Raw genomic sequence first — 57,671 nt, 5'->3', positions numbered from 1 at the left:
CCTGGGACTGGAGCCTGTTCGTGTCCGGTTTCGTGCCCATGCTGATTTTCGGTGCCGCCATTGGCAACGTGTTGCAGGGCGTGCCGTTCCATTTCGATTGGCGCCTGACGTCCTACTACACCGGCAGTTTCCTGGAACTGCTGAACCCGTTCGCCATCCTGTGCGGCCTGGTGTCCGTGTCCATGTCCATCTACATGGGGGGTGCCATGCTGATGAGCGGCAGCGCGGGTGAAGTCGCTGTGCGCGCGCGCCGTGCGGCCCTGTGGGGGGGCGTGGTCGCCTTGGTGTTGTTCACCATCGGCGGCTTCTGGGTTTCCGGCATGGACGGCTTCCGTATTGTGCAGAGCCCGGATTTCGCCGCAGCGCAAACGCCGCTGCACCAAACGGTGGAACGCGTGCCCGGCGGCCTGCTGGCGAATTTCAGCCAGTACCCCGTGCTGTGGATTTTGCCGGCGCTGACCTATATCGGCGTGGTGTTGGGGCTGCTGGCATTGCGTGCCCGTCGTGAGCTGCTGGGCTGGTGGCTGGGCGCGCTGGCCTGGGTGGGCGTGCTGGGCACGGCAGGTGCAGCGATGTTCCCGTTCATGATGCCTTCATCGACCCATCCCTCGCATAGCCTGACCGTCTGGAACTCCGGTGCCAGTGCTGTCACGCAGGGCTGGATGCTGGGCTTTACCATCATCTTCATGCCGCTCATCATTTGCTACACCAGCTGGGCCTTCTGGGTGATGCGTGGCAAGGTGGATGCCAAGCAGGTCGAAAACTCTCACCACGCTTTGTAAGGAGGCGGACATGTCGGTACTTGCACGTTTCATCGTGGCCGGAGTTCTCGCAGTGATCGTCATCCTGCTGGCGATTGTGCTGGGTGACTACGGGCCATGGTATTTCTCCTGGCTGCTGGGCACAGGGTTCATGATCCTGGTAGCAGCGCTGGGTGGCGTCCTGTTTGAAGCGCAGGAAGACGCCGCCGAGCGTGGCGACGCGGGCGCAGCCGGCCAGGCCAAGGCTGCGAAGGACACCTCAGGCTACTGAGGCTGACTTTCCCAGGCTGGCTGGGCCAGTAGGAAAAGAGGCGTTCCGGTTTTGGCCGGAACGCCTCTTTTTTTCATGCTGGGCTAGAGCTCAGGCTGCGGTTTTTCTGCTGATAGGCAATAGCCAGCGCGTCAGCCAGGCGAGTACGATGCCCGCCGCGGCACCGATGGTATCGGCGAGCAGATCCGCCCATTCTCCAGAGCGCCCGAAACTCGGCTGTATCAGTTCGATCAGCCCGCCATAGGCGATGGCGGCAGCGAAAGTGCGCAAGGCCCAGCGCGGCCGGGCGACCACGAAGGGAAAGACCAGCGCGGCAAAGGCCAGTGCGTGGTGGAGCTTGTCTCCGCCGGAAACGCGAGGCAGGGAGCCCGGCGCGGCCAGCGTCAGATAAGTGATAGCAATCAGAAGGGCCAGGGTGGCAGCCAGCGCCAGTCGGTCAAGCATTGATTGAGTCATGAAAACAGAACGGGAATAGACAACGGTGACAGTCCGGCCTGCGCAGCGGCTCGCTTGTTCAGCGATTGGGGTCGAACCGGCCAAGTGGCCGAACAGTCCGGTGGCGCATCAGGATCGGGCGTGCCTGCGAGGTACAGAGTAAAGCGGGGTGGTGCAGCGATAGCCCGAAATACCGGGGAGGTCGGGCCAAGCCTTGCAAGCTCAGCGCTGGGATCGTATCACGTGGCCAGGATAGGCAAGCTGACATCGAGTCCGGACGAGGCCAATGGCCAGGGCGGCAGGGGACGAACGGTGAACCTGTGCTGCAAGCCTGGCCGTGTCCTGCCCTGGAGGATGGGCGGCGGCAGTGCGGGCCAGCGGGGCGATACGCTAGAATGCGGTTTTGCGGCTTGGGCTCTCGCCCTCTGTCGTGTCTCTTCCTGTTCTGCGCCGCGCTGGATATGTCCGGTGGCGGGCAAGGAGTCTTTCATGTTGCGCGCCTGCTGGCTGGCAGCGTATGTCTGCGCCATCTTGTTGGCCAATATCTTTCTGGACAGCTTTATCGGGTTGCCAGGATTTGGTCTCTTCAGTATCGGTTCCATTTTCTTCGCGGCGGTTTTCACCTTGCGTGATCGCCTGCACGCCTATGGTCTGCCGACGGTCTATCTGGCCATCGGGCTGGCCCTGCTGGTGACGGCAGCCTACGGCCAGTTCATCGCTCACGTACCACCACGTTTTTTACTGGCCTCGTTCGCCGCCATACTGGCAGGCGAGTTGGCCGATACGGCCATGTTTCAGCGACTGCGCCACAGGCGTTGGCATGCGCGCGTGCTTGCCAGCAATGCCGTCAGCGTCCCGCTGGACAGTACCGCCTTCACGGTGCTGGCTTTTGCGGGAGCCATGAGCGTCTATGACATGACGCAGATCATTTATGCGGATGTCATCGGCAAGTTTCTGATTGCCGCCGTGCTGGCCTGGCTGCCGTTCATGCAATGGGAGCGACGCCGGCAGCAAGGCGGAACGGGCGCCTGCCCGTTGACAGTGCCAGATTGTTCGGTGCCTGTCTGTTCCGTGCCTGTCGCTAATGGGCCGTTGGAAATGACACAATCTGGAGAAAAATCATGCTGAGTGCCTATGCCGCGCGCCAGATGCGCCAAGCGCTGGCACGATCCTCGGGCCAGCGGTCAGCGTCGCGGGTCGGCGCAACAGCAGGGGAGGCTGAGGCGACCACGGTGGCCGTGGTGGCCGGGATGGCAGCCGATGTGGCGAGCGACCATACGGCTGTTCCCGAGCGTCCTGATGATTATCGTTCGCCGGACACGGGGGCCGTGCTGAAAACCATTGCCAATCCGCATCCGGGGATGCGGACCTGGCAGCAGCATGAGCTGATCCTGCCCGAATTGTGCCCGGCCTCGCATAATCCGGGGGAGGGGTCCTGGTTGCATATCCGCTATCGCAGCCGGGCGCGCTTGCTCGAAGTGTTTTCACTGGGGGCTTATCTCCAGGCATTCATCGGGCATCGTCTGGTGCGTGATGTCGAGCAGTTGACGCAGGTGCTTGCCCGGGATTGCGCACGGGTACTAGGGCATGGCGTCGAACTGGAAGGATATTTTGTGCTGCCCAAACTGGGCCAGGCGGTTCGTACGCGGGTGCGGACAGCGGGTTGAACGGACGCCCGGCAGGCGGGGTTGCAGCCGGCGGGGCAATCAGCCTCTGGCCCGGACAAGGGCATGGGGGGGCATGAGCCCTGGGTCGCGTTCCAGGTGACGATAAATGGTACTGCGATGGATGCCCAGCCGCCGCGCCGCCTGTGACACGTTGCCACTGCAGGCCGCCAGGGTTTGTTCGATCATGGCAAGCGTGGCGTCGCGCAGGCCGGCGGGCTTCGTGCGGGGCGCGGGGGGAGCATCTGCTGCCACGGCGGATGCGGCGGCGCCGGTATCAGATGGCGATGCCGGCTGAAGGGGAGGTGATCCGGCCGTGTTGGATGTCTGGCTACCGGGCAGCGCAACATTTTGCAGATACGCGGCGACATCTGCGGCAGTGATCACGCTGCCGGGGGCGCTCATGACGCTCAAGGTACGCATGAAGGCCTGGAGTTCGCGGTAATTGCCGGGCCAGGGGTGGCGGGTGAGTTGATCCAGCGCGCTGTCATCCAGGGTCAAGGGCAGGGCATCGCCTGCGGTGGCGCGCAGCATGCTGCACACATAACTGCGGAAATCCGCGCGTTCGCGCAGTGGCGGCAAATTGACGCGCAGGTCATGCAGGCGATAGAACAAGTCATTACGGAACTGCTCGGCCTGCACCAGTGCGCCGATGTCCCGGTGGGTGGCGCTGATCAGGCCGAATTCGACCGGTATCAGGCGATCCGAACCCAGGGGTTGCACCGCCCGTTCCTGCAAGGCGCGCAGCAGGCGGGTCTGCAGACTGAGAGGCATGTCGCCGATTTCATCCAGGAACAGAACGCCACCGTCTGCCTCGCGCAGCCGGCCACGCGAGCCATTGCGGCGCGCGCCGGTAAAGGCGCCGGCTTCATAGCCGAACAGTTCGGCTTCGATCAGGGATTCAGGCAGGGCGCCGCAATTGACGGCAACAAAGGGGCCATTGCGCCAGCGGCTGGCTGCGTGCAGCCGGCGGGCATAAATTTCCTTGCCGGCTCCGGTTTCCCCTTGCAGAAACACCCCCAAGCCGCCATCAAAGGCACGGCGCACGGCATCAAATCGCGTGCTCAGTTGGGGATCCAGGGCCAGCTTGGGTGCCAGGGCGGGGTGGGGGCGGACGCCTGCGGGCCGCTCTTCCCTGGGCGGTGTTTCCGCTGATGCCTGGCCCTCAGGGCGTACCGGGCGTGCGGGAGAGGCGGCCGGCGTTGGGGGGGAAGCGTGTGCTGCGGCAGGGGGAGACACCGGCGCGCTTGCAGCCGATGCTGCCAGGGAAACGGCGCTGGATGCCGGGAAGGTCGCGCCGACCGGGATGAGTGTGCGATTGCGGAACAGGCTGGCATAAAAGCTTTCGCCGTCCGGGGCCCGCAGCAAGGTGGCCTCCTGGCCCAGTTGTTGCCATTCGCCCAGCCAGCGTTGCGCCGGCTGATCAAGCAAGTCGCTCCAGGAGGTGCGCAGCAGGCTCAGCGCAAGGTCATTGGCGCCAACAATGTGGCCGTCCTCCAGCAGCAGCAAGGCCCGCTCAGTCGATTCCAGCAAGGAAGGCTGGCGTTGAAAGACGAGCAATTCCCGCCCGGAGAGGCTTTGCTGCATCATCCGGTTGGTAATCAGCCGTGAACACAGCGCGGCCAGGCCCAGCGCGTAGTCATGCAACTGCGACGCTTCGCCGGAAATATCGAGTACACCCATGCGGTCGCCACGCGGCGACCAGACCGGCGCACCGTGACAACTCAGAATACGGTTGCAGTGCAGATAATGTTCCGCACCATGCACGCGTACCGGCGTGTTTTCCAGCAAGGCAGTGCCGATGGCATTGGTGCCGCGGTGCTGTTCGGCCCAGCTGACGCCGGGCTGCAGCGCCACGCTTTCCGCCTGTTGCAGGAAACTGGTGTTTCCAGCGGTTTGCAGGATCACCCCAGTGGCATCCGCCAGCAGCACGATGCCGGCGTGGCGCCCCACCATATTGGAGAGCGTGTCGATTTCCGGCTGGGCCGCCTGCAGCAGGCTGGCATGCTGTGCCAGCCTGACATTGAGTTCGCCGCGTACCAGCATGACGGGATCGGGTTGCATGTCGGATTCCCGAGCCATGCAGCGTTGCCAGGAACGCAGCACCGAGGCCGAAGAGGGTTCGGCTTGCAGTGCAGCGGCGAAATGGAATGTCATCTCTATGGCCTCCCTTAGAACGTCGTTACGATCTATGCGTGGTACGCGCAAGGCGACAAAGATTGCAAAATCAAAGTGTCGCTTTATGCGACAGGTGTTGTCTTTGAATGTGTCGCAGTGTCGCGGTTTGCAGCGTTGCAGCCAGGACTGGCTGAGGTACGGCATAAGCAAATTATGCCCTAAACCTGCGCCTGCACCAGCGCGGAAAACGAGAAGCATTTTTTCCTGCTTCTTGGCATGCTAATTGCTTATGTACCGGCAAGGGCGGCGCCGCATGGTGCGGTTCCGAACCGTTAAAGGAGAAGAGGCATGAATCTGTCAGATTTGAAGAAGCTGGGACTGGATGTCGAATTTCCGTTCAAGAAGAAGTATGAGAACTTCATCGGTGGCAAGTGGGTTGCACCGGTGGCAGGCAACTACTTCGAGGACATTTCGCCCATCACCGGCCAGGCATTTACCAGTGTGCCGCGTTCCGACGCGCAGGATATCGAATTGGCCCTGGATGCCGCCCATGCCGCGCGTGCCGCCTGGGGCAGGACGTCCGCTGCCGAGCGCTCCAACATCCTGCTGCGCATCGCCGATCGCATCGAACAGAACCTCGAACGCCTGGCGGTTGCCGAAACCATAGATAACGGCAAGCCGCTGCGCGAAACCATGGCTGCCGACCTGCCACTGGCCGTGGATCACTTCCGTTACTTCGCGGGTTGCCTGCGGGCCGAGGAAGGCGCAATTTCCGAGATTGACAGCACCACGGTTGCCTACCACTTCAAGGAGCCCATTGGCGTGGTCGGTCAGATCATTCCGTGGAATTTCCCCTTGCTGATGGCCGCCTGGAAGCTGGCGCCGGCACTGGCGGCAGGATGCCCGGTCGTGCTGAAGCCGGCAGAGCAGACGCCGGCTTCCATCCTGGTACTGATGGAGCTGATTGGCGACCTGCTGCCGGCAGGCGTGCTCAATATTGTCAACGGCTTTGGCAAGGAGGCCGGTGAGGCCTTGGCGACCAGCAAGCGCATTGCCAAGGTGGCATTCACGGGCTCCACGCCGGTGGGGCGCCATATCCTGCATGCCGCAGCAGAAAACCTGATTCCGGCAACGGTCGAACTGGGCGGGAAATCGCCCAATATCTTCTTTGCCGACGTTCTCGATAAGGATGATGCTTTCCTGGACAAGGCCTTGGAAGGTCTGTCTATGTTCGCTTTGAACCAGGGTGAAATCTGCACATGCCCCTCGCGCATCCTGATTCAGGAATCCATCTACGAGCGTTTTATTGAAAAGGCGGTTGCCCGGGTCAAGTCCATCAAGACCGGTAACCCGCTGGATCGCCAGACCATGGTGGGAGCGCAGGTATCCAAGGCGCAGATGGACAAGATCCTGTCCTATATCGACATCGGCCGCAACGAAGGCGCAGAGTGCCTGATCGGCGGCACGCGTAACCCGCTCAAGGAAGGCCTGGAGGATGGCTACTACATCAGCCCGACTTTGCTGCTGGGCAAGAATGACATGCGTATTTTCCAGGAGGAAATTTTCGGGCCCGTCGCGGCTGTCACGACGTTCAAGGATGAGGAAGAAGCCATCGCCATCGCCAACGATACGTCCTTCGGCCTGGGTGCCGGTGTCTGGACGCGTGACGGTTCGCAAGCCTACCGGGTCGGGCGTGGCGTGCAGGCAGGCCGGGTCTGGACCAACTGCTATCACCTCTATCCTGCGCATGCGGCGTTCGGTGGCTACAAGGAATCCGGTATCGGCCGTGAAACCCACAAGGTCGCCTTGTCCAACTACCAGCAAACCAAGTGCCTGCTGGTGAGCTACAGCCCCAACGCATTGGGCTTTTATTGAGCACGAAACGAGCAGACGGTAGGCCGGGACGTTTCGGCCTGCTGCCTGCGCGTTGTCTGTGGCGCCCAGCGCCACAGACCCCTTTGGTGGCGAAGCATGATCGGGATCAAGACGCCCGGTCACGCTTTTGTCCATGATGGTGTTTGATTTGTTTCAAGGAGCGTATCCATGCAACGCACGATGAAAGCGGCAGTTCTACGTACTTTCGGCCAGCCCCTGCGGATCGAAGAAGTTGAAGTTCCGCGTCCGGGGCCGGGTGACATCCTTGTCAAGATCGAAGCATGCGGCGTTTGCCATACCGATCTGCACGCCGTGGAAGGAGATTGGCCGGTCAAGCCCAATCCGCCCTTCATTCCAGGCCATGAGGGCGTGGGGCATGTCGTGGCGGTTGGCCAGGGCGTCACTCATGTCAAGGAAGGGGATCGCGTCGGTATTCCCTGGCTGTATTCGGCTTGCGGTTATTGCGAGCACTGCCTGGGCGGCTGGGAAACGCTGTGTGAAAAGCAGCAGAATGCCGGTTACTCGGTCAATGGCGGCTTTGCGGAATACGCGCTGGCCAATGCTTCCTATGTCGGTTTGCTGCCCAAGAGCGTGGACTTCATCGAGATTGCGCCTATCCTGTGCGCCGGCGTGACGGTGTACAAGGGATTGAAGATGACGGAGACCCAGGCTGGGCAATGGGTCGCCATTTCGGGAATCGGCGGCCTTGGGCACGTGGCTGTGCAGTACGCGCGAGCCATGGGGCTGAATGTTGCCGCCGTGGATGTTGATGATGAAAAGCTGGAACTGGCGCGCAAGCTGGGCGCCGAAGTCACCGTTAATGCACGCAATACCGACCCTGCGGCTTACCTGAAACGTGAAGTCGGGGGCGTGCATGGCGCGCTGGTGACCGCCGTGTCGCCTATCGCGTTCCAGCAGGCCATGGGAATGACGCGCCGTGGCGGCACGATTGCGCTCAATGGTTTGCCGCCGGGCGAGTTCTCGCTGTCCATTTTCGATATGGTGCTCAATGGCACGACCGTACGCGGTTCCATTGTCGGGACGCGCCTGGACTTGCAGGAGGCCCTGGATTTTGCCGGAGATGGCAAGGTCAAGGCGACGGTGACGTCCGACAAGCTGGAAAACGTCAACGAAGTGTTCGATCGCATGCGCCAAGGCAAGATCAACGGCCGCGTCGTATTGGATCTGGCTGCGTGATGCCAGAAGGGATGCGCCCTTGGGCGCATCCATGAAAAACACCCCGGAAGCGCGGATATCTGTCGCGTTTTCGGGGTGTGTTTTTTTTATGGCCGCCACTGCGTGAGCCTGGCCCGTCGGGCCAGGCAAGGTTCAGGTATTCCTGCGGTCAGGCTTCGACATCGGCAGAGGCCTCCGCCGCTTGTGCCATGAAGCCGCCACTTTGGCGTTCCCACAGGCGGGCGTAAAGGCCGCCTTGCGCCAGCAGTTCGGCATGCGTGCCGCTTTCGACGATATGGCCCTGGTTCAGTACGACCAGACGATCCATGCGGGCAATCGTGGAGAGACGGTGGGCGATGGCGATCACCGTCTTGCCGCGCATCAGGATATCCAGGCTGTCCTGGATGGCTGCTTCTACTTCCGAATCGAGCGCCGATGTCGCTTCATCGAGCACCAGGATGGGGGCGTTTTTCAGCAGGACTCGGGCAATGGCAATGCGTTGGCGCTGCCCGCCGGACAGTTTGACGCCGCGTTCGCCGACGTAAGCATCCAGCCCCTGGCGGCCATCGCCATCGCTCAGCTTGGGCACGAAGTCTGCGGCGCTGGCCTGGGCCAGGGCTTCAAACAATTCTGCATCGCTGGCGCCGGGACGCCCGTAGAGCAGGTTTTCCCGGATGGAGCGGTGCAGCAGGGACGGTTCCTGGGTCACGATACCGATCTGTTCGCGCAAGCTATCCTGCTGCACTTGGGCGATGTCCTGCTGGTCAACCAGAATGCGTCCGCCCTGGACGTCATACAGCCTCAGCAGCAAGTTGACCAGCGTGGATTTACCGACGCCAGATGGGCCGATCAGGCCGATTTTTTCTCCGGGACGAATGTGCAGATCCACGCCCTGCAGAACGGGATGGCGTTCGTCGTAGTGGAACTGGACATGGTCAAAGCGGATATCGCCCTGGGTGATGGCCAGTGGCGGGGCCTTGGGCGCATCCACGACGCTGCGCGGTTGGGCGATGGTGCGCAAGCCGTCCTGAACCACGCCGAAGCTTTCGAAAATGCCGCTCACGACCCACATGATCCAGCCGGACATGGTGTTGATACGGATCACGAGGCCCGTGGACAGCGCAATGACGCCCAGGGAAGCATGGCCGGCGTGCCAGAGCCAGACCGCGAGCCCTGCGGTGCCGACGATCAGAATGCCGCTCAGGCTGGTAATGGCGAAGTCCATGGCGGTGATGACGCGGCCGGACATTTGCGCCTTGGCCGTTTGCTCCGCCATGGCGGCCTGGGCGTGCTGCTCTTCCAGACGGGTATGGGCGAACAGCTTGAGCGTGATGATATTGGTATAGCTATCGACAATACGGCCCAGCAGCTTGGCGCGCGCGGCTGCGGATGCCGCGGAGCGGCGCCGTGCCAACGGCACGAAGTAAGCGAGCAGGCCGATATAACAGACCAGCCAGAACAGCAGCGGCAGGGTCAGCAGCCAGTCGGCCTGGGCGAACAGGTAAATGGCGCTGCCCGAATACACCACCATGCGCCAGAGGGCATCCACCATCTGTACGGACGATTCGCGCAGCGCCAGCGACGTCTGCATGATGCGGCTGGCAGTACGGCCGGCCAGATCGTTCTGGAAAAAACTCAGGCTTTGTCCAAGGACATAGCGGTGGTTCTGCCAGCGGATCATCGTGGCGAAATTCGGGTTGATGGTCTGGTGCACCAGCAGGTTATGCAGGCCAGACAGCAAGGGCCGGACCAGCAGGGCGATGATGGCCATCGTCAGCAGCGCCGTACCATGCACCGTGAAAAAATCTTCCTTGGCCGTGGATTGCGCCATATCGACGATTTCACCGATAAAGCTGAAGAGGGCGACCTCAACCAGCGAACCGGCCAGCCCGACGACCAGCAGCAGAATGAACCAGGGCCAGACTTGCTTCAGATAGAAGCGGTAGAACGCGCCTACCTCGTCCGGCGGCGCGGTATCGGGCGATGGCTTGAACGGATTGATCAGGTTTTCGAAACGTTGGAACAGGGACGACTTGGTCTGTTTTGGCATGCGTAACTCAGTATTTTTGAAGCTGTGTGCAACGAGGGTCAATCCTGCGGCGCACGCGCCGTGGTGGGGGGCGGTGCGGCGTCGGGAGCGACCTGGCCGGTGTGTTCCGGCTCGGCGTGTTCGTGTAATTCTTCTGCAGGATGATAACGGCGGACACGCCACCGTACGCGCAAGTCGTTCCAGAGCGGCGGCAAGGCCAGCACCAGCAAGAAGAAGGAAAGCGGCAGCGTCATGGAATAGCCCCAGGACTGAAAGCCGAAAGCGCCTGTCATGGCACCTACCAGAAAAGCCAGCAGAAGCTTGCTGTGCAGAATCAGCTTGGCGCGATTGGCAACGACCCGCCCTTGCCCCCGATGGGTGGCGCGCGGGCTATTGATATAGAACAGCTTGCCCAGTTCTATGCCAATATCGGTCACCATGCCGGTGACATGGGTCGTGCGGATCACGGCATTGGAAATCTTGGTGATCAGGGCATTTTGCAGGCCCATCATGTAGCACAGCAGGACGACGGTAGGAGGCTGCAGAAAAGTGACCTGCCGGGCAATCTGCGCGCCGATCAGGCCGAACAGCAGCAACAGGGCTGCCTCCAGCAGCATCGGAATGGAGTACTGCGAGTGCAGGCGCTTGCGGCGCGCATAGTTGACCAGAATGGATGTGGTGATGGCACCGGCCAGGAATGAGCAGACGGCCACGACGCAGGCCAGCGCCAGCTCGAGATTGCGGGCACTGAGATGATCGGCAATGCCGGAGACCATGCCTGACATATGCGAGGTGTACTGGCCAACCGCCAGGAAACCGCCGGCATTGGCTGCACCCGCGACAAATGCCAGGCAGGCGCCCAGGCGCGCGTCAGTCTTGGGCGTCCGACGAGTATCGGTCCAGTGTGTGTAGCGCAACGACATAACCCTTCCAAAAGCGGGGGAGCAGCGGAAACGGGAGCGTATGGCCTTGGCAGGGCAAGGGAACGCGCTGCGGCGGTCCGGTCAGCAAACTCATTATAGGAGCGCCAGGGCTGGTTGGCACTTAAACGCGCGCGCCGACGAGCCTGCACGGGCGCAAGCGCAGCAGCGGTTCATACCCTGCAGCGATGGAGAGTCTCGGTGCTATCATCATTCGCTTGGTGGCGGGCACCAGGGGCCAGATGCAACATCCCCTGTTCCGCTTGTTCAACTGCGCCAGGGTGCGCTCACAGGCCGAGTCGCCATGCGTTCCAATTCTTCCCGTTCCTCCCGGCAGGCTTCTGCTCCAGGCAGCAGGCGTTCAGGTCCCTTTTCTGGCCGGAAGCTGGTCGTTCTCGGGGTGGTGTTTCTTTTTGCGGTACTGGCCAGCTGGGTCGGGCAGGATCGGGCGCCTTCGTCAGAGGTAACGCCGCAGGCGGGGGCCGCGGCGGAACGGTCTGCGGCGCAGTGGCCGGCGCTGCCGACGGACCAGTACCGTTATGCCATACAAGGCCAGGTTGTGCATGTGGCGGATGGCGACACGCTGACGGTGCGGCCGGCTGGCCAGGCGCAGCGTCGCATTCGGCTGGCCAATATCGACGCGCCGGAAACCGGGGATGGCGCGGCCCGTCCGGGGCAGCCCTTCGGTGCGGCAGCGCGTCGCGAGCTGGATCGCCTGGTCGCGGGCCAGCAGGTGTCCTTGCAATGCTACGAGGCAGATCAATACGGGCGCGATGTCTGCGACGTATTGCTGGGCGGGAACGATAGCGCCAACCGGCGCATGGTGGCCGCTGGCTATGCCTGGGCCAACCAGCAGGGCAAGGGCAAGCATCTGCGAGACAAATATATGGTGACGCTGGAGCAGCAGGCACGGCGTGAAAAACAGGGAATTTGGGCCGAACCGGACGCTATCCGTCCGTGGGTATGGCGCTATGATTGCTGGCAGCAGGGCAAGTGCTGATCGGCCTTGCCGTGAACTGAGCCGGGACAGTCATACGGGGCAGTCGGCATGGAAGGGGGGAACGGGGAATGCGCGTATTGCGGTGGGCACGATGGGGAGCAATGCTGGCGGCCGTCTGGCTGGCCGGGTGTGAACGAACGCCGGTGAACAGCCCCTATCCGGATGGGGCCATGGCGCAGAACACGCTGTACACCACGTTCATCAGCCGTTCGCCAAAATCGCTGGATCCGGCCAAGTCCTATGCGACGGACGAGACCCCCTATACCTACAATATCTACGAACCGCTCTACGGCTATCACTACCTCAAGCGGCCGTATGAGTTGATTCCCCGTGCCGCCGAAGCCATCAGCGAACCGGTGTATTACGACGCTGCGGGCAAGCCGTTGCCGGCGGATGCGCCGGGCGAGAGCATTGCGGAAAGCGTTTATGACATCCGTCTGCGCCCGGGCATTCTGTTCCAGCCGCACCCGGCATTTGCACGGACTGAAGCGAGGGGCTACCGGTATTGGCCCATTGCTGCGGAGGATCTGGCAGCAGTGACCGGCGTGCCGGATTTCCCGGAAACCGGTACCCGGGAGCTGACCGCGCACGATTATGTTTATGCATTCCGGCGCCTGGCCCATCCGCGTCTGGCTTCGCCCATTCTGTCCGTGATGGCAGAGCACGTCGAAGGCATGGAGGAATACAGCCATAGACTGAAACAGGCCTATGACAAGGCGCTGGGCGAGTTTCGTCAGCAGCATCCTGACGCGGACAGGCGCGAATTGCCTTGGCTGGATCTGCGGGATCATGGTTTTGCCGGTGTGGAAGCCCTGGACGATCATACGCTGCGGGTGCGCGTCAAAGGCAAATACCCCCAGTTCAAATATTGGCTGGCCATGACGTTCTTGGCGCCGGTGCCGTGGGAGGCAGACCGCTTCTATCATCAGCCGGGCATGGCCGAGCGGGATCTGTCGCTGGATACCTGGCCGGTGGGGACGGGACCGTATTACCTGGCGGAGTCTTTGCGTAACCGGCGTCATGTTCTGGAGCGCAATCCGAATTTCCGTGGTGAATCCTATCCTTGCGAGGGGGAGCCGGGAGACGAGGCGGCGGGCCTGCTGCAAGACTGCGGCAAAAGGATGCCTTTTGTGGACCGGGCCGTGTTCAGCCTGGAAAAAGAGGCAATTCCCCTGACCGGCAAGTTCATGCAGGGCTATTACGACCTGCCGCAGATGGAACGGGGCGAGTTGGGCGTGGCCATGCGTGTCGCGGCGGGCGACTCCGCCGACAAGGCAGCGCGCTATGCCGAGCGGGGTATTCAGTTGCCCAGTACGGTCGAAACCACCATCTGGTACCTCGGCTTCAATTGGAATGATCCCGTGGTAGGCAAGGGGGATAGCCCCGAACAGGCGGAACGCAACCGGAAATTGCGTCAGGCCATCAGTATTGCCTTCGACTGGGAAGAGTACGTTGCGCTGTTCGAAAATAGCCAGGCGCTGGTGGCGCAGGGGCCGGTTCCTCCCGGTGTGCTGGGGTATGAAGATGGCCCGGAGGGAATCAATACCCAGGTTTATGACGTCGTCGATGGCAAGCCGGTGCGCAAGTCGCTGGAAGAGGCTCGGCGTTTGCTGGCGGAAGCCGGCTATCCGGATGGGCGTGATGCCGAGACTGGCCGGCCGCTGGTGCTGTTCTACGATTCCATGACCGGGGTGGGTTCCAATCCGGCGGAAGACTGGTACCGCCGCCAATTGGCCAAGCTGGGCATTCAGCTGGAAGTCCGCGCGACGGATTTCAACCGTTTCCAGGAAAAAATGCGCAACGGCAGCGCCCAGCTCTTCATGTGGGGCTGGGTGGCGGATTATCCGGACGCCGAGAACTTTTTGTTCATGCTGTATGGTCCCAATGGCAAAGCGGCATTCGGCGGAGAAAATGCCGTCAATTATGTCAATCCAGAATTTGACGCCCTGTTTGAGCAAATGCGTTTTCTGGATGACGGCCCGGAGAAAAAGGCCTTGATTGACCGCATGGTCGTGTTGTTGCAGCGGGACGCACCATGGATGTTCGGTTATTTCCCGATGTCTGGCGGCGCCTATCATCAGTGGCTGCACAATGCCAAACCGACGCAGATGGTGCGCAACAATTTGCCGTATCTCAGGCTGGACGTTGACCAGCGTATCGAGCACGTAGCGCGCTGGAACGCGCCGTCGTGGTGGCCATTGTGGCTGGTCGGCGCCCTGGTCGTGCTGGGTGCTGTGTTGGGCGTCCGGGCCTTGCGCCGCCGCGATCACCGGGCGATGCGGCCCGAGGGAGACAAGCAAGCATGATGGCTTACACACTACGCCGGCTATTGCATGGCGTGTTCATCCTGGTCGGAGTCAACCTTTTGACTTTTCTGCTGTTCTTCTGGGTCAACAGCACGGATGACATGGCGCGTGTGGCGATCGGCGGTCAGCGCATCAGTCAGCAAGCGGTCGAGCAATGGAAAGTGGCGCATGGCTATGACAAGCCGCTGTTTTATAACGCCGAGGCATCGGGCAGTGGCAAGCTGACCGACACTATTTTCTATACGCGTTCAGCGCCTTTGCTGGCACTGGATTTTGGCCAATCGGATTCTGGACGGGATATCGGCCGGGAAATACGTGACCGCATCGGGCCCAGCCTGGCCTTGGCGATTCCCAGTTTCATCCTGGGCATGGCCGCCAGCATCGTGTTTGCCTTGCTGCTGGTATTTTTCCGCGCCACACCGCTGGATTTCTGGGGGGTGGTGCTATGCGTGATTCTGCTCTCCATTTCCAGCCTGTTTTACATCATTGCCGGGCAATGGCTGTTTGCGAAGGTCTGGCAACTGGTGCCGTACTCCGGTTATCAGCCGGGCATGGATATGATCCGCTTCCTGGCCTTGCCGGTGCTGGTGGCGGTCATCGCCCGCTTGGGGCCGGAAGCGCGGTTCTACCGCACTTTGTTCCTGGAGGAAATCGGCAAGGATTATGTGCGCACGGCGCGCTCCAAAGGGTTGTCAGAAACCGTGGTGTTGTTCCGCCATGTGTTGCGCAATGCGCTGCTGCCTATCCTGACTGGCGCCGTGTCGGCCATTCCGCTGCTGTTCATGGGCAGCCTGGTGGCCGAAGCCTTTTTCGGCATTCCGGGGCTGGGCAGCTATACCATTGATGCCATTAATGCCCAGGATTTTTCCGTGGTGCGAGCCATGGTTTTCCTGGGGGCATCCTTGTATATCGTTGGGGTGTTGCTCGCTGATATTTCCTACACGCTGGCCGATCCCCGCGTGCGTTTCCAATAGGCGGCCCGCATGCCCAAGTTTGTCTTGCTCTGGACCGATGCCGCGCTTTTCCTGGTGCTGGCGTTTCTGCTGATCTATGCCTGGCGGGTGCGTCGTTTGCCTGCGCTGCGCGCGAGTTGGCGTGAAGTCTTCCGGCGGGCGCCGGCGGCCTGCTCGGCGCTGGTGCTGGTGGTCTTTGGCAGTATCGCTTTGCTCGATAGCATTCATTTCCGGCCCCAGTTGCCCCCTGTGCCCGGCGCGGCGGCTGATGCGCCGCCCAGTTATGCGCCTGTGGTCCGATCTGCGCTGGATCTGTTGCTGGACGGGACTGCGCTGTCCTCTACCGAAAAGACATATTCCGCGCCGTTGTCGGCCTATCAATTCACCAAGGAGTCCTTGCTGATTGATGGCATCACGGTACGGGATTTTCCGCGTTTGAAGCATGGTGGCGCGCATCTGGACGACCCCGAGGCGCAGCGGGGTGGCGATATCGCCAGGCGGGCAGGCCTGGGCGTTGCCGCGGGCGTACTTGCTGCCGTGCTGCTGGCCGCCGCCGGACTGGCTGTCCTGGGGCGGCGCGGCGGGGGCTGGCGTCAGGCAGCCAGCGATGTGCTGGCGCGGCGGACGGTCTATCCCTGGCTGGCCTTGTGGTGCACGGCCAGCCTGCTCTTGCTCCTGGTGGCGCTGGCGATCAGTCTGGCTGGTGGGTACCACATTCTGGGCACCGACCGTACAGGCAATGATGTGCTGTGGCAGGCCATGAAAAGCCTGCGTACGGCGCTGGTGATCGGGTTTCTTACCTTGCTGGCGATGTTGCCGCCAGCGTTGTTCTTCGGTATTGCCGCAGGGTATTTCAAGGGCCGGGTAGATACCGTCATCCAGTATCTTTACACCATTCTGACGTCCATCCCGGGGGTGCTGCTGATTGCCGCCTGCGTATTGTTGATGCAGGGTTTCATCGACCGCCACCCGGAACTCTATGGTACGGCTGCCGAGCGCGCCGATCTGCGACTGTTCCTGTTGTGCATGGTGCTGGGGTTGACGGGCTGGGCTGGCCTGTGCCGGCTGTTGCGGGCCGAAGCGCTCAAGCTGCGCGAGCTGGAGTACGTCCAGGCGGCGCGCGCTTTTGGCGTATCGCATTGGCGCATCATGCTGCGTCACCTGTTGCCCAATGTGACCCATATCGTACTGATTACTGCCGTGCTGGAGTTTTCAGGTCTGGTGCTGTACGAGGCCGTGCTGTCCTATCTGGGGATTGGTGTCGATGCGACGACCCGTTCATTCGGGTCGATGATTGATATGGCGCGGCTGGAAATGTCGCGGGATCCCATGATTTGGTGGAATCTGCTGACCGCGTTTGGCTTTATGCTCGCGCTGGTGCTGGCTGCCAACCTTTTTGCTGATGCCGTGCGCGATGCCTTTGACCCGAATGGCAATCATGCCCGCCCGCGCCGGCGTTTCAAGCGTCGTGAACGGCCGGCGAGCGCCGTCCGGATGGCATCTTCGGCACACGCCGCCAACGGGGAAGGGAAATGAATCAGAAAAATACCGCGGCGGCGTCCGGGTTGTTGCTGGAAGTCAGTGGTCTGGATGTGGATGTGGATACCGGGCTGGATGATGTCCGGGTGGTCAAGGACCTGGCGTTCAGCATTGCGCGGGGCCAAACCTTTGCGTTGGTGGGGGAGTCCGGCAGCGGCAAGAGCATGACGGCGCTGGCCTTGATGCGGCTTTTGCCGGCAGCGGCCCAGTTAACGGGCGGCACGGTTCGCCTGGCAGGGGAAGAAATCTCCGGTGTTTCCGAACAGGCCATGCGGCGTGTGCGCGGCGGCCGGATCGGCATGATTTTTCAGGAGCCTTCCACCAGCTTGAATCCTGTCATGCGTGTGGGCGATCAGATCATGGAAACGCTGCAGGCCCATACCAGATTGCGTGGCGCGGCCTTGCGCGAGCGGGCCATACGTTGGCTCGATCGTGTCGGGATAGCCGAAGCCGCCAGTCGGATAGATGACTACCCATTCCAGTTTTCCGGGGGCCAGAAGCAGCGCATCATGATTGCCATTGCGCTGGCCGCCGAACCGGCATTGCTGATTGCGGATGAACCGACGACAGCGCTGGATGTCACCGTGCAGGCTCAGATTCTGGATTTGCTGGCGGATATTCAGCAGGAACTCGAAATGGCGGTGCTGTTGATCAGCCACGACCTGGCTGTGGTGCAGCGCGTGGCGGATCATGTGGCGGTCATGCGTCACGGCGAAGTGCTGGTCAGTGCGCCGGCTGATGTGTTTTTTCGGCAGGCAGGCCATCCTTATGTGCAGCAATTGTTTGATGCGATTCCGTCATATGAAAAGCGTGGCCGACCCTTGAGCGCTCATGCCGCTGCGTCGTGGACGGCGCCGCAGGCCGTGCCAACGCAAGTGGGCGTCATCGGGGCGGGCCAGGCGCTTGTCACTCATCAGGCCGATCAGGCCAATCAGGCAGGCGGGTTGAAGGCGGATGCCGTATTGGCGCTGTCGGTTCAGAATCTGTCGGTTTCCTATCCGGTCGGCGCAGGCGGCTGGCTGCGGCGGCGGGCGCGCAAGCATGTGGTGGATGGCTTGTCTTTCGAGCTTCAGGCTGGTGAGACGCTGGCCTTGCTCGGAGAGTCCGGCTGCGGCAAAACCACGACAGGCAAAGCCTTGCTGCGCCTGCTGGATGCGCAGGCAGAGGTCAGCGGTGATGTGCGCTTGCAAGGCGCGGATGTTTTTCGCGCTGATCGCCGCACCATGCGCCGTCTGCGGCGCGGCATACAGATCGTGTTTCAGGATCCCTACGGTTCGCTGGACCCGCGCATGCGTGTCGGGCAGGCCATTGAAGAAGGCCTGTCGTCGCTGCGGCCGGAGTGGGACAAGAGCGAGCGGCAACGCCGCATTGCCAGTCTGTTGCGGCGTGTCGGCTTGCCAGAGGATGCGGCCATGCGTTGGCCGCATGAATTTTCCGGTGGGCAGCGCCAGCGCATCGCCATTGCCCGGGCGTTGGCGGTGGAACCGGCCGTGCTGGTGCTGGATGAGCCGACATCGGCGCTGGATGTTTCCATTCAGGCGCAGATACTGGACCTGCTGCGCGAACTGCAGGCGGAAACCGGCATGGCTTATCTCTTTATCACCCATAATTTCAGCGTCGTGGAATATATGGCTGACCGGATTGCTGTCATGGAGTCAGGAAAAATTGCGGAGATCGGCCCGGCTCGGCAAGTGCTGGAACAAGCGCAGTCCCATGCGGCGCAACGTTTGCTGGCAGCGGTGCCGCGTCTGACCTTGGGCGAATCGGCGTAAGCGGGGATAGCGGCGCAGGTGTGTCGCGGGCATCGCTTGATTTCAATAGGGGTCGGCGGGCCTTGTGGGCAGCATTTGCCGGCAGGCTGCCCGCAAGGCGGCGGCAAACCGCTGGGTGCCGGGATGCGCGCGGCTGTCGCGCCGTGTGAACAGCGCAATGGGGGGCAGTTGCCAGCCCAGGGAGTAAGGCACGATGGCGACGCCCGCGACACGCACCAGCTCGTTGGCGATATCGGCGGGGACGATCGAAATGGCCTGTTCGCTGCCGGCAATCAAGGTACCGATCAACTCTGTTGAGTGGCTTTCTGTGAGGGGCAGCGGCGGCGCAATGCCGGCCCGCAGGAACAGCCCGGCGACCTGTTCGCGCATGGGGGTGCCAGGCGCGCCCAGAATCCAGTCCAGTTGCGCGAGCGTTTGCCAGTCCAGGGGGCGGCGGCCCAATTGCGCTGCCAACCGGCGATTGGCGATCAGTCTTGGCGGCTGTGGATAGAGCGGTTCGAAATCCAGGCCCTCCAGGTTCAAGGCCGGGTCGGCGCGGCCGATGGCGGCATCCAGGCTGTGGTCACGCAATTGCGCCAGCAATTGCGCGCTGGTGCCCTGATGGACACGTGCTGCCAGCCGTGGCTCGTCTTCTTGTAAACGGGTCAGCGTGTCGCAGATGATCCGGCTGGAAACAAACGGCGTAGTGCCAATCTGCAAGCGGGCGGCAAGGCCTGCGCCGGCGGCCTGGACATCATGCACCAGGTGCCCCAGGTCGTTGATGATGACCTCAGCCCGTGCCAGCACGATATGCCCCAGCGCGGTCGGGGCCATGCCGCGCGCAGAACGGTCAAAGAGCGGCGCGCCGAAAAGAGATTCCAGTTCGCTCAGGGTATTGGTGATGGCCGGCTGACTGGTGGAGAGCTGTTCTGCCACGCGCGTCAGCGAGCCGTGCTGCTGGATCAGCAGCAGGAGCTGCAGGTGTCGCATTTTCAGGCGCGCGGACAGGCGACGGGCGAGGCGTTGCGGGTCATGTCCGGCCTGGTCGGTGGTGTCGTCCGGGGGCGTGGCGGGCGGTCGCCGGGTGGGGCGAGGGGGAGGCAAGGTGGACATGGCGTGGCGCTGGAAAAAGGGCGTGGCGGGCAACAGGCAAGGCACGGTGCCACAAGTCGCCGGAAATCATGCGCGATGCATAACGAAAATGTTATGGCTTGATCATATAACAAAATAATTTGGTTATGTGTTGGCGCCTAGAATCCTGACTATCGACTGAAGGAGTTGGATCATGGGTAATAAAGACCGCGAAGCCGCATTGCACTATCACGAGTTCCCGGTGCCGGGGAAATTGTCCGTTGTGTCCAGCAAACCCCTGGTCACGCAACGGGATCTGGGCCTGGCCTATACGCCTGGTGTTGCCGCCGTTTGCGAAGAAATTGCCGCTGACCCGGCCAATGCCGCCCGTTATACCGGGCGCGCCAATCTGGTCGGCGTCATCACCAACGGCACGGCTGTGCTGGGGCTGGGACACATCGGCGCACTGGCCTCCAAGCCGGTGATGGAAGGCAAGGCCGTCCTCTTCAAGCAATTCGCAGGTATCGACGTCTTCGATATCGAGATCAATGAAACGGATCCGGACAAGCTGGTGGATATCATCGCCAGCCTGGAGTCCACATTTGGCGGCATCAACCTTGAGGATATCAAGGCACCCGAGTGCTTCACGGTAGAGCGCCAGTTGCGCGAGCGGATGAGCATCCCGGTCTTTCATGATGATCAGCACGGCACGGCGATTTGCGTTGCGGCCGCGTTCATCAATGGCTTGAAAGTGGTGCAGAAGGATATCGCCGAGGTCAAGGTCGTGGTGTCGGGGGCAGGTGCAGCAGCCTTGGCCTGCCTGGAATTGCTGGTGGATCTGGGCTTGCCGCGCGAGCATATCTGGGTGACGGATATCGAAGGCGTGGTCTATGAAGGCCGGACGGCCTTGATGGATGAAACCAAGGCGCAGTATGCACAGGCAACGCAAGCGCGCACGCTGGCGGAAGTCATCGACGGTGCGGATGTGTTTCTGGGCCTGTCTGCCGGCGGTGTGCTCAAGGCCGATATGTTGCGCGGCATGAATGCACGGCCCTTGATTCTGGCGCTGGCCAATCCCACGCCGGAAATTACGCCGGAGCTGGCGCATGCCACCCGTGGCGATGTGGTCATGGCCACGGGCCGCTCCGATTATCCCAATCAGGTCAACAATGTGCTGTGCTTCCCCTATATTTTCCGGGGAGCCCTGGATGTGGGCGCGCGTACCATCACCCGTGCCATGGAAAAGGCGGCGGTCTATGCGATTACCGCGCTGGCACAGGAAGAGCAAAGCGACGTCGTGGCGGCAGCCTATGGCGGCAGCGATGCCCGCTTTGGCCCGGAGTATCTGATTCCCAAGCCCTTCGATCCCCGTTTGCTGGCCCGCGTGGCGCCGGCCGTGGCAAAGGCTGCGATGGAAGATGGCGTGGCGACGCGTCCCATCGTGGATATGGACGCCTATGTGGAACAGCTGCGCCAGTTCGTGTACCACTCGGGCGCCTTCATGAAGCCGGTGTTTGCCGCTGCCCGCCAGCAGGTGAAGCAGGGCGGCCGGGCGCGCATCGTTTTCACGGAAGGTGAAGAAGAGCGCGTGTTGCGTGCGGTGCAGGTGATTGTGGACGAAAAGCTGGCACGCCCCATTCTGGTGGGGCGGCCTCAGGTATTGCTGGCCCGGATCGAGAAGTACGGTCTGCGCCTGCGTCTGGGGCAGGATGTGGAAGTGACCAATCCCGAATACGACGAGCGCTTCCATCAGTATTGGACGACCTATTGGGAAATGCGTTGCCGGGATGGCGTGACCAAGGAAATGGCGCGGGTGGAAATGCGCCGCCGGCTGACCCTGATCGGTGCGATGATGGTGAAGCTGGGCGATGCCGATGGCATGATTTGCGGCACGGTCGGCGCGTATCACGATCACCTGCGCTTTATTGATCAGGTTATAGGCATGAAGCCGGGCACGCGAACCTACGGTGCCATGAATATCCTGCTGCTGGGCGAACGTACCCTGGCGCTGGTGGACACCCACGTCAACGACGACCCCACTGCCGAGCAGATTGCTGAGTTCACGGTGGCTGCAGCAGACCGCATGGCCCGTCTGGATCTGCAGCCCAAGGTAGCCTTGTTGTCGCGTTCCAACTTTGGTTCCGGCAGTTCCGCATCCGGCGCCAAGATGCGTCGCGCGCTGGACCTGGTGCGAGAGGCTGCGCCCCACCTGGAGGTGGATGGTGAAATGCATGGCGATAGCGCGCTGGATGAAGCGTTGCGCCTGAGGCAGTTGCCGGGTTCACCGCTGAAGGGGGCGGCCAACCTGCTGGTCTGCCCGAATGTGGATGCTGGCAATATTGCCTACAACCTGTTGAAGACGGCGGCCGGGCGAAATGTGGCGGTCGGGCCGTTCCTGCTGGGAGCAGCCGCACCGGTGCATATCCTGACCTCCAGCTCCACGGTACGGCGCATCGTGAACATGGCGGCGCTGGCGGTGCTGGATGCCAACCGGGAAGACATGGCGCTTTGATTGCCTGCGTGGGTGCCGGTACGGATGTCGTATCGGCGGCTGCGCTTCCAGGGACGAAAAAATACCTGCATAGGCCATGCCCATGCAGGTATTTTTTGCTGTGCAGCGCCGGATGGACAGGTGCTGGGCAGCAAGTCGGTATCAGGGATGCGCAGAGGCGGCATCCCTGAGTGCGCGAGATTACATCACGCGGCTGCGGTACTCGCCCGTACGGGTGTCGATTTCAATCTTGTCGCCGATTTCGCAGAACAGCGGCACGTTGATATCGAAGCCGGTCGTGGTCTTGGCAGGCTTGAGCACCTTGCCCGAGGTGTCGCCACGGACAGCCGGTTCGGTGTAGCTGATTTCACGCACGACAATGGTGGGCAGTTCCACGGAGATGGCGCGGCCGTCGTAGAAAACGACTTCGACCTGCATGCCTTCTTCCAGGTAGTGCAGGGCATCGCCCATGCTGTCGGCTTCGACTTCGTACTGGTTGTACTCTTCATCCATGAAGACGTACATCGGGTCGGCGAAGTAGGAGTAGGTGCACTCCTTGCGCTCCAGCAAGACAACTTCAAACTTTTCGTCAGCCTTGTAAACCAGTTCGCTGCCCGAGCCGGTGAGCAGATTCTTGAACTTCAGTTTCACGACCGCGGCGTTGCGGCCAGACTTGTTGTATTCGGCTTTCTGGACCACGAGGGGCTCGCTGCCCACCATGACCACGTTGCCCACGCGCAGTTCCTGTGCGGTCTTCATGATTTAAAAACTCCGGGTATTTTCAGCAAAGGTGCTGGCCGGTCGCGCTCGGAAGGCCGGGACGGGACACGAACAGGCGCGACTTGACAAAGCTCGCCATTCTACCATGTTCAGTGCGGGGCAAGCCGATCCCGGCAGAAGTTGACAAGCTGGCTGCTTAGATCAGGCTGCTGCGCCAGTTGCGCGCTATCGTGGCGGGCTTGGATTTGCCAGTCTTGCCAGACCGGGCCATCCAGCAAGCTTGACCAGGAGGTGGCGGTGCGAGCGGAGCTGGATGGTGCGCCGTTCCAGTCGGCGAAGGCGCACTGCACGGCGGCGGGCAGGCTGCCGCAGGACAGCCAGGCTTGCAACTTTTCCAGGTGGGCGGCGTCGGCTTGCGGATAAATATGCCAGAGTAAGGGGCGTCCTGCCCAGGTGGCGCGCACCAGGGAGTCTTCGCCTCGAACCAGATTGAGGTCTGCGCTCCAGAGCAGGCGGTCGAAGGCCGCCTGACGCACGAAGGCGTGGCGGGCGATCTGTAGATGTCCGTATCGTCCTGCCTGCAAGGCTGGTGCGACGCCGTCCGGAACCAGCATCAGCGTCGGGCGCGGCGCATGGGCCAGGGCCTGGATCAGCGCATCCAGCGGTGCATGGGGATAACAGAACAGATTGATCAGGCGGCTATCGGATGCCTGCCAATGCGCCAGGGCATCTGCGGGCAATCCCAGCGTGTGCAGCAGCCCTGTTGCCTGGGTGCGGTCAGCCTGCCAGGCGTCGCGTGCCGCCAGCAAGCCGGGCTCGCGCAGCAGGCCGCCAGTGCCAGGCAGGAAGCCGGGAAAGAAAAAATACTTGGGGACGCCGTTGGCTTGCAGCGAGGGCAACAGATGACAACCGGTGACCCAGTCTTCGGCGCTTAAATATTCCAGGTTCAGCCAGAGGTTGTATCTGGGGTCTAGCCGGGCGAGATAGGTGGCCGGCGGGTCACAGGCGAAGGCTTCGATGCAGACATCCAGTGGCCGCAAGTCTGGCGGGGTCTGGGTCCAGTGCACCAGTTCCATTCCCTCGAAGTGGCCCAGGCCATGATGAAGCGTGGCCGAGGGCTCCAGCCTGGCCAAAGCGTCGGGGGCATCCAGCCACAGGCGGATATGCCAGCCATGATGGCGGGAAAGGCTGCGTGCCAGACGCAAGCAAACGCCGATGTCGCCGTAGTTGTCGATGACGCGGCAGAACAGATCGGCAGAGCGTGGTGCAGTGGCGGTTGTCATAGGGGGCGTGGGCGCAGGAGCGGGTGGCCGCCCCTTTCGCCACGGAGCTTCAGTGGAAGGTACCGGGGGTGATATCCAAATCTTCGGGTAGCTCGGCGTGCACCATTTCTCCAACGGCATTGGGGAAAAGCGGGCCGCCGCAGTCGTCGCAATTCTCAGGCGGAAAGACGCCGGGCAGCCGTCGGATCTCATGCACACCCAGTCCATTGAGGTGCGCGGAAATCTGATCCAGCATGGCCTGGTAGAGGTCTGTGGCATCGCCATCAACTTCTTCATCACGGCCGAAAATCGGCCAGATGCAGCCGTAATAGACATCATTGCTGTCACGTACGCCCAGGCTGATGCGGAATTCCTCCGGGCCGCCGGCGCTGCAGCGGCAGATCACGGCGCGCAACTGTCCGGTTTCCAGGCCGACAGAGGTATGCAGCCAATTCACGGCTGCAGTCAGTGCCAAGGGCCGGATGTGCTTGTCTGAATCGCGGTTGCTGACGTAGTAGGCGTCTGGCAGCATGATTTCCACGGCGCATCCAGGCAGCAGTGCGGCAAAACTGGGGCCTGCCTGTTCCGCCCAGGCGGCCTGGCTGCTTTCGCGGCTGGCGGGGGTCTCGCTGGCCGTTTCCTGCCAGGCGAACAGCGCTTCGCCTTCCGGGACGGCCACGGCGCCGATCAAATAGCGCGTATCGGCCAGCATGGGCGGGACTTCGACATCCGGCCGGCCCGGCAGGCGGGTGGCCCGTTTACCCAGCGCCTGATTGCCCAGGGCGTGCAGCCACTGCCAGGTCTCCGAGAAACTGCGCGGCAACTGATCGACGCCGATCAGATGGGGATAGAGCGCCAGTTTTGCCTTGCCTGCCAGAATATGTCCGCTCATTTGTGCCGACAGGGCCTCCAGTTGGCGAGCAGGAATGGCACCATGCGGAATCTGGAAGCGGGTCCAGGCCAGCACCGGGGCGGTAATGAGAACAACGTCATAGCGTTGCTCGTCCTGTGTGAGGGTCGTGGATTCCGACAGGGTTTCAATCAGTTCGACCAACAGCCCGTAGGCATTCTGGTCGTTCTGCAAGAGATGCTCCAGCGCATTTTCCAGCGCGGCATCGTTGCCGGTGCGCAGCAGGCGCCCCAGCAGCGCTTCCAACTGTTTTTCCCAGTAGCGGTCTTCCGTGCGGCAGCCTGATTGCCCCAATGCCGTAGCGAGGGAAACAAGGCGGGCGGCATCGCGAGAGGGGCGTTGGGATGAGCGTTGGGTGGGGAACATGTGTGAGGAATCAGGCCGATAATCTGCGTGTGACCATGCGCCAAAGCGCAGGCCCCGCCATACGCCATACAGGCCGGGCGGGGAGCTTGTAACTCGAAGTCGTGGCTGGTGCCCGGGTTCGTTCCGGCAGCCGTCTTGGCTTGGTGTGGCAAGCCAAGACAGGCCGGCATGGACGAACAGCGAACAAGCCGTGAAGCAGGGATTGTAGCGGGACTGGGCGCGGCCTGGCAGGCAGGCCCGCTAAAGCGCATGTCCGGCGCTTGCCCGGTGCATGTCCGCGTCTTGTTGCCGTCAGGCATGAAAAGACGCCCGGGCCGCCCTGTCGCGACATCGGAGCAGGGATGCCCGGGCGTGCCGGCAGGGCATCCAAGCTGACCCCTGCTTGCCTGGCTCCTGCAAAGGGTCCGGGCTGGCACGGGGCTGCCAGAGGGGGCAGCCCCGCGCAGGCGTGGGTCCAGGCAGGCCGGTCAGTGCAGCAGTTCGCGCAGCACGAAGGGCAGGATGCCACCGTGGTTGTAGTAATCCACCTCGATAGGGGTGTCGATACGCAGCAGCACCGGAACCCGGTCGATATCGCCGTTTTCGCGGTGGATCACCAGCGTGACATCCTGTTGCGGCTGGATACCGTCTTCCAGGCCTTCAATATCGTAGGTTTCACGGCCGGTAATTCCCAGGGACTGAACGCTATCACCGCCCTTGAATTGCAGGGGCAGCACGCCCATGCCGACCAGGTTGCTGCGGTGGATACGTTCGAACGAGCGGGCGATGACGGCTTTTACTCCCAGCAGCTGCGTGCCCTTGGCGGCCCAGTCGCGCGAAGAACCCGTGCCGTACTCTTCGCCGCCGAACACCACGGTGGAAACCCCCTCACTGATGTACCGCATGGCGGCATCGTAAATGGAGAGCTGCTCGCCGCCAGGCTGGAACAGCGTTTCGCCGCCTTCGAAGCGGGTGCCGTCCGGGCGCGGCGGAATCATGAGATTCTTGATGCGCACGTTGGCGAAAGTGCCGCGCATCATGATTTCGTGATTACCGCGGCGCGAGCCGTAACTGTTGAAGTCTCCCTTGCTGACGCCGTGGGCAATCAGCCAGCGGCCGGCAGGCGACGTTTCCTTGATGGCACCCGCGGGGGAGATGTGATCAGTGGTGACGGAGTCTCCGAATATGCCCAGAGCGCGTGCACCGCGCACCTGAGGCATGGGCGCGGGCGTCATGCCGAAGTTCTCGAAGAAGGGCGGCTGCGCGATGTAGGTAGAGGTTGGCCAATCGTAAACGTCGCCGGTCGCGCCTTCGATGCGTTGCCACAGAACGCCGGGGTCGCTGCGGATCTGTGAATAGTTGGCGCGGAAGGCTTCCGGATTCAAGGCAAAGCGCAGTAGTGCGTTGATTTCTTCACTGCCGGGCCAGATGTCGCGCAGGTAAACCGGTTGGCCGGTGCTGCTGGTGCCCAGCGGCTGCGTGGCGAGATCCACCATGACGTTGCCTGCCAGGGCATAAGCGACGACCAGCGGCGGGGAAGCCAGGAAATTCGCCTTGATATTCGGGTGGATGCGCGCTTCGAAGTTACGGTTGCCGGATAGCACGGCGGCACAGACCAGATCATTGGCGACAATGGCTTCGTTGATATCTGCCGTCAGGTCACCGGCATTGCCGATACAGGTCGTACAGCCGTAGGCAGCGACGTTGAAGCCCAGTTTTTCCAGATAGGGCAGCAGGCCGGTTTTCTGCAGATAGCCCGTGACGACCCGGGAGCCGGGCGCCAGCGACGTCTTGATATGGGGGGCGACATGCAAGCCAGCTTCCACCGCCTTTTTTGCCAGCAGGCCCGCAGCAAGCAGGACGCTGGGGTTGGATGTGTTGGTACAGGATGTGATGGCAGCGATCAGGACGTCGCCATTGTGCAGCGTCGTGCCGGTGCTGGTGACAAAGGGCTCGTTGAGCTTGCCGGCCGGTTGGGAAAAACCGTTTTCCGCAACGGGCTTGGAGTACAGATCGGTAAAAGTGGCCGCCACCTTGGGCAATTCAATGCGATCCTGCGGGCGCTTGGGGCCGGCCAGCGATGGCACGACCGTGTTCAGATCCAGCGTCAGCAGTTTGCTGTAGGTGATGTCGCTGGCAGCGGGCACGCCATACATTTCCTGTGCCTGGAAATACGCCTTGAGCGCGGCAATTTCCTCTTCTGTTCGTCCGGTGCCGACGAAGTAATCAATGGTGCGGTCGTCCACCGGGAAAAAGCCCATGGTGGCGCCGTATTCCGGGGCCATGTTGCCGATAGTGGCGCGGTCGGGCACGGCCAGGCTGGCCGTGCCCTCGCCACAGAACTCAACAAATTTGCCGACGACTTTTTCACGCCGCAGCATTTCCGTAATGGTCAGCACCAGATCGGTTGCCGTCACGCCTTCGCGCAGCTTGCCCTTGAGCTCCACGCCAACCACATCAGGGGTCAGGAAATACATGGGCTGTCCCAGCATGCCGGCTTCCGCCTCGATACCGCCCACGCCCCAGCCCACGACACCGATACCGTTGATCATGGTGGTATGGCTGTCGGTGCCGACCAGGGTATCCGGGTAATAAACATCTTCGGCAGAACGGTGTACGCCGCGTGCCAGATACTCCAGATTGACCTGGTGGACGATGCCAAATCCTGGTGGCACGACACCGAAGGTATCAAAGGCCTGCATACCCCACTTCATGAACTGGTAGCGTTCCTTGTTGCGGTGGAATTCCAGCTTCATGTTCAGGTCGAGCGCTTCCGGCGTGCCGTAGTAGTCGATCATGACGGAGTGATCCACCACGAGATCCACGGGAACCAACGGTTCGATGCGCTTGGGATTGGCCCCCATGGATTGAGCGACATCGCGCATGGCGGCCAGATCGGCCAGCAGCGGCACACCGGTGAAGTCCTGCAGCACCACACGTGCCAGCACAAAGGGAATTTCTTCTTCGCGCTTGGCATTGGGTTGCCAGTTCGCCAGCTGGCGAACGTGCTCTTCGGTGATCTTTTTGCCGTCGCAGTTGCGCAGGACGGATTCCAGCACGATGCGGATGGAAATAGGCAGGCGTTGGATATCAATACCGAGCGCTCGGCCCAGGGCGGGCAGAGAGTAGAACTTGCCGTGGCGCTGGCCGACGGTGAATTCATGCAGGGTATTGAATGTGTTGTGCGGCATGTTGGACTCCTTGGTTCTATCCTGAAATCAGGGAAGGCCACGAATCTGCTGCCATTCATGCTTGCCGTACATGAAGATGGCGCGGTCATCCAGGCAAGTGCAAGGCACGCTGCCTGGTCGTGGCAAGGAAAGCCCGGCCCAGGGGCCGAAACTTCCATATTCGGCTGCCGCAGGCGAAGAAAACCCGCGGCGTTGAACTGCGGATGCAGCCAGTCTAGCGCAGACGGCAGCCTTAGTCATCGGTAATCCTGCGCCTGGCTGAAATGGGTATAAGCCGATCTTTTTGAGACTGATTCGCAGTGCCATGATGGTGCCATTCCAACAGCCAGAATCATGGGGCCGGATCTTCGATGAGAACGCAACGAACACCGAGACGGTTGCCTTTGGGCGTGCCGATCTTACTGGCGCCGTTATATCTGGGCGCTTGCGCAGCGCCCCTGCCGCCGGTGCCAGCACACAAACCGTGGCCCGGTGCCGTGGCGGCCAGCCGCTATGACTTTGCCTGGCGGTTATCCGGGCAGCGTGATCTGGCCCCCTTGCAGGTGTTTGATGATGGCCAGGATACCTGGCTGCAGTTTCCACCGCAGCAGACCTTGCCTGCCATCTTCGTCGCAGACCGGCACGGAGAGCGCCTGGCTGCCTATGACACGGCTGGCCCATATCTGCGAGTGCAGGGGGTCTGGCCAGCCTTGGTATTTCGGGGCGGCAACCGGCAGGCGCGGGCGCAATATGCAGGCACGGCCAGGGCCGGGTTGGGCAAGGAGCAGGCGCTGCTGGAAACCGCGACGGCAGATGTGTCAGCCGTGGTTGAAAGTGTGGCAGCACCTTTGGTCGCCGGGAGCAGCAGCAGGCAAGCGCCAGTCAGTCAGGCAGCCGCCGAAACGCTCTTGCCGGCAACGCACGGCGTAAGGGAAGCAGGCACGGCTGCGGGCGAGTTGGGGCAGGCAGGTTACGCCGCCAGCACGCGGGACGGCAATATGCGCCGTGTGCTGGGCCAATGGGCGAGCCGGGCGGGTTGGACTTTCGATCCCTGGCATTGGGATGTCGATATGGATGTGCCTTTGGCTGGCAATGCCGAATTCGGCAATGATTTCGTACAGGCGGTACGCCAATTGCTGGCTGCGACCGAGCTGTCCGGCCAGCCTCTGCAGCCATGCTTCTATAGCAATCGTGTCTTGCGTGTCGTGGCATGGACGCAAGCGTGCGACCGCCATTCCTCACAGGGTGGAGGTGCAGCATGATGGCGCACGAGAAGGAGACGCGCGGGCTGGGCCGGAGGTTGCCGTGGTCGCTGGCGCTGTGCCTGGCCGCGAGCGGCGCAGGCTGCTCCATGGCGCCTGCCTTGCAACAGGCGAGTGCTGCAGCGGATCGTGCCGAAGCCAGCCAGGCGCGCCACACGGCCGCTTTTCATGAGCCTTTCGATCCCGCCGCACGGCAGGCGGCACAGCTGGTTGACAAACCCTGGCTGGCTGGGCCGGCCCAGCCGCTGGCTCGCGATGCCATCCTGCCGCCAGCCCTGCGAGGCGAAATCGACACAACCCTGTTATTCACGCCAGGGCGCGGCAGCCTTACCCTGCTAGGGGAGCGCATCTATCGCGCAACCGGCATACCGGTACGGGTTTCGCCTGAGGCCTTGTTGCCCGCTGATGCCTTCCTGCCACGCCTGGGGGTGGAGGCACGTGCGGCGCAAGAGACGGAACTGGCGCCGGAGCTGCCCAAGGGCCCGCTGCCCTTGCCGCAATTGCTGGATGCACTGGCGCACCGGCTTAATCTGTCCTGGCGCTATGCGGATGGCGCCATCGTTTTCTATCGCACGGAAAGCCGGGTGTTCGATGTTCGCTTGTTGACGCTGGATGCCGGGGCCGACGTCCGGCTGGGCAGAGCCTCCAGCAGCGAGGCTGGCGGTTTCAGCAGCACGGCGGAAACGACCCTGGCATTGCGCGGCGAAGATGCCATGGCGGCGTTGAAGGCAAGAATCGAGCCTATGTTGACGCGGGCCGGGACGCTGGCGGCGGTATCTGGCGGCGGGCAGTCCATTGTTGTCACGGATACCCCGGAAGCGCTGGATCGAGTGGCTCGTTTTCTGGATCAGGAGAATCGCGCCCTGACACGCAGGATCAAGCTGGTGTTCGAGGAAGTGACCCTGGAGCTGGATGATGAGCACCAGCAGGGCGTGGATTGGACGCTCTTGTATGGCGGGGGCGGAGCACTGTTGCGCGCGGCCATGCCGGGAGGCGTCGCTGCCGCTGAGGGCAGCGGGCTATCGGAAGCGGGCATTCAACGCGGTGGGTTCCAGGGTTCGCAGGCGATTATTGATGCGGTCAAGCGTGTCGGCAAAGTGGTGCGGCATACGCGTGTCCCGATCTACACCTTGAATCGCCGTCCCGTTACCCATGCCGTGCGCCGCACTTTTTCCTATATCGACGAGGTGCAAACGACAGCTATCCCGGCGGCCAGCGGCAGTGCGACTGTTGCGCTGCCATCCGTTTCCATCAGCCAGAAGGAAGCAACGGTAGGCGTGTTTCTGACGCTATTGCCGGATGCACAGGCAGATGGACAGATATTGCTGTCGATTGCTTATGACAACAGCGTTGCCCAACCGCTGAAAAGCATCACTTTCGGCGAAGCCGGGCAGCAGGTGCAGATTCAACAGATTACGGTCGAAGGGAATGGCGCGGTGCAACAGGTTGCGCTGCAGCCCGGGCAGGTTGTCGTGATCTCCGGCTTTGAACGCAATGAGGATGAATCCGCCTCGCGGCGCGTAGCGCCGGGTTGGCCATTGATAGCCGGAGGCCGGGATCAGGCCGCCCAACGACGCCGGACGTCCTTGCTGCTGGTGTCCGCCCAGCAGGAAGAGGGGGTATGACATGCAGGGGCATGACATGCGCACTTTGCAAACCCCGGACGCAGTCTTGCCAGCGCGCCATGAGATGCGGACAGAGACGCACCGGGAGGCGCGCTGGGTCGAAGAAGGCAGCGGCATGATCAGTCTTTGCACGACTGGTGGTGTCCAGGGCGGGCCGTGCTGCCTGGTATTTGGGATGAACTGGCGCCCCTTGCTGGGCAGCCAGCTCGCCAGGCAGGCCATACAGCGGGCGCGCGGCCTCAGGGCGACACATTATGCCTGGCGCGGCGAAGTGGCGGCCAGTGTTGCCTGCGCACGCTGGCGCCGCACAGAGATGCGCTTGCGGCCACGCTATGCGGCAGCGCTGCTTGCTGCCCAGTTGTGCGGCCAAGGCACTTTTGCGCTGTGCCTGGACGGCGGGACGCGCGGCATCTGGTTGCTGGCCGTGCATGACGGTGCGGTCATTGCCGGTACGGATGTCTGGTACCCAACCGTGGACGAAGCGGCGCAAGCGCTGCAGGTCTTGCAGCAGCGCTACCCCACCTTGCGCGAAGCTCAGTTGGGCGACACCGTTGAGGCTTTTCTGGCGGTTGCGGCAGAGGCTGGCCCGGCGGTCTGGGCCGTCGCTCGCCTGCAGCGTGTGCCAGCTGCCGTGCGCTGGCCATGGTGGGCAGCAATGACCGGCGTGCTGGTGGTGGGTTGGCAGGCTGGAGTGGCGCCACTGATGGAATCGCCGGTTCACAAAGACAATGCCGGTCTGGATAGGGAACGCGCCTGGCACGGTGTCTATGACGACTACGCCGCGGTACGTCGTGTCCATGACAGTGCTGCGTTGCGCGGATTGCTGCAGGGGGTTGCCGTATTGCCGCTCAGGCGTCAGGGGTGGGGGTTGGAACAGGCAGAATGCCGCGCCAATATGGCAGGTTGGCGTTGTGCGGCGCGCTATCGGCGCGCGGTTCGCGTGGCGGACAACAATGATCTCTCACATCGCTGGCCGGCCGATTGGCAGGTCGAATACGAGGGCTTCGACCAGGCGCGTACGACCTGGCAAATTGCTGGTGGAAAGCTTCTGGATTGGCGGCGTTTGCCCTCGCAACACGCTTTGTTGCGCGGTCCGGTGGCCTTGCTGCAACGGCAGGCGCCGGTATTTGAGCAGATATCCCTGGGGCAGGCGCAAACGGTGGCCTTGTCCGAACCCATGGGCACGGATGGCCTGCCATTGCCGGCACTGCCGCATCTGCCCGTGCTGCTTGAACGTCGTCTTTCGCTGACAGGCGCCCTGCGCGGGCTGCCGCTGTTGCAGGACATTCATTGGCCGGTGTCCTGGGAACAACTGACGATAGAGATCAAACCGCCCGCCGCTGCGACAGCCGAAAGAGAGTCGCGGCTGGTGGCACATCTGCAGGGAGTGATCTATGGCAAGAACTGATCTGGGATGGCCGTGGCGCCTGCTCTTGGGGGCAGGCTGCGTGGCTTGGGCTGGCAGCAGCCTGGCAGAAGCATCTGGCAGTCCCTCTACGCTGGTGGACAGCGCGGCCGTCGAGGAAGAAAAAGGCTGGCTGGATGGCGTGCAGATGCGGGATTGGCTGAATCAGGAAAGCAGCAGGGCCTGGCGTGCTGAACGTGCGCAAGCGGACATCGCCGGCAGGGCGGACATGACAGGGCGGCGATCAAAAGCAGAGGATGCCGCTGTGGCTGCTGGGCCGGAGGGTGTGCATCCGGGCGCCTTGGCAGCGTCAGGTGGCCAGTACGGTGAAGCGGCCAAGCCGCGTTTGAGCGCCATTTATGGCAGCGGCCCGTACAAGGCCGCTGAGCTGGAAATTGCGGGCAGCCGTTATGTGCTGGCGACCGACCGGGCAGGGCGTCTGCGGCCCCAGCGGGCGGCAGATTATCAGTTGATTGCCATTTATGGCCAGTGTGTGGGCCTGCGCCGCGCCGGCGTCCGGACGGATATCTGCTGGCGGGAAAACATCCAGGAGGAACGGTGATATGGCTTTTCTGAACCTGCGCGTGCCGCACATGCTTCTTGGACGCGGGAAGCTGCCAGGACGATCGGCCGTGGCATCGCCGCTGCATGCGCCAGCCGGCGTGCAGGCGCAGCCGGATACTGCGCAGGCAATGGTGCCGGTGTTGCCCAGGGTGCTGGATGGCCGGGATGAACTGGCCCGGCTGCAACCCGCATTTCGCCGGACGCTGGCGGCAGAGATCGGCGCTGATGCCATGGCTGCGCGTCTGTGTCCGGTGCAGTTTGAGGACGGCAGCGTGGCGGTGTTCGCCTGCGCAGAGGAGGCGGGCAGCGATAGCGTTATCGAGTGCCTCCGGCAATTGCAGCGGCGGGCCTACCGTCTGCACGGTTGCCCGGTCTGGACATTGTCCTTGCCTTTGTTGCTGGCCTTGGCGCGCGGCCAGATTGATGCAGGCGCTCTGTCGCGCCGGCGGCACTTGCTGGGGGATCCCAGGAAATCCGGGCTGCTGACGGTCTTTCATCAGATGGTGGATTGGGCGCTGGCGCATGAGGCCAGCGATATCCATATCAATGTGGAAAGCCGGCGTTCGATGTCCGATGTGTTCTTTACGGTGACCGGCCGCTACGTGTCCCCCAAGGTCTATCAGCAGCTCTCCAGCGCCATGCTGCTCGATATGCTCTCGGTGGCCTGGATGGATGTGCGGGGCGGCAATGGCGCGGTCTTTGATCCGACGACTGAGCAGCAAGGCAGCATTTGGCATGAGCGCGACGGGCAGGCCGTCATGCTGCGCTGGGCGTCGCTGGCCACGGATGCCGGCCCTTCGGTGTGCCTGCGAGTACTGCGCCTGGAGGCCAACGGTCCCTTGCCCGGCCTGGCTGAGCTGGGCTATCTCCCGGAGCAGGTGGCATGCCTGGAGCGGGCGCGTTTGTCTCAAGGCGGCGCCATCGTCTTTGCCGGAGTGGTCGGCTCAGGCAAGTCCACCACGCTGGCCAGTCTGATTCACTCCCTGCCGGAGGGGCGCAAGGTCGTCACGCTTGAGGATCCGGTGGAGTATCTGATTCCGAACGCGTTGCAGAATACCCTGGGCCGCCGTTTGGATGGCGAGGATCACAGTGTCTTCGGAATCAAGTTGCGCACCTTGAAGCGCAGCGCAATGAATGACTTGATGATAGGCGAGGTGCGGGACGGGGAAACAGGGCGGGCATTCATGGATCTTGCCGGTTCCGGCATGAGTCTCTACACCACGGTGCATGCTGGCGCAGCAGCGCTGATTCCAGAGCGTTTGGCCTCGGATTTCATTGGCGTCTCCCGCGACTTTCTGGCGGCGCCGGGTGTATTGAAGCTGCTGGTCTATCAAAGTCTGTTGCCCTTGTTGTGCCCAAACTGCGCCCGACCCTTGGCCGCCCTGGAATCGGGCGGGGTCGCCGCCGACGGCAGCTGGCGCGACGGCAGATACTGGTCTGCCTGGATTGCCGGTCTGGCGCAGTGTTATGGCCTGGAAACGAAGCAGGTCAAAGACACCCTGAGGATTCGTTGCCTGGCGGGTTGCGAAGCCTGCCGGCAGCCGGCATTGCCACAACTCAATGGCTGGTCGGGGCGCACGGTGGCGGCGGAAATCATCGTCCCTGAACAGACTCCGGGTTTTCTCGACAGTTTGCGCCGACGTGATGTCCAGGCCGCAGTCAGGAAGTGGCGTGCCAGCCGGCAAGCGGGCCTGACGAATGCTGGCATGCGGGGCAAAACCGCCATGGAATGTGCCATGTACAAGGCATGGCAGGGGTGGCTGGACCCGCGGGATATCGAGTCTGCCTTCCAGGCTTTTGACACGCTGTTGCCCGACGGAAAATGCCATGTCTGAACGCTTCATTGATCGAATCCGCCGCTGGAAGAGCCAGAGGGGGCCGCAGGGTTTGGGGAGCGGCTTGCAATGGGTCTGGCGGCGGTTGGCTGCCGGGAGCATGCGCAGGCGCCGTGCGGCCTATTACGCCTATCTGGCCGGGCGTCTGGGGCAGGGGGGCGGGCGGACGCTGCGGGGATTGTTCGAAGATGATGCCCGACGTTATGGCGCATGGGAGGCGCGTGGCTGGTTGAGCCAGCAGTGGGCGCAGCGTTGCGCCCAGCAAGGCGGTGACCTCGAACAGCTATGGCAAGGGGTGTTTCCAGCAACGGAGCTGCGGTTGTTGCGTGTTGCCCAGCATGCCGGTTCGGACGCCTTGCGCCAGACACTGCAGGATCTGGCGCAAGCCGTTGCGCTGGTGATGAAAGTTCGCGCCAGTGTGCAGCAAACCCTGGCGGTTGCGCTGCTGGCTTGCCTGGTTCTGCTGGCCATGGTGTTGGCAGTGCCAGTCTGGACGGCCCCACATTTGGCCGCCATGTTCGGCCATATGCCGCCGCTCTATCACGGCCAGGCGGCCCGTACCTTGTTTGCCTTTGCCGATGGATTGACACAAATCGGTCCCTGGCTGGCGGTGCCCGGTCTGGGGTTGGCGATTCTGCTGCCTCTCAGCTTTACCGAAGCAAGCGGGCGTTTGCGTCTGGCATTGGATCATTTGGCGCCCTGGCGTCTGCACCGGGATTTTCATGCCGTGAGATTCCTGGCATTGCTGCAAGTGTTGTTGCGTCCCAGGGCGGGGATGGTGATGCCGATGCGCGATCAGCTGGAATTGCTCTGGAGTGCCTTGCCTGCCTGGCTGCAATGGCACGTCGAACGTATGAATGAGGTCTTGGCCAGTGCTGCGCCGATAGGCGGGATATTCGCAACCGGCCTGTTCGAACGGGAAACGCGCTGGATGCTGGACGACATGCTGGAGGCCGGCGGGCTGGATGGCGGCATGGCGCAGATCCAGGCCAAGCTGGAAACGCAGGTGGCGGCGCGGGTACTGGCACGGGCGCATTTTTGGCGCTGGGTCTTGCTGCTGGCGGCTGCGGGCGGCGTCCTGTCGTTGCTGTTCTGGCATTACATGGTGATAGACGATCTACGGCGTGCGCTAGCCAACTATCACGCTGCAGGAGCGTCCTGATCTCTGATTTCCGGTGCGCACCATCCGGCTCAGGGGGCCGGGCCGGGCGTGTCGTTTTTTCCTACCTTGGGCCGTAATAAGGAACTTTCATGCTGACATCGTTTTTCTCACACTCCGCGACGTCCTCTTTATCTTCCTCGTTCCCGATTCGCCGGACGGGCGCAATGATCCGAGACCGGCGCGGTCGCTCCGGCTCGGCCAGGCTGAGGTTTCAGCGTGGATTTTCCTTGATTGAAATTTCCATTGTGGGCGCCATCATCCTGCTGCTCTCGATGGTCGCGGTACCCATGATCGGCAACTACATTACGGAAAACAAGGTGCCGAAAGTCGGCGATGAACTGCTGCGTTTCATGGTGCGTATGCGAGTCGGAGCAAGCGGCATCACGGATCTGCCCTATGCCGGGGTCAATAACAGCGTTCTGGTCAATGCCTTGAAGGACACCGGCGTCGTGCGTGTCTCGGGCGAAGGCGCGACAGGCGTCGTCAAACATGGCCTGGGTGGCAGCGGGGCGAAGACCAGCGGCACAGTCACGATCGCTCCGGCAAGCCTGGGAAGTGCCGGTAATGGCAGCGCCTTCCAGCTCAGTCTCAATGATGTCAGCCATGCGGCGTGCCCAGGCCTGGTGTCGATCTTGCAGCAGGCCGCCAGCGTCATCACGGTCGCCAGCGGGAAAACCAGTGGCGAAGTAAAAAATGCGACGGCCAGTCCGCCCGTCATTTACAACCCGCTACGTGCGGAAGCGCTCTGCCAGGCAGGGGACGTCAACAGCTTTGTGTTCGTGGTGCAATGAGCCGCGGGTTCGAGGTGCGACCGGGCCCAGGACGGCATGAGGTTCAAGCCTATTCTCGGCCCGCTGTTCGCACCGGCATGCGGCCAGCTTGGCCGCCCGCGGCGCGGGTGGCGCAGCGTGGCGTCGCCTTGCTTGAGCTAATGGTGGCGGCTGTCCTGGCGGTGCTGCTGGCTGCCTGGGGAGCCGGCTACTGGGTGGAGCGTGCCGAATCGGTGCGTAGTATTGCGGTCGGCACATGGCTGGCTGAGGTGGGCAAGGCGCTGTCGCATATGATGGAAAGCGAATTTGTTGGCCTGGCGGATCCTGCGGCGGCATTGAAACATCCCTACGCCAATCGCCAGGCGCCGACCGTGCAGGAGTTGAAGCGCTTTGGCTACCTGCCGGCAAGTTTTCCTGAGCGTTCCGCCTGGGCGTCCGGGGTAGAAATGCGGATATGGCGGCAGGGTGAATGTCCGGCCGGGGCAGGGTGCATGGTGCAGGCGCTTGCCTACCTGCCGCTTGCGGCATCGCGGCCGCCTGCGGACATGACGCAGCGCGCCAGCGCTTTGGCCCAGTTGGCAGGGCGCGGCGGCATGATCTGGCCGCATGAGCCTGCCCGCATGCGTGGCGCCTTGTTCGATATAGCCAATCCTTTGCCGGAAGGCACACGCATTCCCATCGGTGCCGTCGGGGTGTATTACGCCCTGGATGCAGCGCGTCTGGGTGAGTTTGTGCGCAGGCGTGATCTCCGTGATCCCGACTTGCAAGGTAATTTGTCCGTGGCGGGTCAAACCGATATTGCCGGATCGCTACGTGCGGCCGGTCGGCTGGAAGCGGGGGAGTATGTGCAGTTGGAAGGCCGGGCGCGGGTCGCTGCCGCCTGCCGGCCCAACGGTTTGCTGGCCAGGGACGAATCGGGGAGTGGTTTGTTGCTTTGCGCCAACGGTCAGTGGCAGTTTGCCGCGCTCGGCAGTTTCGGTGGCGTCTATTCCAGTCACGAGCGTTTCGGGTGTCGGGGAACCCTGGTGAATCCGTTGACTGGCGGATGCTCATGCCCTGCGGGTTTTCGGGCGGATCGCATCAGCGTGATGCAGCCTAGCGACGATTACAGCGCGCAGATTGACTTCTATCTCTGCCAGCGTGCGGCAGGAGGCTAATGGCAGGAAACGTTTGCGATATCCATGGGTGGCTCCGCCATGCCCGGACAGCGCCTATAATGATCAATTCGCCAAATTTTTGCCTCGGGCAGCAATGAAAGCTTCAGAAATCCGCCAGAAATTCCTGCAGTTCTTCCAGTCCAAGGGACATACCATTGTTCCTTCGTCATCGCTGGTGCCTGCCAATGACCCGACCCTGTTGTTTACCAATGCAGGGATGGTTCAGTTCAAAGATGTGTTTACCGGACGGGATTCCCGTCCCTACACGCGGGCAACCTCCTCGCAGCGCTGTGTGCGTGCCGGGGGCAAGCACAATGACCTGGAAAACGTGGGTTATACCGCGCGCCACCATACTTTCTTCGAAATGCTGGGTAACTTCAGCTTCGGGGATTACTTCAAGCGCGATGCGATTCATTACGCCTGGGAGTTGCTCACCAAGGCCTACGGCCTGCCGGCGGACAAGCTGTGGGTGACGGTCTATCAGGAAGACGACGAAGCCTATGACATCTGGGCCAAGGAAGTCGGCGTGCCGGTGGAACGTATCGTCCGCATTGGCGATAACAAGGGCGCACGCTATGCGTCGGATAATTTCTGGCAAATGGCGGATACCGGGCCGTGTGGCCCATGTTCCGAGATTTTCTATGACCACGGCCCGGACGTCTGGGGTGGCCCTCCCGGGTCGCCTGAAGAAGACGGCGATCGCTATATCGAGGTCTGGAATCTGGTTTTCATGCAGTTCGACCGCGACGCCGAAGGCAATCTGAACCCATTGCCCAAGCCTTGCGTGGATACGGGCATGGGGCTGGAGCGGATCGCAGCGGTACTGCAGCATGTTCATTCCAATTATGAAATCGACCTGTTCCAGGCCCTGATTGCCGCCGCCGCACGGGAAACCGGTGTTGCGGATATGGGCAATAACTCCTTGAAGGTCATTGCCGACCACATCCGTGCCTGCTCTTTCCTGATTGTCGATGGCGTGATTCCGGGCAATGAAGGCCGCGGCTATGTGCTGCGCCGCATTATTCGCCGGGCGCTGCGCCATGGCTACAAACTGGGTCAGAATCGTCCGTTCTTCCACAAGCTGGTGCCGGATCTGGTGGCCCAGATGGGGGATGCCTATCCTGAGTTGGCGCAGGCAGCCGAGCGTGTCGCCCAGGTGTTGCGCCAGGAAGAAGAGCGTTTCGGCGAGACGCTGGAAAACGGTATGCGCATTCTGGAAGGCGCCCTGGCCGCTGTGCCGGCAGGTAGCCCCCTGGATGGCAACACCCTGTTCACGCTTTACGATACCTACGGTTTCCCGGTGGATCTGACGGCAGATATCTGCCGCGAGCGCAACGTGGAAGTGGATTTGGAAGGCTTTGAAAAAGCCATGGCGCGTCAGCGCGAACAGGCGCGTGCTGCGGGTAAATTCAAGGCCACGGAAGGCCTGGTCTATGCCGGGGAACAGACACGCTTCGATGGCTATGGCCAGTTGCGTACGGAAGGCGCCAGGATTCTGGCTTTGTATGTGGACGGCACGGCTGTGCAGCAGGTGCAGGCCGGCCAGGCCGCTGTTGTGGTGCTGGATGCCACGCCGTTCTATGCCGAGGCGGGCGGGCAGGTCGGCGATGCCGGCGTGCTGACCGCGCAGGCGGGCGACGCCCGGTTTGTCGTGGAAGATACGCTGCGTATCCAGGCCGGGGTATCCGGTCATCATGGCACGCTGGAATCCGGCACCTTGAAGGTCGGTGATAGTGTCGATGCCCAGGTTGATGCCGGGCGTCGCGTGCGTATCGCTCGCAACCACTCGGTGACGCACTTGATGCACAAGGCCTTGCGCGATGTGCTGGGCGCCCACGTGCAGCAGCGCGGCTCACTGGTCGATCCGCACAAAACGCGTTTTGACTTCGCGCATGATGCGCCGATGAACGCCGAGCAAGTGGCGCAAGTGGAAAAACTGGTCAATGAGCAGATTCTGCTTAATGAGCCGGTCGAGACGCGAGTGATGGCCTATGACGACGCCGTGCAGAGCGGCGCCATGGCCTTGTTCGGCGAAAAGTACGGCGACACGGTGCGCGTCGTGGATATCGGTTTTTCGCGTGAGTTGTGCGGCGGGACGCATGTGCGCAGCACAGGGGAAATCGGCTTTTTCAAGCTGGTGGCCGAAGGCGGTGTGGCAGCTGGCGTGCGTCGCGTCGAAGCCGTCACGGGCGGCAATGCCTTGGCCTGGGTGCAGGATCTGGACGACAAGGTGCAGCAGTCCGCAGCAGCGCTCAAGACACAACCGGCAGAATTGCCGGCGCGTATCGCACAATTGCAGGATCAGCTGCGTAGCCTGGAGAAATCGCTGCAGCAGGCCAAGGACAAACTGGCCGCCAACGCGGGCAATGACCTGGCAGGCAAGGCCAAGGACATTGCTGGCGTCAAGGTGCTGGTGGAATCCTTGGGGGCGGTGGATGCACGCTCCTTGCGCGGCACGGTCGATCAGCTCAAGAGCAAGCTGGGTTCCGCCGTGGTGCTGCTCGCGGCACAGGACGAGCAGGGCAAGATCAGCCTGGTTGCCGGTGTGACGCCGGATGTCGTCGGCCGCATCAAGGCTGGCGATCTGGTGGCGGAGCTGGCAGGCCGTGTGGGTGGCAAGGGTGGTGGCCGTCCAGACATGGCCATGGGTGGTGGTAGCGATACCGCTGCCTTGCCTGAGGCAATCAAGGCGGCCGCTGCCTGGGTCGAAGCGAAGCTGTAAGGCGGATGTGGCACCATGAACACGAGTGATCCCGCGTTTGTGATGGAGGTGGATGCCAGCGGATTGAAATGTCCGCTGCCCATCCTCCGTGCCAAGAAGGCCCTGGCGCAGATGCAGGCCAATGAGGTCTTGCGTGTCGTGACGACCGATCCTGGCGCCATTCGTGATTTCGAAGCCTTTGCCCGGCAAACGGGCAACACGCTGCTGTTGCAGCGTGATGAAGGCGAATGTTGCGTGCACTACCTCAGGCGTCGGGCCTGATTTCGGTATCTTCTGCCAGTGCGACGGCGGGCAAAGCAATGTGGAAAATGGCGCCGCCATCTGGCGCATTGCTGGCCCAGGCCGTGCCGTGGTGGCGTTGAGCGACGGTCAGCACAAAGGCCAGTCCCAGTCCTGCACCCGGATTGCGAATAGCGGTGCCTGTCGCATTCTGGGTAAACGCTTCAAATAGGGTTTGCAGATCTTCCGGCGGCACGCCGGGGCCGTGGTCACGAATGGTGATGACCCAGCGGTTGGCTTCGGCCTCCCAGAGCAGATTGCACTCGATGCTGGAGTAAGCGGGACTGAACTTGATCGCGTTATGCAAGAGATTGCCGATGGCGCGACGCAGCATGGTTGCGTCCACACTGAGCCAGGTGGCGGGTTCTTCCGGCGGTGGGCCGGTATGGATGCGCAACTGGCTGGTCTGGGCAAGGCTGAAGAAATTGTCGCAGCACTCGCACAGCAAGTCGTACAAATCCGTGTCGTAGGGGTGCAGCTGAGCTGATTCTGCCCGGGTCAATTGCACAAAACCATCGACCAGCTCCAGCGTCTGGCGCGCGTAATTCGTAATGCGTTTCAAGGTCTGTACTTCAGCCGCGCCAGGGGACTCCTGTTCGCGCAGTTCGATCTGGGCCAGAATGGAATTCTGTGGTGCGCGCATGTCATGAGACAGAAAACTCAGACTTTGCTCTCGGCGGCGTTCAATCGTCCGGATGATGGAAATATCCGTCATCGTAATCACGATCCCGGCTGTTTCGCGCTCTGGCGTTTGTAGCCAGGCGTGCTGCAACAGCCAGTCTATGCCGGCGCTATCCTGGCTTTCCAGCGTGTGATCCGCAGCTTGTGGCGTGCTGTCCGCGAGATTGCCGGTGTCGGTATCGCGTCCAGCCAGCCAGTTTTCCAAACGCTCGGCTGGCAGTCGCGGGAAAGCGGTTTGCAGCAGGGGCAGGATGGCCATTCCCAGGGACAAGGGCAGCTGGGTTGACAGCTGCTTCCAGTAGCGTGCTGCGGCGCGGTTGAAGTATCGCAATGTGCCGTCAGGATTGCAGACCCAGGTCGGGTCGGGGGTGGATTCCAGGCTGTTCGAAATAAAAGCCCGCAGGTTGCGCACTCGCTCCAGCGCCAACCCAAGCTCATGGATCCGTGTATCGAGGATATGCTGGCTGGCGCGACGTTGTCTTTGCGGAATTTCCGGGAAATTCTGATCTTCCTGGCGCAAGGTGGCGAGGGTGCTATCCAGGCTGCGCAAGGCCAGTTCCTGGCTGCGCCAGCTCCATAACGGATAGCTGATGGTCAGTATCACCAATGCCGCGCCTGGTGGAACCCAGATTTGTCCGTAGCGCAGCAACAGCCAGCTGCCTAGCAGCGTGGCGACGAGGGCCAGGCCGACAGCATAGAGCCCATGCCTTGGCGAGAGATGGCGCAGGGCAAAATACAGCAGTAGGACGGGGATCAGCCAGATCAGAAAGATGCCCCAGACTGGCCAGACCCGGATTTCCAGCCCCATTTGGCGTGACTGGATGATGTTGGCCAGAATCTCCATCCCTGCCATGTCCATGCCGGTGCGTGCCATGGGTGTGGCAAAGTTGTCGCCCAGGCCGGTCGCCCAGGCGCCTACGATGATGAGCTTGTCTTTCCAGAAGGCAGGGTCAATCCTGCCTTGCAGGACATCAGCGTAGGGCAACATGATGTATTGCCCGGACGGCCCAGCATAGCGCAGCAGTGCGGATTGGCCAGGGGCAATCGGACGTTTGACGGGCAGCCCAGCGACGGACAGCATGACATCGGCCATATGTGGCGCATGATTCACGCTGAGGGGCATGAAACGGCGCGCCACGCCATCGGTATCGGGCTGCATATTGATGTAGCCGATGCCGGCAGCGGCTTGGGCCAGTTTAGGGGTCGGTGGCTGGATATTGCCGGACGCGACATCCAGAATGCCGGGCAGCACAACCTGGCCGTGTCGGCGTATTGCGGCCGCCAGTTGCGCATCTTCCTGGCCGCCATAGCGATCGACTTCACTGAAAATAATGTCGAAAGCAATGGCCCGTGCCTCGGGGAGCTGGTCGAGCAACTGGGCGTGGGTGGTGCGAGGCCAGGGCCAGTTTCCCAGTTTTTCCAGGCTGCCATCATCAATGGCAATGAGCACGATGTCTGGCGACGCATCATGTTCAATGGTGCGCAGCAGGTTATCGTAAATCAGGTAGTCAAAGCGCCCCAGGCCGTTGACCAGGCTCAGGCCGGCCAGCAACAGGCTGAGAAACAGCGCCAGGCCCCATCCGGGCAAGGCAGGGCGCGAAAGGCGGGAGGCACGGTCGGGCATGGCGCAGTCAGGTTCGGCCAGGAGAGCGGGGCGGCGTCCCCCGTCTGAATCTGGGCAGCTCTGACGGTCGTTGGGCCGTCAGGCTTCGGGGAAAAGGAGGGCAAGGCAGCCGGCTGCATGCGCGGCAGGCTGCCGGCGCGCTGATTAACGGAAGACTTGCAAGGTGACCACCCCGCCGGTGCCGGCTTGTACCGGCGCGCCATCAGAGCTCAGCAGGGAGTTGTCGAAACCGGTCAATGCCAGGGCCTGACTGGCCGGGCTGTGCAGGCCTTGCGCGTCGATGGCGACAATGCTCGCATAGAATTTTGGCTCGCTCAGGCGGGCGTGCAGGGGCGGCGCATCCAAGGCCTCGCGCTCGATGATTCGGGAACCCTGCGCATCATGGCTGTACTGAACCATATAGGACACGGCACCCGGTACCGGAGCGAAATCCACCGTCCATTGCCCGCCGTCGGACTTGCTGCTCAGAATGGTTGGCGCGGGGGGCAGGGCGACGATGGGGTGCGAGCTGCCATCGGCGCTGACGCGCGTGCCATGCCCGGCGGGAATGCGCCGGTTGGTATCCGCGTCCGCAAGCGACGGCCCTGATGCCAGCTGTACCTGGCCATTGAGCACTTCGTTGATGGTACCGTGTTCATCGACGCGAACCCGGAACCGTGTGCCACGTACGCCTGTGATCGTCACCGGGGTGCGGACTTCGAAGCGGCCAACGCCCTGGTGTTCGGGCGAAACTTCGGTGTCCAGGTCTCCCTGATCCAGCGCGATAACGGAGTCGATCAAACCGGTGCCAGCGAATTGCTGCAGGAGTTCAACATTGATTTCGCTGTTGGCGGGCAGGGCGACAAATCCGCCATCGGGCAGCCGGATAGAGGCAGCGCCATTGGCCGGGGTGCTCAGGCGCTGGCCGGCAGCCAGCGCCTGGCCCTGGCTGGCGGGTTCGCCATTGACCAGGACAGCGCCCTGAACATACTCAAGCACCGCAGCCGCTGGCAAGCGGGGAATCCAGGCCAGGGGAATACGCAACTGCTTGCCGATGGGCAGGCGGAATTGGTCGGCGATATGATTGAACTCAGCGATGGCTTTCCAGCGGTTCACATCCAGCAGATACGTGCTGGCCAGATTGCCCAGCGTATCGTCTCTGAGCACGTAGTACAGAAAATCATCTTTGTCTGTGCCGGCCGGTTGGGCCTGGCCCAGGGTCGGCAGCAGGGCACAGCCCAGCAAGACAGCTCCTCTTGCAATGAATTGACGCAAAGAGAAGGCGCCAGCAGGCGCCGAGGGGCAAGACAGCAAGGGATTCATCATGGCGGAGTTTCAGGACTCGGTAATGATTTCCAGGCGATAGCCCAGGGCGTAGGATGAGGTCAGGCGTACGCCGTTTTCCGGCCGTAGCTGGAGTTTCTGGCGGATATTTGATAAGTGCGTGTCCAGCGTCCGGGAGGTCGGAGGGATTTCCCGGTTCCAGACGGCATCGGCCAGTGTCGCACGAGACAGCAATTGGTCCGACTGACGAAAAAAGAGCAGGGCCAGCTCGTATTCCTTGGGAGTCAGCACAGCGGGTGTGCCGTCCAGGGAAATCGTACGGCTGCCAGTATCTATCGTGTAGCGGCCATAGGTCAGTACGCCTTGTTCCGGCTCCGCAGGATAGACTCGCCGCAGCAAGGCGCGCAGGCGGGCCAGCAACTCGACCTTGCCCCACGGCTTGGTGATGTAGTCATCTGCGCCGGATTGCAGGCCGCGTGCCAGATCCTGTTCATCGGTGCGGCTGGTGACGAAGATAATGGGCAGCGCGGCACCATGGCGATTGCGGATCTTGGTCAGAACCTCTTCACCATCCATATTGGGAAGATTCCAATCCAGGATCAGCAAGTCGAAGCTTTGGCTGCGTACTGCGGCCAGCATGCTGGCGCCGTCGCGGAACAGCGTACAGCGAAAGCCTGCCTGGAGGAGTGTTTGCTGTATCTGGGTACCCTGGGCGGGATCGTCCTCGAGCACCGCGATATGTGGTTCGCGCATGGTATCTGTTGTATTTCCTGCTGGGATGTGTGTGGTGCGTAATAGTCTGTTAAGCCGCCTGTCCGCCTGCCATGGAGACGCGGATGAAGCAAAGACAAAAGCATCGTTAATGCGGCCCGGAAATGGGTCGCCCGCTGTGGATGTCGTAAACGGCCTTCAGCGAGTGCGCAACCTTTGCTCTCTATTATCCAATATTTTCGATTGTTTAGCTCTATCTTAGAGCACGGCCTTATTATCAAGATGTGATCAGCATGCCGAGTCGGGGGACGGATTGGCGTGGACAAAGGTTCCGCCGGACAATTGGGGTTTTTATCGGGTGTTGACAGTAAATTACCTTTTCATCTGTCTTCTTGCTTCCAGATGCCTGGAATGATGGGTTTCAGCTGCGATGGCGATGGCGGTTGCATTTAGCAGCATCTGTCATGTGATCGGTGCATGCATGGGCCCGGGCGGTGCCTTGAGTGAGCCTGGCTGTTTTGCCGCTTAAGCAACACCGGGGCGACAGCGGGGCGACATGAGCGTATAATCTTGCTTTGCGCCCGGAGTATCCTCATGCGTTTAATTCAAAAAGCGCTCACTTTCGACGATGTGCTGCTGGTGCCGGCATATTCGGAAGTGCTGCCCAGGGACACCTCCCTGACCACCCGCCTGACCCGCAACATCTCCCTCAATATTCCCTTCGTCTCGGCCGCCATGGATACCGTGACCGAAGCGCGCTTGGCGATTGCCATGGCGCAAGAGGGCGGGATCGGGATCATTCATAAAAATCTCTCCATCGAAGAGCAGGCTCGCGAAGTCTCTCGCGTGAAGCGTCATGAGTTCGGTATTGTTATCGACCCGGTGACTGTCACGCCTGACATGCGCGTGCGTGATGCCGTTGCGCTGCAAGAGCAGCATGGCATCTCCGGCCTGCCGGTGGTGCAGGGCAAGACCCTGGTCGGCATCGTCACGAACCGTGACTTGCGCTTTGAAGACCGTCTGGATCTGCCCTTGCGCGAGATCATGACGCCCAAGGAGCGTCTGGTCACGATGAATGAAGGCGCCACGCTGGATGAAGCCCAGGCCTTGATGCACAAGCATCGTCTGGAGCGGGTGCTCATCGTCAATGATGCCTTCGAGCTGCGTGGTCTGGCGACCGTCAAGGACATCGTCAAGAACACGGCCCATCCCTTTGCCTGCAAGGACGCCCAAGGCCAGCTGCGCGTAGGCGCGGCAGTCGGTGTCGGTGGCGATTCTCAGGAACGCGTGGCCCGTCTGGTGGCTGCTGGCGTGGACGTACTGATCGTCGATACGGCGCATGGCCACTCGGCCGGCGTGATCGAAGGCGTGCGCTGGGTCAAGCAGAACTTCCCGCACGTTGACGTCATTGGCGGCAACATTGCCACGGGCGCGGCAGCATTGGCGCTGGCAGAAGCCGGCGCGGACGGCGTCAAGGTCGGCATCGGCCCGGGCTCCATCTGCACCACGCGTATTGTCGCGGGTGTCGGCGTGCCCCAGATCACCGCCATTGCCAACGTTGCCAAGGCGCTGGAAGGCACGGGTGTGCCGCTGATCGCCGACGGTGGCGTGCGCTACTCGGGCGATGTCTCCAAGGCGTTGGCGGCAGGTGCTTCCAGTGTGATGATGGGCGGCATGTTCGCCGGCACGGAAGAAGCGCCTGGCGAAGTCGTGCTGTTCCAGGGGCGTTCCTACAAGTCCTACCGTGGCATGGGCAGCCTGGGGGCCATGAGCAAAGGCTCGGCCGACCGTTACTTCCAGGATCCTGCCAACAATGTTGACAAGCTCGTACCGGAAGGTATCGAAGGCCGTGTGCCCTACAAGGGCAGCGTTCTGGCCATCATCTATCAACTGGTAGGTGGTGTGCGGGCGTCGATGGGCTACTGCGGTTGCGCCACCATCGAAGACCTGCGAACCAAGGCCGAGTTCGTCGAGATCACTGCGGCTGGCGTGCGTGAATCGCACGTCCACGACGTACAGATCACCAAGGAAGCCCCGAACTACCGGGCTGACTGATAGCCATGGCGGCCTCCCGTGAGGGAGGCTGTTTTTCTTTTCGGAACCGGCTGTTCACTGGAACAGCCGGCCGGCGCGCTGGCGAAGCCCTGTTTCACTGGCGTCACTGACCAGACTCTTTACCCTCTCTTCATCCATGCACCAACGCATTCTGATCCTAGACTACGGTTCGCAGGTCACTCAACTGATCGCCCGCCGCGTACGCGAAGCCGGCGTTTACTGCGAAATCCATCCTGGCGATGTCAGCAACGAATTTCTGCGCGAGCAGCTAGGCCTGGGCCTCAAAGGCATCATCTTGTCCGGCAGCCATGCCTCGGCTTATGGCGCGGACGCCATCAAGGCACCTGATTCGGTCTTTGAGCTGAATGTGCCGGTGCTGGGCATTTGCTATGGCATGCAGGTCATGGCGCAGCAGCTGGGCGGCCAGGTCAGTTTCTCCGACCACCGTGAATTCGGCTATGCCGAAGTTCGTGCTCAAGGGCACACCAAACTGCTCGATGGCATTGAAGATTTCCGCGATGACGCCGGCCACGGCATGCTCAAAGTCTGGATGAGCCATGGCGACAAGGTTGTCTCCTTGCCGCCGGGTTTTGTCCTGATGGCCTCCACGCCGTCCTGCCCCATCGCGGGCATGGCGGACGAAGCTCGCGGCTTCTATGCGGTGCAATTCCATCCGGAAGTCACTCACACGATACAGGGCCAGGCCATCCTGACGCGCTTTGTGCGTGACATCTGCGGCTGCAGTGCGGACTGGAACATGCCGGACTACGTCGAAGAGGCGGTGGCGCGCATTCGTGAACAGGTTGGCAGCGATGAAGTCATCCTGGGCCTCTCCGGTGGTGTGGACTCCTCCGTCGCCGCGGCGCTGATACACCGCGCCATTGGTGACCAGCTCACCTGCGTCTTTGTGGATCATGGTCTGCTGCGTCTGGACGAAGGCAAGCAGGTCATGGACACCTTTGCGCGCAACATGGGCGTCAAGGTCGTGCACATTGACGCCAGCGACCGCTTCCTGGGCAAACTGGCGGGAGTCTCCGACCCTGAAGCCAAGCGCAAAATCATTGGCCGCGAATTCGTCGAAGTCTTCCAGGAAGAAGCCGGCAAACTCACCAATGCCCAGTGGTTGGCGCAAGGCACCATCTACCCGGACGTCATCGAATCGGCTGCCAGCAAAACCGGCAAGGCCGTCGCTATCAAATCGCACCACAACGTTGGTGGCCTGCCTGACACGCTGCACCTCAAGCTGCTCGAACCGCTGCGCGAACTCTTCAAAGACGAAGTGCGCAAACTCGGCGTAGCGCTGGGCCTGCCGCATGAAATGGTCTATCGCCACCCGTTCCCTGGTCCTGGCCTGGGTGTGCGCATCCTGGGTGAAGTCAAACGCGAATACGCAGACTTGCTGCGCCGCGCTGATGCCATCTTCATCGAAGAACTGCGCAGCACCATCGACAAAGAAACCGGTAAAAGCTGGTACGACCTCACCTCGCAAGCCTTCACCGTCTTCCTGCCGGTGAAATCCGTGGGCGTCATGGGCGATGGCCGCACCTACGAATATGTCGTCTCGCTGCGCGCCGTGCAGACCTCCGACTTCATGACCGCAGACTGGGCGGAACTGCCGTACTCCTTGCTCAAGAAAGTATCAGGCCGAATCATCAACGAAGTGCGCGGCATCAACCGCGTGGCGTATGACGTGTCGAGCAAGCCGCCTGCGACGATTGAGTGGGAGTGATCCCGCGTCTGGCACTGCCAGGCACCTGATGGCATAAAAAGCCGATAAGCCCGCGTAATTGCGGGCTTTTTTGTATTTGTGTCTGGCACGATCTGGCAACAGGAGGAAGCGCCAAGCATCGTTTGAGCATGGCATTAAAGCTGGTACTATCGACAGACGATGCCATGATGGAGTTCGATACCATGTTGCTGTTTTCGTTGAAGTCATGGTGCTGAGTTTCAGTAAGCTAATGTTTTTATTGACTAAATTTAAGAATTTTCTAGCTACTTTCAACATGGTATCGGAATCGAGAGGGGACAAGGTGAATGCTGACCGATACCAAGCTGCGCAATCTCAAACCCAGAGACAAGCTCTACAAGGTGAATGACCGGGAAGGTCTCTATGTGGCCGTGACTCCAGCCGGGGCGATCTCGTTCCGTTACAACTACTCAATCAACGGTCGGCAGGAGACCATCACCTTTGGCCGTTATGGCGTTGGCGGCATTACGCTGGCCGAAGCCCGAGAGCAGCTAGGTGACGCCAAGAAGATGGTCGCGGCGGGCAAGTCGCCGGCCAAGGAGAAGGCCCGCGACAAGGCGCGAGTGAAGGATGCCGAGACGTTCGGTGCCTGGGCGGAAAAGTGGCTGCGCGGCTACCAGATGGCCGACTCCACCCGCGATATGCGCCGTTCGGTCTATGAACGCGAGCTGAAGCCGAAATTCAGCAATCAGAAGCTGGTGGAAATCACCCATGAGGACTTACGTGCGCTGACCGATGCCATCGTCGAGCGAGGCGCACCGGCCACCGCCGTTCATGTGCGTGAAATCGTTATGCAAGTGTTTCGCTGGGCAACCGAGCGTGGGCAGAAGGTCGAAAACCCGGCGGAGCTGGTGCGCCCAACCAGCATTGCCCGATTCGAGCCACGCGATCGAGCGTTGACGCCAGAAGAAATCGGGCTGATGTACCAGTACATGGAGCGAGTGGGGACAAGTCCAACAAACCGTGCGGCTGCCAAGTTACTGCTGCTCACGATGGTACGCAAAAGCGAGCTGACCAATGCGACCTGGAGCGAGATCAATTTCAGCGAAGCGCTTTGGACTATTCCGAAGGAAAGGATGAAGCGGCGCAATCCGCACCTGGTATTTCTGTCCCAGCAGGCGCTGGATATTTTCATTGCCCTGAAAACCTTTGCCGGCGGTTCTGACTTCGTTTTGCCATCACGGTATGACTCGGATGCGCCGATGAGCAGTGCCACACTCAACCAGGTGCTGACACTGACTTACAAGGCGGCGCAGAAAGATGGGAAGTCACTTGCCAAGTTCGGGCCGCATGATTTGCGGCGCACAGCCAGCACGCTGTTGCATGAGGCCGGCTACAACACCGACTGGATTGAGAAGTGCCTGGCGCACGAGCAGAAGGGTGTCAGGGCCGTTTACAACAAGGCCGAATACCGTGAGCAGCGGGCGGCGATGTTGCAGGATTGGGCGGATATGATTGATGAATGGACTGACGGAAATGCACGCTGATTTTTTCTCTGAATTCAAAGGTAATCGGTACATGTTGTTAGACACGATTGAGGCGATTTTCCAACTAAAGTTTTCGGCCACGACCTGTCGCTCGAATTATCTGACTGAACGGCAGGAATAGGCTGATCTGACATGGCTCCGAAAATGTCCAAGAAACCGAATCCATCCACCGCTGCAGCTCCTGCAACTGCGCCGGCGGAAGGCGAACGTCGAGCACTCCGTGGATACATCGGCCAGTATGAGCGGGCGGGCGCTGCCATCTATGCGGCGCTCGAGCGCGACGAGCTGCTCTGGATCGGCGTCGCAGACCGCAACGCGGGTATTGCCGACGACTTGGTACTCGGTTTCGATGGATTGGTGGTCGGCCACCAGTTCAAGACGTCCAAGTTTCCGAGCACCTTCACTGTTGGAACACTGTTTACTGGCGCAAACGGCCTCTTGAAGCCACTGGTTCACGCTTGGCAGTGCCTGCGCAAGAATAATCCGGGAAGCCGTGTCGAGATTCGCTTAGTCGTTAACGATTTTCCATCGACCACGGACAAACCAGGCGACGGCTCGCCTCCCCACAGCGCAGCATTTCTGGAAGAGTTTCAGCAGCACGAAAATCGGTCGCTGGAGGATTGGTGCACGTCGGAATGGAGCCAACTGATCGATCACCTGCGCCGCGAAGCCAGCCTCAGCGATGGCGACTTCGAACAGTTCTTACACAGCCTCCGTGTGGTGTGCGGGGCTGCGGCTGACTTCATCCAGTCGCACAAGCTGAACCCCGAGCAGGCGCGACAGGCATCGGAGATTGCTAGCGTATTGCCCAAGCTGGTCGCCGATACACGCGACAAGGACAGGTGGACACGTGACGAGTTGCTTTGCGAACTTGGCTGGCACGATCCTGCCAAGACGCTGCTCATCCATCGATTCCCGGTCGGCGCCTATGTCCAGCGTAACCGCGACACTGAGGTCAAGCTGCTGGCCGCGCTGCAAACCACTGGCCAGGGCTACGTCTCACTCATAGGTCCGCCTGGCTCCGGCAAATCTACCCTCCTACAAGTGGCGCTGACCACCGAAGCGAATATCCGGCTCGTCCGCTACTTGGCGTACGTGCCGGGCGCTGCCCAGGGTGTGGGTCGCGGAGAGGCCGATAACTTTCTTACCGATGTTGGCACGCAGCTTCGCAACACAGGTTTGGTTGGACTGCGTCTTCGCGATGACTCGCTGCATGAGCGGCGCGAACAGTTCGGCGTCTTGGTGCGGCAAGCTGGGGAACGCTTCGACCGCGACGGGATTCGAACGATCATCGTCGTCGACGGGCTCGACCATGTGCCCCGCGAAGAGCGGCCGACCAATTCGCTGCTGGGCGAGCTACCTCTTCCGGCGGCCATCCCCAACGGCGTTGTATTCGTCCTCGGCACGCAACGGCTGGATCTCGCGAATCTGAAGCCCGCAGTTAAGGAACAAGCGGAGAAAAGCGAGCGGCTGATTCTCATGAGCGCCCTCGGACGCGAGGAGGTCGCACGGATGGCGGACGCGCTTGGCCTGCCTGCCGAGATTCCCCGATTGGACCTGAGCAATCTCACGCATGGCCACCCGCTGGCAACGCGCTACTTGATTCAGGCGCTCTTGCACGCGGACGAAGCCGGCCGCAAGCACCTGCTTAGCGGCGGGATGCCGTTCGACGGCGACATTGAGACGGTGTATGCAGCCGCCTGGCGCGAAATCGCAAGCGACGGCGATGCCATGGACGTGCTGGGCTTCATCGCCCGAGCCGAGGCGCCCATGGACCTGCGGCTGCTGGCCACGGTGGTCAAAGAGTCCGCGATTGAGCGCGCCTTAGTCGTTGCACGGCACCTGCTCCGCAGTTCACCCCAAGGATGGAGCGTCTTCCACAACAGCTTCAGGCTATTCGTCATCGCTCAACCACGAACCCGCCTCGGAAGTGTCGACGCCGGATACTCCCAGCGGGTGTACCGCGACCTCGCCGAGCTGGCGAAGAACGCGCCGCACGAATCGGCGCAGCGGTGGCTTGAGCTACGCTACCGCGCCCGCGCCGGCGATGGTGCCGATGTACTTGGACTCGCGATGCCCGCTCGCTTCAGGCAGCAACTGGCTGACGGGCGTTCTATCGCCGATATCCACGTCGATATCCAACTAGCTCTGCTAGCAGCGCGTGGAACGCACGATGCGACCGCCTTCACGCGGCTACTACTATGTCGTGACGAAGTGGGGCGGCGGGAAACTGCCCTTGAGTACGCCAACCAGCTTCCGCTGGCGATGCTAGCGGTTGGGGGCATTGATGCAGCCCTGGCCTTCGTGCAGTACTTTCCCAGCCAGGGCTACGAGGTCGTCGACGCCCTGTTAGCGCGAGGGGACTTCGAGCGGGCGAAGGAATTGTTTGAAAGCCTCGAGCCACTGTCGCAGCTCCATACTTCCAAGTTCCAGAACCACGGGCACGACCACAACATAACTGAATTCGAGAGGTGGGCAAGGCGCGCCGTCCACTTCCGAGACACCGAGCAGATCCAGATAGCGATTGACCACCTCGCCGCAGAGGGGCTACGCCAGCCCGAAAAGGTGGATCCGCAAACTGTCGCCGCGCTGCAACTGCATCTGAGGAGGGAAGCCGCAGAGGCGATGCTTCTTCAGAAGGTTGGCGCCGATCCACAAGACCTCTGCAGTAAGCTCGGGGTAGCCAACGAAGACAAGCCTTCGGTGATGGTTCACGCAGGTCTTGTGGCCAGTCGGCGTGGCGACGTTGCGCAAGCGCTTGCTTTGTTTGATGCTGCCGCCGCCCTTCCTGGCTTCGAAGAGGTACCCAACGGCTACCGACGCCGGATGGCACTAATTGCATTCGAAGCTGACCGTCGTGACCTAGCCGAGGCCCTGTTCGACAAGCTGGTCGCACCGATGATCTCTATGTGCGACGACGAGACGGACCTGGCTGGGCTGGGTAATCTGGTCGGCGCGGTGATGCATCACGCGAGGCTTTGCACGCTGCTCAATAAGCCGCTGCCAAGCGCGACACCGTCGAAGCACACCTTCCTTCATCCGTTCCAGCAGCACGCCTCGACGATAGGCGTGCTTTTAGGTCGCGCCACCATCGACATCGCGTCTTTGCCGGCTGGCATCATCCAGGACGAAGCTCGTATTGCCCTTGGGTACGTCCTACGTCTGACTTCAGATGGCGGCAGCGAGTCATATCGCATTCGGCAGGCCTTCAAAGCGGTCCCCATGCTCGCGCAAGCGCTGCTGAGGCTCGGTGCCATGCGCGGCGAGTCTGAGTACCGTGCGGTACTTCGGGAAATTGACGCAGCCATCGCCTCATCCACACTGGGGGGCACTGCGTATCTACGACGCAGATTGGCCGTCGATGCGTATCGGGTTGACGGTGACCGGGTGGCGGCCGTCGATCGACTCAACGCACTCGTGGCGGAGCTTCAGGAGAGCACGCCGAGTGAGCAGATCGACGGGTTGGCGGATCTGGCCATCGCGTTGGCTGCGGTCGGGAGCTTAGAGCGAGCCAAACAGTTGCTGGCGACGATTCCCGAGCAATGTCTTGGCTACGCGTTGGCCCCCAAGAAAGACCCGCAGTACGCAATCTGGCGAGACATCCTGGTCCTTGCGAACGCCGCTGACCCGGAGAACCGTGTCAAGCGAGTATCGACCTTAATGCGCCAGGTCGGTGGCATGACCGAAACGGAAGGGTCGTCGGCCGCGCATCGTTTGACGATGTCGCTAATCGAGGAAGCGACGCAGGTCGGACCTCGCTTTGGCTTCGAGGTGTCAAAGACACTGGCGGATTGGAATCTGATTGGCTGGCCGAACAGTGTTGACCTGCTCATGACGGGGATGGTCCGGCGAAGCCCTGAACTCGTCTTGGCTTGCGCGTCGGTCTGGTGCGGTCTGTGTCTGCCGTTCTACATGGAACCGTACTACCGGGACCCGCACCACGTCGGTGACTTCATCGACATCGCCGCCGACGCCGCAGGACCTATACAGATTGAACCGCTCGCGCGGATGTTTTTGGCGGTGATCGAAGTAGCCAGCAGGGCACACGAGAGGGTCAGACTACTCCAGCGCCTTCGCATCGCTGCCGGAAGACATGGGTTTTCATCTGCCGAGCTCGACGCCGCCGTAGCCCGGTGGATGTCAGAAGCGCCGGAACCTCGACACTCGTATACGCCAAGCAAGTACGACTCGGAGACCACTCTCGAGCAGCTTGAGCGCGCGTTTGAAGCGGATGGCGATGAACTGAACTACAACGCCCCGTACCGTTTCAGAGATCTGGCCGAGACGGCCCCGCTTCATCTGGCGCGGAGGATATTTGAGCGCTGGCAGGTCTTGCAGGACGATGCGCGCTGCCGCTTCCTGATGGTTAAAAGGTTGGCTGCGGCGGGGGAGGTCGAGTACGCCAAGAAGCTGATGCAAGGCTACGAGTCAAGCAAGGACCCCTGGAGTTCCTGGAGCCAGTGGATGGGTGGCGGTAAGTTCTTCTACTTTGAGGCGATGAAGCTCTTGCAGGGACCATCCACATGCTCAGTCGCCTTCGAGAACATTGTCGATTCAGTAACGGCGGGCCAGGAGAACACCCAGTCACTGCTGACAGAGCTGGATTCGATACTGCCGGTAATCTGCGCGACGCCGGATTGGCCGGCCATCTGGTCGCTACTTGAGGAGCAGATGGCCTGCACTCGCGAGTTCCAGCTGGGGCGACCGTTCCAGCCGAGCGAGCTACCGCTCAGCGACACGGAACTTTTGGAGGATCTGCTGCACTTTGCCTATCGGCTGCCCGTTGCAGAAGTTCAGCGACACGCACGCAATTGCTCGTTGAGCCTGGCAAGGCAAGCCGGACTCGGCCAAGCTTTGTTCAAGTCACTTATGCGGCGACTTATAGCCGGCGAATTAGATGCCCCCTTGCAGGCGCTCGGAACGCTGTTGGCTGCTGATAGCGCGGACCTTGCCCCCGAGTTGGGAAGCGCCGTGGCTGCGTTGGTCAGTCACCGTGACATCGCGGTGGCAGAGTCAGCCGCGCTCTTGTCGCATCGGTGGAGGCAGGCTGTCCCCTTGGACGCGATACCACTGCCGCTCTTCTATCGCCTTGAACTCGAGCACCCGCCAGAGGGCGACCAAGCATTCACGGACGAAAGAACTGGTGCAATGCGCGTCGAGTCGCCGCTTGGCTGGACCGAGATGTTGCGCTCGACGGCACGTCACATCGCGAAGGCGGCAGGCATTGAGGAGATGACAGTCCGCCGACGCGCGGCGATGTTCATCCAGGATTGGGGTGGACTTGAGGCATTCGGGCCCTCTGGCATCAAAAGGCTTGAGACTCAGCTTCGCGTGCTCGACATGCAGATCACTTACCTGAAGCCTCACGCCTACATTGCCATTGCCGCACTTCGCCACGTCGCGGGAGAACTGCGGCTGGCCGGCAAAGTGAAAGGCAGCGACATGCCCACGCTTTTGGAACGTTTGGGCTGCCCGCTTCCGCCTCGACCGCTGAAGCTCCCGCGAGGGCGCCCCGAGTGGATCCGAATGCCGCTGTTGAATCGAAGTGCGGGTTGGTCCGAGCGAGAACGGAAATGGATTGACGAAGTCGACGGTGACGTTGCCCCCTTCCCAGCAGACAGCCACGGCCAAGTCGTAGCCGAAGTATCCCGCTTCAAGATTCTCAAGCCACGGCTGTCGGAGCACCGCCTCTACCGCTTTAGAGCACCCTCGGCAGAGATTGACAGTGAAAACTTCGACGACTGCTATGCCAGGCTGCCCATCGCTGTTTGGCTTGGCCAGTACGTCGCATTTGACAATGATCTGGCGCCAACGCTGGTAAGGAGAGTTGTTTGCTCGGTGGACATGGGCTTTGACGCAGCGGCCTATTCGTTCGCTTTGTGCCCGAACTGGATGAAGCGGCTTCGCTGGAGCGCGCATGACGAGGAGCCCAGCGTCTTCCTCGACCCGAGCGGCGCTGTGGTCGCAAGGCTCTACTGGTGGCGTGATGCCGGCCCGGTTGATATCGATGCGGAGTCTCTGTGGGGCGAGGGTTGCTACCTCGTTCTGACGCCAGTAGGCATCGAACAGGTCACCACTGCTCGTGGGAGGCCGGGCCTGGACATCAGCGTGTTCGCATGCAGGCAGATCAAGCAACCGAGTAGCTACGGGCAGTCTCTCTTGAAGACGGCGAAAAACGGCTACTCAATCTAAGCCATGCAGATTCAGCGGCGATGTCAAGCGAGAGGGGCCATGCTAGCTCGAGCTGGCTGTCCCGGAGGGCTGCTTCCGGCCGGTGGCTAGCGTTCGTAGTACCCTAGTGATCGATCGCTCCCGCTGTGAAGCAGCCATCGGACTTTCCAAATCGAACTTCTGCTTTAGGTCGTTTTCTGTTTGATAATGACCTGCTCCCCGTAAATAGTACGGAAACGATGTAGAGTCCGTGAATAGCCCCAGGTTTTGCGGAGGCTCCACTCTTTGAGAAAATGGAGCCACTATGAGCAAGCAGAACAAGTTTTCCCCTGAGGTTCGCGAACGCGCCGTGCGCCTGGTACAGGAGCACCGTGGGGAGTATCC

38 protein-coding genes (1 of these 38 running past the window's edge) are annotated in these 57,671 nt (G+C 61.6%); 26 read left to right on the top strand and 12 right to left on the bottom strand.

What is annotated here, in order from left to right:
* Together cydB and ACNA1V_RS13950 are read left to right on the top strand one after the other, a co-directional pair.
* Positions 1–782 carry the 3' portion of a cytochrome d ubiquinol oxidase subunit II gene (cydB, locus tag ACNA1V_RS13955; RefSeq protein ID WP_415834209.1) on the top strand. It extends 352 nt beyond the left edge of the window, so only the last 782 of its 1,134 coding nucleotides appear in the window; its start codon lies off the left edge, out of view; its stop codon occupies positions 780–782.
* Positions 783–792: 10 nt separating this feature from the next.
* Entirely contained in the window at positions 793–1,032 is a 240-nt protein-coding gene (locus ACNA1V_RS13950; protein WP_415834208.1) for a hypothetical protein, read from the top strand.
* Between the two features lie 90 nt (positions 1,033–1,122).
* On the opposite strand, the gene ACNA1V_RS13945 is transcribed toward ACNA1V_RS13950, so the two are convergent.
* On the bottom strand, positions 1,123–1,476 hold the full coding sequence (locus ACNA1V_RS13945; RefSeq protein WP_415834207.1) for a VanZ family protein: 354 nt from the start codon (positions 1,474–1,476) through the stop codon (positions 1,123–1,125).
* A gap of 480 nt (positions 1,477–1,956) precedes the next feature.
* On the opposite strand from ACNA1V_RS13945, the gene ACNA1V_RS13940 reads away from it, so the two are divergent.
* Positions 1,957–2,595 (top strand): VUT family protein, encoded by a 639-nt coding sequence (locus ACNA1V_RS13940; RefSeq protein WP_415834206.1) that lies wholly within the window; start codon positions 1,957–1,959, stop codon positions 2,593–2,595.
* Positions 2,589–3,134, top strand: coding sequence for a hypothetical protein (locus tag ACNA1V_RS13935; protein ID WP_415834205.1), 546 nt, complete (start codon positions 2,589–2,591; stop codon positions 3,132–3,134). The genes ACNA1V_RS13940 and ACNA1V_RS13935 overlap by 7 nt, the downstream gene beginning before the upstream one ends.
* A 39-nt stretch (positions 3,135–3,173) precedes the next feature.
* Here the strand turns inward: ACNA1V_RS13935 and ACNA1V_RS13930 are convergent, their stop codons facing one another.
* Positions 3,174–5,288 carry a sigma-54-dependent Fis family transcriptional regulator gene (locus ACNA1V_RS13930; protein WP_415834204.1) on the bottom strand — a complete coding sequence of 705 codons (2,115 nt, stop codon included), beginning with the start codon at positions 5,286–5,288 and terminating at the stop codon, positions 3,174–3,176.
* A gap of 309 nt (positions 5,289–5,597) precedes the next feature.
* Between ACNA1V_RS13930 and exaC the strand changes: the two genes are divergently transcribed.
* Complete coding sequence (gene exaC, locus ACNA1V_RS13925) at positions 5,598–7,124, top strand: acetaldehyde dehydrogenase ExaC (protein ID WP_415834203.1); 1,527 nt, start codon at positions 5,598–5,600, stop codon at positions 7,122–7,124.
* A 168-nt stretch (positions 7,125–7,292) separates the two neighbouring features.
* On the top strand, positions 7,293–8,321 hold the full coding sequence (adhP, locus tag ACNA1V_RS13920; protein WP_415834202.1) for an alcohol dehydrogenase AdhP: 1,029 nt from the start codon (positions 7,293–7,295) through the stop codon (positions 8,319–8,321).
* A gap of 148 nt (positions 8,322–8,469) precedes the next feature.
* On the opposite strand, the gene ACNA1V_RS13915 is transcribed toward adhP, so the two are convergent.
* A complete protein-coding gene (locus ACNA1V_RS13915) occupies positions 8,470–10,350 on the bottom strand; it encodes an ABC transporter ATP-binding protein (RefSeq protein WP_415834201.1) in 1,881 nt (626 codons plus the stop codon).
* A gap of 38 nt (positions 10,351–10,388) precedes the next feature.
* A complete protein-coding gene (locus ACNA1V_RS13910) occupies positions 10,389–11,252 on the bottom strand; it encodes a YoaK family protein (RefSeq protein WP_415834200.1) in 864 nt (287 codons plus the stop codon).
* A 397-nt stretch (positions 11,253–11,649) separates the two neighbouring features.
* Between ACNA1V_RS13910 and ACNA1V_RS13905 the strand changes: the two genes are divergently transcribed.
* From ACNA1V_RS13905 to ACNA1V_RS13885, 5 genes are all read left to right on the top strand, one after another.
* A complete protein-coding gene (locus tag ACNA1V_RS13905) occupies positions 11,650–12,249 on the top strand; it encodes a thermonuclease family protein (RefSeq protein WP_415834199.1) in 600 nt (199 codons plus the stop codon).
* 68 nt (positions 12,250–12,317) lie between these two features.
* Complete coding sequence (locus ACNA1V_RS13900; protein ID WP_415834198.1) at positions 12,318–14,555, top strand: ABC transporter substrate-binding protein; 2,238 nt, start codon at positions 12,318–12,320, stop codon at positions 14,553–14,555.
* Positions 14,552–15,529, top strand: a complete 978-nt coding sequence (locus ACNA1V_RS13895; RefSeq protein ID WP_415834197.1) for an ABC transporter permease — start codon at positions 14,552–14,554, stop codon at positions 15,527–15,529. Before ACNA1V_RS13900 ends, ACNA1V_RS13895 begins: the two co-directional genes overlap by 4 nt.
* Positions 15,530–15,538: 9 nt before the next feature.
* A complete protein-coding gene (locus tag ACNA1V_RS13890; protein ID WP_415834196.1) occupies positions 15,539–17,044 on the top strand; it encodes an ABC transporter permease in 1,506 nt (501 codons plus the stop codon).
* On the top strand, positions 17,041–18,819 hold the full coding sequence (locus ACNA1V_RS13885; RefSeq protein ID WP_415834195.1) for an ABC transporter ATP-binding protein: 1,779 nt from the start codon (positions 17,041–17,043) through the stop codon (positions 18,817–18,819). The genes ACNA1V_RS13890 and ACNA1V_RS13885 overlap by 4 nt, the downstream gene beginning before the upstream one ends.
* 42 nt (positions 18,820–18,861) lie before the next feature.
* Here the strand turns inward: ACNA1V_RS13885 and ACNA1V_RS13880 are convergent, their stop codons facing one another.
* Positions 18,862–19,788: a LysR substrate-binding domain-containing protein gene (locus ACNA1V_RS13880; protein WP_415834215.1), complete on the bottom strand. Its 927-nt coding sequence runs from the start codon at positions 19,786–19,788 to the stop codon at positions 18,862–18,864.
* A 295-nt stretch (positions 19,789–20,083) separates the two neighbouring features.
* Between ACNA1V_RS13880 and ACNA1V_RS13875 the strand changes: the two genes are divergently transcribed.
* Positions 20,084–22,381, top strand: coding sequence for an NADP-dependent malic enzyme (locus ACNA1V_RS13875; protein ID WP_415834194.1), 2,298 nt, complete (start codon positions 20,084–20,086; stop codon positions 22,379–22,381).
* Between the two features lie 180 nt (positions 22,382–22,561).
* Here ACNA1V_RS13875 and efp read toward each other — a convergent pair whose 3' ends face one another.
* From efp to acnA, 4 genes are all read right to left on the bottom strand, one after another.
* Complete coding sequence (gene efp / locus ACNA1V_RS13870) at positions 22,562–23,119, bottom strand: elongation factor P (protein ID WP_415834193.1); 558 nt, start codon at positions 23,117–23,119, stop codon at positions 22,562–22,564.
* Between the two features lie 110 nt (positions 23,120–23,229).
* On the bottom strand, positions 23,230–24,363 hold the full coding sequence (gene earP, locus ACNA1V_RS13865; protein WP_415834192.1) for an elongation factor P maturation arginine rhamnosyltransferase EarP: 1,134 nt from the start codon (positions 24,361–24,363) through the stop codon (positions 23,230–23,232).
* Positions 24,364–24,412: 49 nt separating this feature from the next.
* Positions 24,413–25,618 carry a DUF2863 family protein gene (locus ACNA1V_RS13860; protein ID WP_415834191.1) on the bottom strand — a complete coding sequence of 402 codons (1,206 nt, stop codon included), beginning with the start codon at positions 25,616–25,618 and terminating at the stop codon, positions 24,413–24,415.
* A gap of 467 nt (positions 25,619–26,085) precedes the next feature.
* Positions 26,086–28,788, bottom strand: a complete 2,703-nt coding sequence (gene acnA, locus ACNA1V_RS13855; RefSeq protein ID WP_415834190.1) for an aconitate hydratase AcnA — start codon at positions 28,786–28,788, stop codon at positions 26,086–26,088.
* Positions 28,789–29,177: 389 nt separating this feature from the next.
* On the opposite strand from acnA, the gene ACNA1V_RS13850 reads away from it, so the two are divergent.
* From ACNA1V_RS13850 to ACNA1V_RS13805, 10 genes are all read left to right on the top strand, one after another.
* Entirely contained in the window at positions 29,178–30,029 is an 852-nt protein-coding gene (locus ACNA1V_RS13850) for a TrbG/VirB9 family P-type conjugative transfer protein (protein ID WP_415834189.1), read from the top strand.
* On the top strand, positions 30,026–31,654 hold the full coding sequence (locus tag ACNA1V_RS13845) for a hypothetical protein (protein ID WP_415834188.1): 1,629 nt from the start codon (positions 30,026–30,028) through the stop codon (positions 31,652–31,654). The genes ACNA1V_RS13850 and ACNA1V_RS13845 overlap by 4 nt, the downstream gene beginning before the upstream one ends.
* A 16-nt stretch (positions 31,655–31,670) precedes the next feature.
* Positions 31,671–33,062: a hypothetical protein gene (locus ACNA1V_RS13840; protein WP_415834187.1), complete on the top strand. Its 1,392-nt coding sequence runs from the start codon at positions 31,671–31,673 to the stop codon at positions 33,060–33,062.
* Positions 33,049–33,621: a hypothetical protein gene (locus tag ACNA1V_RS13835; RefSeq protein ID WP_415834186.1), complete on the top strand. Its 573-nt coding sequence runs from the start codon at positions 33,049–33,051 to the stop codon at positions 33,619–33,621. Before ACNA1V_RS13840 ends, ACNA1V_RS13835 begins: the two co-directional genes overlap by 14 nt.
* A gap of 1 nt (position 33,622) precedes the next feature.
* Positions 33,623–35,458, top strand: a complete 1,836-nt coding sequence (locus tag ACNA1V_RS13830; protein ID WP_415834185.1) for an ATPase, T2SS/T4P/T4SS family — start codon at positions 33,623–33,625, stop codon at positions 35,456–35,458.
* Positions 35,451–36,620, top strand: a complete 1,170-nt coding sequence (locus ACNA1V_RS13825; RefSeq protein WP_415834184.1) for a hypothetical protein — start codon at positions 35,451–35,453, stop codon at positions 36,618–36,620. Before ACNA1V_RS13830 ends, ACNA1V_RS13825 begins: the two co-directional genes overlap by 8 nt.
* A gap of 164 nt (positions 36,621–36,784) precedes the next feature.
* A complete protein-coding gene (locus tag ACNA1V_RS13820; RefSeq protein WP_415834214.1) occupies positions 36,785–37,411 on the top strand; it encodes a type 4 pilus major pilin in 627 nt (208 codons plus the stop codon).
* A 77-nt stretch (positions 37,412–37,488) separates the two neighbouring features.
* Positions 37,489–38,547 (top strand): shufflon system plasmid conjugative transfer pilus tip adhesin PilV, encoded by a 1,059-nt coding sequence (gene pilV / locus ACNA1V_RS13815; protein ID WP_415834183.1) that lies wholly within the window; start codon positions 37,489–37,491, stop codon positions 38,545–38,547.
* Positions 38,548–38,641: 94 nt separating this feature from the next.
* A complete protein-coding gene (alaS, locus tag ACNA1V_RS13810; RefSeq protein ID WP_415834182.1) occupies positions 38,642–41,269 on the top strand; it encodes an alanine--tRNA ligase in 2,628 nt (875 codons plus the stop codon).
* Between the two features lie 15 nt (positions 41,270–41,284).
* Positions 41,285–41,530, top strand: coding sequence for a sulfurtransferase TusA family protein (locus ACNA1V_RS13805; protein WP_415834181.1), 246 nt, complete (start codon positions 41,285–41,287; stop codon positions 41,528–41,530).
* Here ACNA1V_RS13805 and ACNA1V_RS13800 read toward each other — a convergent pair.
* From ACNA1V_RS13800 to ACNA1V_RS13790, 3 genes are all read right to left on the bottom strand, one after another.
* On the bottom strand, positions 41,514–43,853 hold the full coding sequence (locus tag ACNA1V_RS13800; protein WP_415834180.1) for a CHASE2 domain-containing protein: 2,340 nt from the start codon (positions 43,851–43,853) through the stop codon (positions 41,514–41,516). The genes ACNA1V_RS13805 and ACNA1V_RS13800 overlap by 17 nt on opposite strands.
* 144 nt (positions 43,854–43,997) lie before the next feature.
* Complete coding sequence (locus tag ACNA1V_RS13795; protein WP_415834179.1) at positions 43,998–45,158, bottom strand: FecR family protein; 1,161 nt, start codon at positions 45,156–45,158, stop codon at positions 43,998–44,000.
* A gap of 9 nt (positions 45,159–45,167) precedes the next feature.
* Positions 45,168–45,869, bottom strand: coding sequence for a response regulator transcription factor (locus ACNA1V_RS13790; protein ID WP_415834178.1), 702 nt, complete (start codon positions 45,867–45,869; stop codon positions 45,168–45,170).
* Between the two features lie 552 nt (positions 45,870–46,421).
* Here ACNA1V_RS13790 and guaB point away from each other — a divergent pair.
* The 4 genes from guaB to ACNA1V_RS13770 all read left to right on the top strand — a co-directional run bounded on the left by guaB (position 46,422) and on the right by ACNA1V_RS13770 (position 57,308).
* The gene (gene guaB / locus ACNA1V_RS13785; RefSeq protein ID WP_415834177.1) at positions 46,422–47,882 is read left to right on the top strand and encodes an IMP dehydrogenase; all 1,461 of its coding nucleotides are present in this window, start codon (positions 46,422–46,424) and stop codon (positions 47,880–47,882) included.
* Positions 47,883–48,018: 136 nt separating this feature from the next.
* Entirely contained in the window at positions 48,019–49,611 is a 1,593-nt protein-coding gene (gene guaA, locus ACNA1V_RS13780) for a glutamine-hydrolyzing GMP synthase (RefSeq protein WP_415834176.1), read from the top strand.
* Positions 49,612–49,916: 305 nt separating this feature from the next.
* Entirely contained in the window at positions 49,917–51,116 is a 1,200-nt protein-coding gene (locus ACNA1V_RS13775) for a tyrosine-type recombinase/integrase (RefSeq protein WP_415834175.1), read from the top strand.
* Positions 51,117–51,260: 144 nt separating this feature from the next.
* On the top strand, positions 51,261–57,308 hold the full coding sequence (locus ACNA1V_RS13770; RefSeq protein ID WP_415834174.1) for an ATP-binding protein: 6,048 nt from the start codon (positions 51,261–51,263) through the stop codon (positions 57,306–57,308).
* Positions 57,309–57,671: the final 363 nt, after the last annotated feature.

Origin of the sequence: Kerstersia similis, from assembly GCF_965139615.1 — a bacterium.
Lineage (GTDB): Bacteria > Pseudomonadota > Gammaproteobacteria > Burkholderiales > Burkholderiaceae_B > Kerstersia > Kerstersia similis.
Note: the sequence above shows the minus strand (reverse complement) of the source record. Positions and strands in the feature narration are given on the sequence as shown.

Bases quoted from the DNA above. Each gene is read 5' to 3' on its own strand.
- ACNA1V_RS13950 (WP_415834208.1), top strand. From the start codon at position 793: ATGTCGGTACTTGCACGTTTCATCGTGGCCGGAGTTCTCGCAGTGATC.
- ACNA1V_RS13945 (WP_415834207.1), bottom strand. From the start codon at position 1,476: ATGCTTGACCGACTGGCGCTGGCTGCCACCCTGGCCCTTCTGATTGCT.
- ACNA1V_RS13940 (WP_415834206.1), top strand. From the start codon at position 1,957: ATGTTGCGCGCCTGCTGGCTGGCAGCGTATGTCTGCGCCATCTTGTTG.
- ACNA1V_RS13935 (WP_415834205.1), top strand. From the start codon at position 2,589: ATGCTGAGTGCCTATGCCGCGCGCCAGATGCGCCAAGCGCTGGCACGA.
- ACNA1V_RS13930 (WP_415834204.1), bottom strand. From the start codon at position 5,288: ATGACATTCCATTTCGCCGCTGCACTGCAAGCCGAACCCTCTTCGGCC.
- exaC (WP_415834203.1), top strand. From the start codon at position 5,598: ATGAATCTGTCAGATTTGAAGAAGCTGGGACTGGATGTCGAATTTCCG.
- adhP (WP_415834202.1), top strand. From the start codon at position 7,293: ATGCAACGCACGATGAAAGCGGCAGTTCTACGTACTTTCGGCCAGCCC.
- ACNA1V_RS13915 (WP_415834201.1), bottom strand. From the start codon at position 10,350: ATGCCAAAACAGACCAAGTCGTCCCTGTTCCAACGTTTCGAAAACCTG.
- ACNA1V_RS13910 (WP_415834200.1), bottom strand. From the start codon at position 11,252: ATGTCGTTGCGCTACACACACTGGACCGATACTCGTCGGACGCCCAAG.
- ACNA1V_RS13900 (WP_415834198.1), top strand. From the start codon at position 12,318: ATGCGCGTATTGCGGTGGGCACGATGGGGAGCAATGCTGGCGGCCGTC.
- ACNA1V_RS13895 (WP_415834197.1), top strand. From the start codon at position 14,552: ATGATGGCTTACACACTACGCCGGCTATTGCATGGCGTGTTCATCCTG.
- ACNA1V_RS13890 (WP_415834196.1), top strand. From the start codon at position 15,539: ATGCCCAAGTTTGTCTTGCTCTGGACCGATGCCGCGCTTTTCCTGGTG.
- ACNA1V_RS13885 (WP_415834195.1), top strand. From the start codon at position 17,041: ATGAATCAGAAAAATACCGCGGCGGCGTCCGGGTTGTTGCTGGAAGTC.
- ACNA1V_RS13880 (WP_415834215.1), bottom strand. From the start codon at position 19,788: ATGCGACACCTGCAGCTCCTGCTGCTGATCCAGCAGCACGGCTCGCTG.
- ACNA1V_RS13875 (WP_415834194.1), top strand. From the start codon at position 20,084: ATGGGTAATAAAGACCGCGAAGCCGCATTGCACTATCACGAGTTCCCG.
- efp (WP_415834193.1), bottom strand. From the start codon at position 23,119: ATGAAGACCGCACAGGAACTGCGCGTGGGCAACGTGGTCATGGTGGGC.
- earP (WP_415834192.1), bottom strand. From the start codon at position 24,363: ATGACAACCGCCACTGCACCACGCTCTGCCGATCTGTTCTGCCGCGTC.
- ACNA1V_RS13860 (WP_415834191.1), bottom strand. From the start codon at position 25,618: ATGTTCCCCACCCAACGCTCATCCCAACGCCCCTCTCGCGATGCCGCC.
- acnA (WP_415834190.1), bottom strand. From the start codon at position 28,788: ATGCCGCACAACACATTCAATACCCTGCATGAATTCACCGTCGGCCAG.
- ACNA1V_RS13845 (WP_415834188.1), top strand. From the start codon at position 30,026: ATGATGGCGCACGAGAAGGAGACGCGCGGGCTGGGCCGGAGGTTGCCG.
- ACNA1V_RS13840 (WP_415834187.1), top strand. From the start codon at position 31,671: ATGCGCACTTTGCAAACCCCGGACGCAGTCTTGCCAGCGCGCCATGAG.
- ACNA1V_RS13835 (WP_415834186.1), top strand. From the start codon at position 33,049: ATGGCAAGAACTGATCTGGGATGGCCGTGGCGCCTGCTCTTGGGGGCA.
- ACNA1V_RS13830 (WP_415834185.1), top strand. From the start codon at position 33,623: ATGGCTTTTCTGAACCTGCGCGTGCCGCACATGCTTCTTGGACGCGGG.
- ACNA1V_RS13825 (WP_415834184.1), top strand. From the start codon at position 35,451: ATGTCTGAACGCTTCATTGATCGAATCCGCCGCTGGAAGAGCCAGAGG.
- ACNA1V_RS13820 (WP_415834214.1), top strand. From the start codon at position 36,785: ATGATCCGAGACCGGCGCGGTCGCTCCGGCTCGGCCAGGCTGAGGTTT.
- pilV (WP_415834183.1), top strand. From the start codon at position 37,489: ATGCGGCCAGCTTGGCCGCCCGCGGCGCGGGTGGCGCAGCGTGGCGTC.
- alaS (WP_415834182.1), top strand. From the start codon at position 38,642: ATGAAAGCTTCAGAAATCCGCCAGAAATTCCTGCAGTTCTTCCAGTCC.
- ACNA1V_RS13805 (WP_415834181.1), top strand. From the start codon at position 41,285: ATGAACACGAGTGATCCCGCGTTTGTGATGGAGGTGGATGCCAGCGGA.
- ACNA1V_RS13800 (WP_415834180.1), bottom strand. From the start codon at position 43,853: ATGCCCGACCGTGCCTCCCGCCTTTCGCGCCCTGCCTTGCCCGGATGG.
- ACNA1V_RS13795 (WP_415834179.1), bottom strand. From the start codon at position 45,158: ATGATGAATCCCTTGCTGTCTTGCCCCTCGGCGCCTGCTGGCGCCTTC.
- ACNA1V_RS13790 (WP_415834178.1), bottom strand. From the start codon at position 45,869: ATGCGCGAACCACATATCGCGGTGCTCGAGGACGATCCCGCCCAGGGT.
- guaB (WP_415834177.1), top strand. From the start codon at position 46,422: ATGCGTTTAATTCAAAAAGCGCTCACTTTCGACGATGTGCTGCTGGTG.
- guaA (WP_415834176.1), top strand. From the start codon at position 48,019: ATGCACCAACGCATTCTGATCCTAGACTACGGTTCGCAGGTCACTCAA.
- ACNA1V_RS13775 (WP_415834175.1), top strand. From the start codon at position 49,917: ATGCTGACCGATACCAAGCTGCGCAATCTCAAACCCAGAGACAAGCTC.
- ACNA1V_RS13770 (WP_415834174.1), top strand. From the start codon at position 51,261: ATGTCCAAGAAACCGAATCCATCCACCGCTGCAGCTCCTGCAACTGCG.